The organism is Nocardioides agariphilus, assembly GCF_015352445.1.
GTDB classification, from domain to species: domain Bacteria; phylum Actinomycetota; class Actinomycetes; order Propionibacteriales; family Nocardioidaceae; genus Nocardioides; species Nocardioides agariphilus.
On record NZ_JADKPO010000001.1, the window covers coordinates 336,471 to 383,229 of the forward strand.

Sequence of the window (46,759 nt, forward strand, 5' to 3'; positions counted from 1 at the left end):
GGACGCCACCTCGTTGCGGTAGGCCAGCGACCCGAAGATCTCCCGGGCCACGAAGTTGGCCCGGGTCAGCTCTGCGGGACCGGCACCGGTCTCGCCCTGAAGCCGGGGCCAGAACGTCAGCCCGGCGCCGTTGACCAGGTCGTTGACGACCTGGGTGACGATGATCTCGCGGCGCAGTGGGTGGTCGGCCACCTGTGCAGCGAAGCCTTCCTGGATGGCCTTCGGGAAGTAGTTGGTCAAGTCGACGCGGCAGTAGGGGTCGTCGGGGAGGTCGGACTCGAGCAGCTCCTCGGCCAAGACGATCTTGGTCCACGCCAGCAGCACCGAGATCTCGGGGTTGGACAGCCCTTCCTCCCGCTCCAGCATCCGGCGTACCTGCCGAGTCGACGGCAGCCCCTCGAGGTCGCGGTTGAGCACCCCGCGCCGCTCGAGCTGACGCATCCAGTCCTCGTGGACGTGCAGCAATGACGGGGCGTTGGCCGCCGCGTTGGCCAGCGCGAGGTTCTGCTCGTAGTTGTCGCGCAGTACCAAGGCGGCGACCTCGTCGGTCATCTCGGCGAGCAGCACGTTGCGCTGCTTGCCCGTCAGGTCCCCGGCGGCGACGACGCGGTCGAGCAGGATCTTGATGTTGACCTCGTGGTCGGAGGTGTCGACGCCCGCCGAGTTGTCGATGAAGTCGGTGTTCATGCGGCCGCCGCGCTCGGCGTACTCGATGCGGCCGAGCTGGGTCAGGCCCAGGTTGCCGCCCTCGCCCACGCACTGCGCACGCAGCTCGCGTCCGTTGACGCGGATCGCGTCGTTGGCCTTGTCACCGGCGTCGGCGTCGGTCTCGCTGGCCGCCTTGACATAGGTGCCGATGCCGCCGTTCCACAACAGGTCGACCGGCGCCTTGAGGATCGCTCGCATGAGCTCCGCCGGAGTCATGGTGACGACGCCCTCGTCGATGCCCAGCGCCTTCTGCATCTGTGGCGTGACCTTGATCGCCTTCAAGGACCGCGGGAAGACGCCACCCCCCTCGGAGATCAGCGACTTGTCGTAGTCCTGCCACGACGAGCGCGGCAGGGCGAACAGCCGCTGCCGCTCGACGAACGACGTCGCGGCGTCCGGAGTCGGATCGATGAAGATGTCACGGTGGTCGAAGGCCGCGAGCAGACGGATGTGCTCGGAGCACAGCATGCCGTTGCCGAACACGTCGCCCGACATGTCGCCGATGCCGACGGCCGTGAAGTCCTCGGCCTGGCAGTCGATGCCGCGCTCTCGGAAGTGGCGCCGCACGGACACCCACGCCCCGCGGGCGGTGATGCCCATCGCCTTGTGGTCATAGCCGACCGAACCACCACTGGCGAAGGCGTCGCCGAGCCAGAAGCCGTAGTCGTGGGCGACGCCGTTGGCGATGTCGCTGAACGTCGCCGTGCCCTTGTCGGCGGCCACCACGAGGTAGGAGTCGTCGCCGTCGTGGCGCACCACTCCGAGCGGCGGCACGGTGGCCCCCTCGACGAGGTTGTCGGTGATGTCGAGCAATCCGGAGATGAACGTCTTGTAGCAAGCGACGCCCTCGGCCAGCCACGCCTCGCGGTCGCTCGGGTCGGGCAGCTGCTTGCAGAAGAAGCCGCCCTTGGCGCCGACCGGCACGATGACGGTGTTCTTGACCATCTGCGCCTTGACCAGACCGAGCACCTCGGTGCGGAAGTCGTCGCGACGGTCCGACCACCGCAGACCCCCTCGCGCGACGGCACCGAACCTCAGGTGCACGCCCTCGACCCGGGGCGAGTAGACGAAGATCTCGAACCGCGGCCGCGGCTCGGGCAGGTCGGGGATCGCCGAGGGCTCCAGCTTGAAGCTCATGTACTGGTGCAGGTTGCCGCGCTCTTCTGCCTGGAAGTAGTTGGTGCGCAGCGTCGCCTTGATGTGGGTCAGGTAGGACCGCAGGATGCGGTCGTGGTCGAGGCTGGCCACGTCGTCCAGGGCGCGCTTGATCCGCTGCTCGATCTCCTCGACCCGCGCGGTGCGTGCCTCGGCATCGGCAGCCAGGCCGTTCTTGCCGGGGTCGAAGCGCGCCTCGAACAGCTGCCAGAGCAGCCGCGTGATGTCGGTGTTGCCGCGCAACGCGGCCTCGATGTAGTCGACGGCGAACGGCGAGTTGCCCTGCTTCATGTACTTCGCGTACGCGCGCAGCACCGTCGCCTGGCGCCACGTCAGCCCGGCCGCCAGCACGAGCGCGTTGAACCCGTCGATCTCGTTGTAGCCCTCCCAGACCGCCCGGATCGCGTCTTGGAACAGGCCCCGTACGTCGTCGGGGAGGCCAGGTGCGTACTGCAGGCCGAACTCGTAGACGAACGTCGGCCGGTCCAGCCCGTCGAGCTCGTAGGGGCGTTCGTCGAGCACCTCCACGCCCATGGAGGAGAGCATCGGGAGCACCTGCGACAGCGAGAGCCGCGAGCCCACCCTGAACACCTTGAGCCGGGCCTCGCCGCGGCCGGCGTCGAGCGGGGAGAACAGCGACAGGTCGATGCCTGACCCGGTCTCGGCATCGGGCTCGATGCCCTCGAGACGGCCGACGTCGAGAGCGGCGGTGGTGGCCGAGAAGTCCTCCTTGTAGGCCTCGGGGAACGAGTCGGCGTAGCGCCGGGCCAGCCGCGAGCCGCGATCCTCGCCGTACTCGTTCACGGTCGCGTTGACGAAGTCGTCCCTCCACGAACGCGAGGCGTCGGTGAACAGCCGTTCGAGGTCAAGCGCGTCGACGTCGGGGATCTCCGCCCCCAGCGGCGGGTGCACCACGAAGTGGACCCGCGCGGTCGTCGACTCGCTCATCTTCACGTTGAACTCGATCGAGTCGCCGTGGAAGCGGTCCATCAGGATCTGGGAGAACCGTTCGCGGACGGCGGTGTTGTAGCGGTCGCGGGGCAGGTAGCAGAGCACCGAGACGTAGCGACCGTAGGTCTCCCGGCGTACGAACACCCGCAGCTGGCGGCGTCCGACCGTCTGCAGCACGCCCTGGGTCACCTCGGCGAGCTCGTCGGCCGGCGTGTGGAAGATCTCGTCGCGCGGATAGGTCTCGAGGGTGTCCATCAGGCTCTTGCCCGCGTGGCTGCGCGGCTCGGCGCCGATCCTGGCCAGCACCTCGGCGGCCTTCTCGCGCAGCAGCGGGATGCGGGTGATGGACTCGGTGTAGGCGGCGCTCGACAGCAGGCCGAGGAACCGCCGCTCGCCGCTGACCTCCCCGCTGGCGTCGAAGGTCTTCACCCCGACGTAGTCGAGGTAGGCAGGCCGGTGCACCGACGAGCGCGAGTTGGCCTTGGACAGCACCAGGAGCGACTTCTCGCGGGCCTTCGCCTTGGCCGCCCCGGGCAGCTTGGCGAACGCCTTGGACTGGTCCTGGTCGGCGCGCAGGATGCCGAGGCCGGTGCCGGGGACGGCGCGCAGGATCTCGTCGTCGCCCTCGCGCTCGAGGTGGTACTCGCGGTAGCCGAGGAAGGCGAAGTGGTCGTCGGCCAGCCACTGCAGGAAGGCCCTGCCACTCTCGATCTCCTCGGTGCCCAGCGGCGGAGGCGAGGACTCCAGGTCGGCGACGATCTCGAGGGCCTGGGCCCGCATCTTCTCCCAGTCCTCGACGGAGTCGCGGACCTCGCGCAGGACCTTCTGGACCGACTCCTCGATCTCGTGGAGGTCCTCGTCTGCGCCCAGCCGACCGATCTCGATGTGCATCCAGGACTCGCGGATGGTGCCTGGCCCGTCGTGGTCGACGGCGGCTACCGGCTCGTCCTTGATCGGCCGCACGCTCTCGAGCACGCCGGTGATGTCGCGCACGACGTCGAACTGCGGATGGATCACCAGGTGGATCTCGCGCTGCTGGCGCGTGAGCTCCATCGTCACCGAGTCGACGAGGAACGACATATCGTCGGTGACGATCTCCACGACGGAGTGGCCGCCGGCCGACCAGCCGTTGTCGGCGTGGCTCGGGGTGAAGACGTGGACGTTGGCCCGGCCCTGGGGCCGGTTGTCGGCGAGGCGGAACTGCGAGGCGAGCGCCCCGTAGAGGTCGACGTCAGTGCGTTCGGCGAGGTCGTCGGCGGCGATGTGGCGGTAGTAGGCCCTGATGAGAGCGCCGACCTCTGCGGGAGGTGGACCACCCGTGCCCTTGCGGGACATCGCCAGCTCCGCGGCCCGGTCGAGCAGCTCGGACTTCTTCACGTCGGTCGCCGTTGACACGCCACGATGCTATGCCCCCGCGACCCTCCCTCAGCGACCCTGCCCACACGATCGACTGGCGCCCCCGAGAAGCCATCGCCAGGATGGGCCACATGAAGTCGGTCTCCGTCGAGCTCCGCTACCCGGATCGAACCGTCGAGGAGGTGCGCGCCATGCTCGCCGACCCTGAGTTCCGGCAGGCCGTGTGCACCTACCAGCAGGTCGAGGACTCGGCCGTCACCATCGAGGAGTACGACGACGGGTCGATGACGGTGGACCTCGACCGCACCTACGGCACGACGCTGGTTCCGTCGTTCGCACGGAAGTTCGTCGGGGCGAACATCGACCTGGTGCAGCGCGAGGAGTGGTCCTCGCCGACCCAGGCGAGGTTCGAGGTGGCCATCCCGGGCAAGCCCGGCGAGATGATCGGTACCGCGCGGCTGGCACAGTCCGGTCCCGATGCCGTCGAGACGATCCAGATGGAGGTGCGAGTCTCGGTCCCTCTGGTCGGCGGCAAGCTGGAGGACCTCATCGCCGGCCTCCTCAAGGACGCCTTCCGCGCCGAGAACAAGGTCGGCCTCAAGTGGCTCGCCGGCCAGTGGCGGGTCTGACGCCGCATCACACCAACGCGTAGGCGACGCCGACGGCGTCGTAGGAAGCTGGTGCCCGTTGGTGCGCGACCAGACCCGGCCGCTCGAGGGATGCGGCGACGGTGCGACCGTCGATGCGGCTGGGACCGGGCAGTCGCGTCAGCACGCTGTAGCACTCGAGCAGCGCGTGCGCCGGCACGGCATCGATCTTCGTGTTGATCGTGGCCAGCGCTGAGTCGTGACGAGGATGGCGTGACCTACCACGCCGGCCTCCAAGCGGGTGAGCGTGGTGAGGGATCAGCCCATGTAGGGGTAGCGGTAGTCCGTCGGCGGCACGAAGGTCTCCTTGATCGAGCGCGGCGAGGTCCAGCGCAGCAGGTTGACCGCAGCGCCGGCCTTGTCATTGGTGCCCGAGGCCCGGGCACCGCCGAACGGCTGCTGCCCGACGACGGCGCCGGTCGGCTTGTCGTTGATGTAGAAGTTGCCGGCCGCGAAGCGCAGCGCCTCCTGGGTCCACGCGATCGCGGTGCGGTCCTGGGCGATCACGGCACCGGTCAGCGCGTAGGGCGCGAACGACTCCATCTGGGCCACCACACGCTCGTAGCGGGAGTCGTCGTAGACGTGCACGGCCAGGATCGGGCCGAAGTACTCGGTGTTGAACATCTGGTCGGTCGGGTCGCTCGACTGCACGATCGTCGGCCGGACGAAGTACCCCACGGAGTCGTCGGTCTGGCCGCCGGCCAACAGCGTGAGGTGGCTGTTGCGTCGCACCCGCGCGATGGCTGCCTTGTGCTTGGCGAAGGCACGGTCGTCGATGACGGCCCCCATGAAGTTGGAGAAGTCGGTGACGTCACCCATCGTGATCGACTCGGTCTGCGAGACCAGGTCGTCCTTGATCTTGGCCCACACCGACTTCGCCACGTAGGCGCGCGAGGCAGCCGAGCACTTCTGTCCCTGGAACTCGAAGGCCCCGCGGATCAGCGCCGTCCGGACCACCGCCGGGTCGGCCGAGGGGTGGGCGACCACGAAGTCCTTCCCGCCGGTCTCGCCGACGATGCGCGGGTAGGAGCGGTACGACGAGATGTTCTCGCCGATGGTCCGCCACAGGTGCTGGAAGGTCGGCGTGGATCCGGTGAAGTGGATCCCCGCGAGGTCGGGGTGGGCGAGCGCCACCTTCGAGACGTCGAGGCCGTCGCCGGGCAGCATGTTGATCACCCCGGGCGGCAGGCCGGCCTCCTCGAGCAGGTCCATGGTGAGAGAGGCCGCCAGCTGCTGGGTGGGCGAGGGCTTCCAGATGACCACGTTGCCCATCAGCGCCGGGGCGGTCGGCAGGTTGCCGGCGATGGCGGTGAAGTTGAACGGGGTGATCGCGTACACGAAGCCCTCGAGCGGCCGGTGGTCGGTGCGGTTCCAGATGCCCGGGCTGTTGGCGATCGGCTGGTCGGTGTGGATCTGCTTGGCGTAGTGGACGTTGAACCGCCAGAAGTCGATCAGCTCGCAGGCCGAGTCGATCTCGGCCTGGAAGGCCGTCTTGGACTGACCCAGCATCGTGGCCGCGTTGATCCGTTGGCGCCAAGGCCCTGCCAGTAGCTCCGCCGCCTTGAGCAGGATCGCGCAGCGGTCGTCGATGGACATCGCGCGCCAGGCGGGCGCCGCCGCGAGCGCGGCCCGGACGGCCTGCTCGGTGTCCTTGGTCGTGGAGTTCTTCAGCGTGCCGAGCACGTGCTGGTGGTCGTGCGGCTGCACGACGTTGATCTCGCGGCCGCCTCCCGAGCGCTTACGGCCGTTGATGTAGGCGCGGAGGTTGTGCTGACGCCGCTCGAGCCGGGTCAGCTCGTCTTCCAGCGCCTTTCGCTCAGCCGTGCCCGGCGCATAGGTGAGGTTGGGCTCGTTGACCGGTGCGGGCGGGAAGGAGATGGCGTCCATCCGCCGATATTGTCAGACGATCCCGTCGAGCAGCGAGTCCAGCTCCTGGGTCGCGTACCACGCGAGGTCGTCTTCGGGCGACGCGTCGTCGCCGGTGTCGGCGTGGACGGCCAGCATCTGGCTCCCGCCGACGTCGAAGACGACCACGACCCGCCGTCGCTGTCCGTCGGGCAGGCCCGGGAGCCGTTCGGCGGACAGGTCAGCGGCCGTCATCAGCGCGGCGTACTCGTCCTCCTCCGACTCGCTCTCGGCGCTCACCGCGTCGTCGTCCGGCACCACTCCGGCAGCAAGGTCGGGCAGGGTGGTCGGCTGGTAGCGACGCATCAGCGGGTCTTCTTGGACGTCGCGCGCTTGACCGCCTTCTTGACGCGGCCGCGCGGAGCGCGAGCACGCCCGCCGATCGTGTCGAGCAGCTCGGCGAGTGCATCGCTGACGCACTGGCCCAGCACGTCGGCATCGTGGATGCGGTCGCGGTCGGCGGTGATGCCGTAGAAGACGCGGCCGTCGTAGGACGTCACGCCGATGGCCAGCGCGTGGCCCGGCAGCAACGGATGCACGGGGTAGGTCTCGAGCATCCGCGCGCCGGCAGCGTAGAGCGGCGACTGCGGGCCGGGCACGTTGGTCACGCTGAGCTGGAACCCGCGGCGTACCTCGTCGCCGGCCACCCGCGCACCGATCGCGTGGAAGGTCGACGGGGCGAAGCCGGCGATCCCGGCCAGCCTGTTGGCCGCAACACCGCGCCCTGTCTCCTTGTGGGCCTTGAACGCGTAGGAGACCTGGTGCAGGCGGACGACGGGACTCGACTCGCCGACCGGTAGGTCGACGAAGTAGGCCACGATCGGGCTGCCGAGCGAGGTGGTCTCGAGGTCGCGGTCGCTGACCGACACGGGTACGACGGTGCGCACGTGCCGCACGCCGCTCATCGACTCCGAACGACCCAGCAGCCAGCCGCGCAGCGCCCCGGCGATCGTCGCCAGGATCACGTCGTGGACGTCGCCGCCGTGCTCCTTGCGGATGTCGAGGTAGTCCTGGAGATCGGTGCGGACGGTGACCACCCGGCGCTGCTGGGAGAGGGGCCCGCCGAGGGGATGCTCGCCTGCCGGGCGCCCACCGCCGAGCGCGCCGATGACCGAGGCCGCCTGGCCCAGGATCGAGTCGGCCGAGCGCACGACCGTGTCGAGCCTCGACCTGGCGGCGTCGAGCGCGGTGACCGGCCCGGACACCGCGTCGTTGATGGCTCCAGCGACCAGACCCATCGGCGACGGCGCCGATAGCGGCCTCCAGTCGTCGTGGTGCATCGGCCTCGGATCAGGAGTTCGGTCGAGCAGCACCTGCGCGAGGTCGACGGTGTGCACCCCGTCGACGAGCACTTCGTGCGACTTCGACAAGACGGCGACCCGGCCGTGCTCCAGACCCTCGATGAAGTACGCCTCCCACAGGGGACGGTGGCGGTCCAGAGGACGGGAGACGATGCGTGCCACCAGCTCGAAGAGCTGCTCGCACGAGCCTGGGCGCGGCAGCGCTGACCGGCGTACGTGGTAGCCGAGGTCGAAGTCGGGGTCGTCGACCCACACCGGGTTGGCCAGGCCGCCCGGCACCTTGGCGATCCGCTGCCGGTAGCGAGGGACGAAGCTGATCCGGTCGCCGACCAGCTCGACGAGTCGCGCGTAGTCGAAGCCCGAGCCGGCCGGGTCGAAGATCTCGACGGTCGCGTTGTGCCTCGGCGCAGAGGCCGACTCGACCGCAAGCACCCCGATGTCGCGTGGCCGCAGCCGCTCGGTCATCGCAGTTGCCTTCCGGGGGTGGTTCAGGAGTCGCTCAGGGTCACATGGGATTCTTCCAGACGTGCTGCGCATCCTCGCTTCGGCAACGGCCCTCCTCTTCGCCCTCGTGGGGCTCACCGCCTGCGGTGACGACGAGAGCGACGCTCCCGGCACCACCACCGACCCGGTCAAGGTCGAGGTCACCTTCGAGGGTGACACCGTGAACCCCAACGGCGACCGGGTCGAGGTCAAGACCGGTCAGCCTGTCGAGCTGGAGATCACCGCAGACGCTCCCGGCGAGATCCACGTCCACAGCGACCCCGAGCAGACCCTGTCCTACGAAGTGGGCACCTCCACCCTCGAGATCAAGGGAATCGAGCAGCCTGGTGTGGTCGATGTCGAGTCCCACACGCTCGACAAGGTCATCGTCCAGCTCGAAGTCAGCTGAGCCCGGGACCGACTGTGCTGCTCCCCGGGGGCCTTCCCCAGCACGGCATCGGCGGGGCCAAGGACCTACCCCTGCCGCCGGAGCTGGCGATCGCGGGCGCGGTCGCCGCGCTGGCGGTGTCGTTCGGCGTGCTGGCACTGGCATGGCGCACTCCGAGGTACGACGACCTCGAGCGAGGCAGGCTCCTGCCGCGCTCGCTCTCCGACCTGACCGCCTCCGCCGGGTGGCGGGTCTGGTGGCGGGTGGTCGGACTCGCCTTCTTCGGGTTCGGTGCGTTCGCGGCCGTGTTCGGCCAGGACCTGCTCACCAACCCGATCTTCGGAATGTTCTACGTGTGGTGGTGGGTCGGGCTACCGGTGGCCTCCATCCTGTTCGGGCCGGTGTGGCGCACCGTGAGCCCGGTGCGGACGATCCACGCAGCCGTGTCCCGGCTGACGGGCGACCACCAGACCGGGCGCGGTCTCTACGACTACCCGGCACGGCTCGGATACTGGCCGGCGGCGCTCGGCCTGCTGGCGTTCGTCTGGATCGAGCTGGTCTATCCGCACGGCACCGAGCTGGGTCCGGTGCGGCTGTGGTGTGCGATCTACGTCGGGATCATGCTTATGGGCGGCGCCATCTTCGGCAGGACCTTCTACGAGCGGGCCGACCCCTTCGAGGTCTACTCCACCCTGGCAGCCAAGCTGTCGGTCTGGGGTCGTCGCGCCGACGGCGGTCTGGTGGTGCGCAGCCCGCTGGCCAACCTCGCCACCGTCGAGGCGGCACCCGGCCTCGTCGCGGTCGTCTCGGTGCTGTTCGGCAGCACCGCGTTCGACTCGTTTCGCGACTCCACGCCCTGGGTCCGGTTCGTGCAGAGCACCGACGTGTCGGGCTTCCTCCTCAACAACCTGGCCCTCGTCGCCTTCTGCGTGGCTGTCGGTCTGGTATTCGTGGCGGGCACGATGTCGACGGGCGTCGAGCCCGGCACCAGCCGTCGTAGCCTGCCCGACGCGTTCGGCCACTCGATCGTCCCGATCGTGGCCGGCTACATCGTGGCCCACTACCTGACCTACCTGGTCGAGGTCGGCCAGGCGACACTCATCCAGGCAAGTGACCCCCTCTCCAACGGGAGCAACTGGTTCGGGACGGCCGGGTTGAGCGTCAACTACGCGATCTCCTACCATCCGACCGCCCTGGCCACGACGAAGGTTCTCGCCGTTGTGCTCGGTCACGTGCTGGGCGTGATCGCCGCCCACGACCGAGCGCTCGTCGTGCTGCCAGCACGTCACCGGATCACGGGTCAGCTGCCCCTGCTGGTCGCGATGGTCGCCTTCACCATCGGCGGCCTGTACTTGCTGTTCGCCGCCTGACGCGCCGCCCGCCACGGCGACCTCGCCTCCCGGTGGCCGGCACCGAGTCCGGAGCGAGAGCGTCGACGAGGTCGGCCACTGCCTTGCGCAACGCGGAGTCGCCGGTCTCCACCAAGCTCCGTCCGGCGACGAGCGCCCGGTCCACCGCGAGGCGGTCGTCGGGCAGGAAGTGCAGGCTCGCGGCAGCGACGAACCCGCCGAGCATGCCGGCGACGTCCTGGTGCGACCAGCCCAAGGACGGGCGCATCCGGTTGACGACCACCCGCAACGTGGACCCGGGAGCGAGCTCGTTCAGCTCGACCGACGCGCGGGCCAGACGCGCCAGCCCGACGGGGTCGGCGGATCCCACGACCAGCACCTCGTCGGCCTCGGCGAGAGCCGCGAAGGTTGCCTGGTTGCGCGCCGGGCGCGACCCGATCTCACCAGCGGGGTCGGGCTCGATGCTGAAGCCGGTGTCGACGACGACATCACCGCGGGCGGACGCAACCTCCAGGAGGTGCTCGACGGACCCGCCACGCAGCTCGACCCATCGGTCGGCGCGCGGCAGCCCGGTGACCACGCTCAGGTGCTCACCCAGTGCGCGCCGGATCGACTCGAACCTCTCCTCCAGGAGAGCGCCGCCGGACAGCCTGGCGGCAGACAGGAGGCCCGAGACCTCGTCGAGCACCCCCAGCTGCGCTGCCACGGTCCCGCCGTAGGGGTCGGCGTCGACGAGGGTGGTAGGTCGCCGACGAGCGGCGAGCTCGGCAGCCACCGCCACGGCCACGGTCGTGCGGCCCGGCGCTCCGCCAGGTCCCCAGACCGCCAGCACCCGCCCGCGGCCCGGCGATCCCGAGGAACCTGTCGGGCCGATCGGCACTGCCGGCACGGGGTCGCTCGGCGCGGACCCCAGACCCTGGTGGGCAGCGGGCTCGCCCTCGGCGCGCACCAGCCCCGACAGGTCCGGGAGGCGGTCGTCGGTGAGCGTGGCGGCGACCCCGAGACGGGTGGCCTGGTGGCGGAGCTGGTCGGCGAGACCGGCAGCCAGGATCGCGACTGGTCGCACCTGGAAGCGCCTGAGGTGGTCGACGACGTCCTGGTCGAAGCCGGGCGCATCCAGCGCCACCACGGCCGCATCAGCCTGGCCGGCCGAGGCGGCGGCCAGCAGGTCGGGCACGTCGACGCACCGCCGGAGTACGACGACGCCGGGGTCGCGCTCGAGCAGCGCCAGTGCGGTCGACTCCCAGGCCGCTCCCGAGGCCAGGATCAAGGTGACGATGGGCCGGCTCATCGGAGGGGTCACCAGCCGCTCAGCCGCGCCGGACCACGGTCACCGATGGGCTGTCGACCGCACCGAGGGCCGCGAAGTAGGCGCGGGCTCGGTCGTCGGCGACACCCAGTACGAGCTGTCGCTGACCCGACGCCCCGAAGCCCTCGTCGACCGAGGATGCGGAGACCACCGTGACCTGCTCGAGCACGGGAGCGCACGCACTCGGGCAGCGACCCCCACCCGACGGCAGCACGAACACGTCGACCACCGACCCGGCCGCCACGGAGGGCGGGACCTGTTCGGCGTCGACCGCGACAGGCAGCTGGACCAGACCGTCAGCGCCCGTGGACTCGACGGCACTGCGGGGCAGCAGCTCCCCGGCACCGATGCCGCGCGAGAGCTGGAGGTCGTCCGGCAGGTCAGCGAGGGAGGAGAAGTAGCGCTCGAGCCCACCACCCTCGCCGAACCGCACCCTGCGGACCACGAGGTCACCGACCTCGACCGAGTCGCCTGCTCCCATGTCGCGAGCGGCCGCCCACACCGCTGTCGAGTCGTCGGCAGCAGCGAGCACGCGGGCTCCTGCGACCACCGACACCACCACGATCAACACGCCCACCCACAGCCGGGGATCCCGCCACCCGGATCGAGACAGACGAACGGCCTGCGGCGCGGTCGATGACGCGCCGGGGTTCCCGAGACTCCCGCTCACGGCCGTGATCATGCCGGAGTTCCTGCCACCGGATGGCGCCTGTCCACAGACGCTGTGAGCCCCAGGAGACGACGTCTGCGGGGAATGACACCATGGCCGCATGGTCGACCAGCCAGCAGCTCAGCGCTTCCTGACGCTGACCGACGTGGCCGAGGTGCTCAACACCTCCAGCGCACAGGTCTACGCCCTGGTCCGGCGCGGCGACCTGGTCGCCATCAAGATCGGTGGCAGGGGGCAGTGGCGGGTCGAGGCCACCGAGCTGGAGGCCTACATCCAGCGGATGTACGCCGAGGCGCGAGCCTTCATCGACGAGCACCCGTTCGTGGACACCGAGGTCCATGCCGATCTCTAGCCGCCGCTAGCCGACTTCTGAGCCCAGCGTCACCTCGATCGTCAGCTCCTCGCCGCCGCGAGAGACGGTCAGCGCGACCTTCTCACCAGGTCGGTGCGAGCGGATCGCCACGATCAGCGCGATCTGGTTGTCGACCAGCGCGCCGTCGATGGCGGTGACGACGTCGCCCTTCTCGAGTCCGGCCCGGTCAGCCGGCTGGCCCGAGAGCACGTCGCTGATCTGGGCGCCCCTCGCGCCACTGGCGACACTGGTCGACACCTTCGCGCCGATCACCGGGTAGCGCGCCTGACCCGTGCGCAGGATCTGGTCGGCGGTGAGCTTGACCTGCTCGATCGGGATGGCGAACCCGACCCCGATACTGCCCGCCTCGCCCTGGACCGAGCCGCCGGTGGTGGCGATGGCGGAGTTGACCCCGACCACCTGGCCGCGCAGGTTGACCAGCGGTCCACCCGAGTTGCCCGGGTTGATGGCGGCGTCGGTCTGCACGGCGTTGATGTAGGACAGCTCATCGCTGGAGTCACCGGTCGAGACAGGCCTGTTGAGCGCGCTGACGATGCCTGCGGTGACTGTCGAGCTCAGCCCCAGCGGCGAGCCGAAGGCGACCACCGAGTCGCCGACATGAAGTGCCCGGGAGGCGCCCAGGGCGGCAGGGGGCAGTCCGGGAGACTGCTCGACGTAGAGCACGGCGAGGTCGTAGGTCGGGCTGCGACCCACGACCACCGCGTCGTAGCGGTTGCCGTCCTGGTCGACGATCTCGATCGGCCCGTCGTTCTCGGCTGCATCCGCCACCACGTGGTTGTTGGTCACGAAGTGGCCTTGGCTGTCGAGGACGAAGCCGGACCCGGTCGCTCCCTCGGGCTGCCCGTCGTACTCGGCGACGATCTGGACCGTGCTCGGCAGCACCTGGCGGGCGACGGCCGCGACCGAGCCGTTCTCGGCGGGCAACGGCGGCTCGGTGGTGGCGCCCGCGTTCTCGAGGCCCCCCACCACCCGCCCGGCGCCGTCGGGTTCGGAGACCCAGCGTTCGTAGGCCGCACCGCCCAGTGCGCCGGCCAGGCCACCGACGACGAGCGCCAGCGAGCACACGACCGGCCAGACCCAGCGTGAGACCTTGCCGCGCTCCTGACGGCGCCGTCCGGGCTCGGCGGGGGCGTAGGCCGGCATCGGCCGGGTGCCCGGCGGCGGGTAGGGCTCGAGGGCCCGCGGGAGGTGGGGAGCGGCGTAGTGGCGCGGGGGCGGCTGGTTGGTCGGCGGGACCCACGACGGCGGGTCAGGCGAGGGGCCGAGGCCCGCCAACGGCACGGTGTCCTCGCCCGGCAGTGCGGGGCCCGGATGTGCCGTGCGGTCGCTCACCGCATCATCTTCTCGCAGGCCGGCAACTCAGCACGCCCCCGGAGGGGTGCGCGTCAGCGCCTCACTGAGTGCGGCGCGACAGCGTGGGGGCGACGCTCGGTGTCGGGGTGCTCGTGACCAGGCTCGGGCCGGGCAGGTTGGTGATAGGAGCGCGCCGGTCGATGACCGGTGCGTTGGCGGGAGCTGCGCCCAGCGCCAAGACACCCAGCACCGCGGCACCGGCGGCTCCCCCGCCGATGGCCACCAGGCTGCCGCGGCGCGACTTGGCACCCAGCGCGAGCAGCGCGTCGCCGGGAGTCATGCCTGCCTGGGCTCCGACCAACGCGTGCTTGAGGCGGTCGGATGCGGGGCTGTCACCCCACGAGAGCCCGGCCAGTCGGGTCTTGACCCACCCCTCGCGCTCCACGAGGTCACGGCAGTAGTGGCAGGAGTGGACGTGCGACCAAGCACGCTCCTCGTCGGCCGGGGACAGCTGGCCGTCGAGCAGGTCGCTGATCCGGTTGCCGAGGTGGCCGCCGATCATGACGTGCCGGCCGCGAGGCCAGGAGCCGCGACCGGGCCGGGCGTCGCGGGGCCGGGTGTCGCTGGGCCGGGTGTCGCGGGACCTGCGTAGCGAGCGCGCCCGGCGGTCGGCGCCCGGTGGGCCAGGGCCTCGCGCAGCATGGCTCGGCCCCGGTGGATCCTCGAGCGCACGGTGCCGAGCTTGGCATCCATGATGTCGGCGATCTCCTGGTAGGACAGTCCCTCGACGTCGCACAGCACGACAGCCGCCCGGAACTCCGGCGGGAGACTGGCCAGCGCCAGCTCGACGTCGTCGTCGAAGGTGCGGTCGGCGTACGCCGCGTCCGGCGGCGCGCTGGCGCTGGTCAGCCGCTCGGCCCGCTCGTCGGAGAGAGCGTCGAAGCGGATGCGCTGCTTGCGACGCGCCTGGTCGAGGAACAGGTTGGTCGTGATGCGGTGCAGCCACCCCTCGAAGGTGCCGGGCTGGTAGGTCGACAGGCTGCGGAACACCCGGACGAAGACCTCTTGGGTGAGGTCCTCGGCGTCAGGCCGGTTGCCGGTGAGACGGTAGGCGAGACGGAAGACGCGATCAGAGTGGAGCTCGACGACCTCGTCCCACGTGGGGACTGCGTCGGGGGTGGTCTCCACCGCGGAACCCTCCGCTCGGTCGTGTCGCCTTCGTGTGCCGAACAGCGTGCGTCACTCCTCACGGTAGGTAGAGGTCCTGAGAGGAACCTGATAGCCGACTGTTGTCTCTCCGTGACCAACGACTGACCCGGGCACGATGTTCCTTTCCCGTTGCTTTGCCCGTGTTCACTCAGCTGGCGAGGGGCCCGGCGCAGTAGGGTCGCGCCATGGCGACGACTCCTCCCAAGCCGGCGACCTGGACCTACGCGGAGGCCTTCGTCCACGAGGACGATGTCCTCTCGGCGGCGCGAGCCCGGGCCGAAGAGGTAGGCGTCGCGCCGATCGGATCCGGCGGCGGCGCCGCACTGCGGTTCCTCGCCTCGGTGCTCGAGGCGCGAGCGGTCGTCGAGATCGGCACCGGCACCGGCGTCTCAGGCGTCTGGCTGCTGCGCGGCATGCGCAGCGACGGCGTGCTCACCACGGTCGACATCGAGGCCGAGCACCAGCGGCTGGCGCGAGAGGCCTACACCGAGGCCGGGGTCGCACCACAGCGCGTGCGCACGATCGCAGGAGCAGCCCTCGACGTACTCCCCCGGCTCACCGATGGCCACTACGACCTGGTCTTCGCCGACGGCGACAAGGTCGAGTACGGCGCCTACCTCAAGGAGGCGCTCCGGTTGCTGCGGCCCGGAGGCGTCGTCGTGTTCGACAACGCGCTCTGGCACGACCGCGTGGCCGACCCCGCTCAGCGCGACGAGGAGACCGTCGCGATCCGCGAGCTGGGTCGACAGGTGTCCGAGCACGAGCAGCTCGTCGAACTGCTGCTGCCCGTCGGCGACGGGCTGCTGGTGGCCAAGAAGGAGTGGGTCCCGGAGTAGATCCGGGCGTCAGTACCTCGGTGCCGCCACGAAGCCCTCGCCGCCCTCGGCGACGGCGACAACCTCGCAGGGCTCGATCAGGATCGGTGCGGATCCGATGATCTGCGAGCCCGGAGACTCCGCGGCGGTCAGCTCGAACGAGGTCTGGAACGTCGAGCGCGCGTCATCGCTGGCGAAGACGTAGCAGCCCTCGAACCATTCCCCCGGCCGCATCCGCCAGGTCTTGAAGCGCAGTCCCTCCATGCCGGTGAAGCGGGCGTGCGAGGTCTCCTCGACGTAGGCGGCCAACTTGTCCTCGACGCCTTCGGGCGCATCGGCCAGGGACCACCGGACGGTCAGGGCGTGCATCAGGTTCCGATTCCTTCCAGCGGGTCGGGCTGGCCGAGCCAGGCCAGCAAAGCGCGGGCGCCGAAGCCTGTCGGTCCGGTGGACCACTCGTAGCTGTCGGTGGGCGAGTCGCCCACCGAGGCGATGTCGAGGTGGGCCCACGGGACCTTCCCGGTGAAGTGCTGCAGGAACAGGGCGGCGGTGATGGACCCGGCGCCTCCGGCGGCGTTGTCGGCGTCGGCCACCTTGGAGGTCAGCTTGTCCTCGTAGTCGCTGACCAGGGGGAACCGCCAGAAGGGCTCACCCGATGTCTCGCCGGCCTCGAAGATCGCTGAGGCCAGGGCCTCGTCGTTGGCGAAGTAGCCGGCCACCTGTTGACCGAGGGCGACCTTCATTGCACCGGTCAGCGTGGCGATGTCGACCATGACCGCCGGGTCGAGCTTGTCGACGGCGTAGGCCAGCGCGTCAGCCATCACCAGTCGGCCCTCGGCGTCGGTGTTGGTCACCTCGCTCGTGCGACCGCCGTAGTGGCGGAGTACGTCGCCGGGCCGCATCGAGTCGGCGCCCACGGAGTTCTCTGCGGCGGCCACGAGTCCGGTGACCCTGACCGGGCAGTCGACCGCTGAGAGTGCGGCCAGGACGGAGATCACGACGCCGCCGCCGGTCATGTCGCGCTTCATCGTGGTCATCGAGTCGGCCGGCTTGATCGACAGGCCCCCGGTGTCGAAGGTGATGCCCTTGCCGACCAGCACCACCCGCGGCGTCTTGGACGTCGCGCGCCGAGGGGTGTAGTCGAGACGGATCAGGCACGAGGGGTTGGCCGAACCACGGCCCACGCCGATGATGCCGCCGAACCCCTCCTTGCCCAGCTTCTGCTCGTCCCAGACCGTGACCTTCAAGCGGTTGCCGTCGGCCAGCTCGAGCGCTTGGTCGGCAAGCCACTGCGGGCTCTTGAGGTTGGCTGGCACGGTCGCGAGCACCCGGGCTCGCCACGCGGCGCCGCCCACTGCGACCGCGCGACGCAGGCCTTCGTCGGCGTCGTCGCCGCCGGGGTTGTCGGCAACGACGACCTTGGGCACCGGGCGATGCTCGGGCCCGTCGGAGCGCCAGTGGAAGCCGAACGAGCCGAGCATGGTGCCGACCACGAACGGCTCGAGACCATCGGCGCTCACGCTCGGGATGGTCGTCGCCACGCCATGACGGTCGAGGACGGCGCGAGCGAGCGCCGCACCAGCGCGTCGGATGTCGAGCGGACGCGCTTCGCCGACACCCACGAGGAGCACCAACGCCAGGTCGTCGTTGTCGGGGCTACCGCCCGGCACCAGGACCTGGGTGACCTCACCAGCCCGCCCCGTCGCTCGGGCGATCTCGCACGCGCCCAGCAGGTCGAGATCCGTGGACTCCGTGAGCTCGTCAGCACCCGGCCCGAGCAGCACACCCGCAGCTGCGGACGACGAGTCGACCGGCAGCACGGGGATCGCGATGACGTCGATGCCGGTGAGGGCATGCGGCAGCGCACCGCTCAAGGCGAACTGGGGGGGAGATACCTGGGGTGGGAGTGTGGGAGTCGAAGCCGAGCGGAGTGTCTGGGCCATCGGGCTCAGCCGACGACGTCCTTGAGGGCATCGCCGAGAGCGCCGGCCTCCTCGGCGTTCAGCTCGACGACCAGGCGGCCGCCACCTTCGAGCGGGACGCGCATGACGATGCCGCGGCCCTCCTTGGTGACCTCCAGCGGACCGTCGCCTGTCCGCGGCTTCATTGCCGCCATCCGGCACCTCTTCCTTGTGTTGCTACCTGGGTGCGCTGGTGCGCCCATGAGGTTCCCAGCAGTTGCCGGGACCATTATCCCCTATCGGGCGTGGTGGGCACCTCACGCCCCGCGACCGGCGGACGATCCGATGCGCCGGTGCGGCAGGATGCCCACATGACCGATCCCGTGCTGCTCGACCTCACCGACGGTGTCGCGACGATCACCTTGAACCGGCCCGAGGCCATGAACAGCCTCGACATCGCCACGAAGCAGGCCTTGCTGGACGCCGTACGCCAGGTCGCCGACGACCCCGCCGCACGTTGCGTCGTGCTCACCGGAAGCGGGCGTGCGTTCTGCGTCGGTCAGGACCTCAAGCAGCACATCGAGATCCTCGACAGCCCTGACCCGGCGCACCAGGACCAGCTGTTCCGCACCGTCGAGGAGCACTACAACCCGATCGTCACCACGTTGGTCGCGATGGCCAAGCCGGTGATCGCGGCGGTCAACGGGGTCGCGGCCGGCGCCGGCGCGTCCCTGGCCTTCGCCTGCGACCTTCGGTTCCTCGCCGACACGGCCGGCTACAACCTCGCCTTCGCCGGAGTAGCGCTCTCGTGCGACACCGGCTCGTCGTTCACCCTGCAACGCCTCGTCGGTCCGGCCAAGGCCATCGAGCTGCTCTACCAGCCGCGCACCATCAAGGCCGACGAGGCGCTCGCGCTCGGTCTGGCCACCAAGGTCGTGCCGGGCGATGCCCTGGCAGAGGAGGTGCGATCCGTGGCCACCGCCCTGGCGTCGGGTCCGACCCTGGCCTACGGAGCGATGCGGCGGTCGGTCGCCTACGCGGCAGGTCACTCCTTCGAGGAGGCCGTCGCCTTCGAGGCGGAGATGATGACGCTGACCGGCGCGACCCATGATCACCGGGCGGCGGTCCACGCCTTCGTCAACAAGGAGCGGCCGAGCTTCGAGGGCCGCTAGCCATCGCCTGGGGTCAGCCCACGACGTCGAACTGGTTGGTCCCCCGCCACGCGCCGAAGATGTCGAGGACCTGACCAGGCGCGGTCCTGGTCATCAGGCGACGCGAGGGCCGGGCGCCGTACTCGACCGTCAGCGCGAAGCCGGACTGGTGGTGGTTGAACCAGCCGGTCATGGTGCCGTGGCACACCCCACCGCAGTCGAGCGAGGTCGTCGGCAGGCCGAGGATCCGGGCGACCCGCTTGGCGAACTTGGGTCGCTCGACGTCGATGTCGACGCCGTTGAGGGGCTGGTGGAACGACAGGATCCAGTCGGGCTCCACGTCGTCGAGGAAGCGCATCATCGCGCGGGTCTCGGGCTCGGAGGCGGCCTTCGGCCCGGAGTAGTAGGACCCCGTCAGCGGCGCCCAGTGATAGGGGTAGTTGCGGTTGAGGTCGACGCCATGCGCGTTGCGACGGGTCCCCTTGGCGAGCCCGTCGGGGTTGTACGCCGGCACCACCCAGAGGTCGATCCCGTGCACGCTCTTGCCGTCGCGCAGGGTCCGCAAGATGGCGGTGGGCGCGGGCTCGTTGCCGTGCATGCCAGCGATCAGCACGACCTTCGGCCTGCCGGTCTCACCCAGGTGCCAGGCGTTGATCGGTCGACCCTCGACCGAGTGTCCGATGACCTTCTTGGCGTACGCCGCCGTGGCCGGTGGCGTCTCGAGCGCCGAGGCCGACGTCATCGCGGGTGCGGCGAGCAGCCCGGCCACGACCGAGAGTCCGGCCAGCGAGGTCAGCGTGCGACGTAGAACCACGTGAACACCAGTACCCCGACGAACATCCCGATATGTGCCAGGACCGAAAGGCCGGGGCCTTCCGACCAAGTGTCATCTCGAGCCGCGGTCGCGTGCCTGCCCCGGCTGGGCAGCCACCGCAGCAGGATCAGCAGGCCGGCCAGGGTGGTCAGCCACCAGAAGGCGAGACCGACGACACCGACCAGATCGTTGGTACCGACCAGGTAGACCACCCAGGTCACCAGCGCGAGCACTCCGCACGCGGTGTGCACATTGACGATCCCGGCACCGACACTGTGGCGTCCGGCCGCGGCCTGCTTGCTCAGACGCAGGCGGGTGAGCACCACGACGACCGCCGCGAGAGCGGTCAGCACGTAGACGACGTACTCGGGTTGCACGGCCAGCAGTCTCCTCAGTCGTCGTAGTGGTCGTCCTGGACTCGTCCCGCCGGGTCGCTAGTCTCCCGAACCTCCATCTCGTGCGCGAGTCTGTCCAGCAGGGAGTCCACCTCGGACATCCGGTAGCCGCGGAAGGCCAGCGAGAACCGCACGTGCCGCAGGTCTCCGGCCATCAGCTCGCGGTCTGCCGGCACCGTGGCATCGGGTCGGTCGTCGTACGCCGGTGCCATCGGAGATCCGCGGCCTGCGGCGACCACGGCGATGCCACCCATGGCAAGCACCACGAGGATCGCGAAGAACCACATCATCCGGTGGTCTGCCTCTCGTCGCGGGAGGCCACCATCACCGCGACGGCCTCGTCGACGTCGTCGGTGAGCTGGAGCATGTCGAGGTCCGACGGCTTGATCATGCCGCGCTCGAGGGCAGTGTCGCGCAGCCAGCCGATCAGCCCGGACCAGTAGTCCGTGCCGAGCAGCACCACGGGGAACGACGTGACCTTGCCGGTCTGCGCGAGCGTCAGCGCCTCGAACAGCTCATCGAGGGTGCCGAAGCCGCCAGGTAGGACGATGAAGCCTTGGGAGTACTTCACGAACATCGTCTTGCGAGCGAAGAAGTAGCGGAAGTTGACCCCGATGTCGGCCCATTGGTTGAGGCCGGACTCGAAGGGCAGCTCGATCCCGAGCCCGACGCTCACGCCGCCTGCCTCGCTCGCGCCCTTGTTGGCCGCCTCCATGGACCCTGGTCCGCCGCCGGTGATGACGCTGAACCCCGCCTCGGCCAGCGCCCGCCCGGTCTGCTCGGCCTGCGCGTAGGTGGGGTCGCCCGGGTGGTTGCGAGCCGACCCGAAGACCGCCACCGCAGGACCGAGTTCGGCCAGCGCCCCGAAGCCCTCGATGAACTCCGCCTGGATCCGCAGCACCCGCCACGGGTCGGTGTGGATCCAGTCGCTCGGGCCGCGCGAGTCCAGCAGCCGCTGGTCGGTCGTACCTTCGTCGATCTGGTCGCGGCGTTGTACGACGGGACCCTTGGTCTTGCTCTTCACCACGGGTGTCAGCCTGCCATGCCGCGTCATGGCCGCCGGGCAGGTCGCCCTCCCGCAGGTCGCCGCGCGGTCCCGCTTGGCGCGGTGGTCATCTTCTACATCGGCCGCGCACGATTGGGCATCGGGCCACCGGCAGCCGATAGCCTCCGTCGCGACCATGAACGACGACCGCACCGACGCCACGGCCGGCCACATCCTCATCGGGGGAACTGGCAGGGCCGGCACGACGCTGCTCGTGCAGTGGTTCACCGCGCTGGGGTTCGACACCGGCTACGACCTCGACCAGGCGATCCAGGCCACCGACCCGATCTCCCACGGCGGGCTGGAGCACTCGTTCGCGCGGACGCTCGAGGCGGGTGCGCGGCTGCCGTACGTCGCCAAGTCACCGTGGTTCGGGCGCAAGCTGCGCGACTACCTCGACCGCGACGAGCTGCGCGTGAAGGCGGCGATCATCCCGATGCGCGACCTCCAGGATGCGGCCGAGAGCCGCCGGCGGGTCTCGCAGGAGGCGGCGGTCGCCGGGCTCGACCCGGGCCGTCATCCGGGCGGTGTCGTCGGGTCGAGCGCGGGTGAGACGACGACCGGCAAGCAGGAGCGCCAGCTGGCCCGGATGTTCTTCGACCTCGTCTCGGCGCTGGTCGCCCACGACGTACCGATCTACTTCCTGCGGTTCCCCGACTTCGCCCGGGGTGATCAGGACCTCTACTCCGCACTCCGGCCCCTGCTCGAAGCGCACGGCGTGACGTCCGAGGAGGCGGCGACCGCACTGCGGCAGGTGGTCAGGCCCGAGCTGATCCACCGGTTCCGACAGGACTAGGCGCCCAGCCAGGTCCGCAGCACCGCCTCGCACCGGTAGACCTGCTCGAGGGGCACGAACTCCTCCTGCTTGTGCGCCAGCATCGGGTCGCCCGGTCCGAAGTTCACCGCGGGCACGCCCAGGGCCGAGAAGCGCGCGACGTCGGTCCATCCGAACTTCGGGTTGACCTCTCCCCCGACCGCCTCGACGAACTCCTTGGCCGCGGGCCGGTCGAGCCCGGGCAACGCACCGGGCGCCGAGTCGGTGATCTCGCACTCGAAGCCGGCGAAGAGCTCCTTCACGTACGCCGCGGCCTCGGCCTCGCTGCGATCGGGGGCGAAGCGGAAGTTGATCGAGACCGTGCACACGTCCGGCAGCACGTTGCCGGCGACGCCACCGTTGACGAAGACCGCGTTGAGGCCCTCGTGGTACTCCAGCCCGTCGATCACCGGCATCCGCGCCTGGTAGGCGTTGAGCCGGTCGAGGATCTCGCCCGCCCGGTGGATCGCATTGACGCCCTTCCACGACCGAGCCGAGTGAGCGCGCTCGCCGCGCGCGATCACGTCGACACGCAGCGTGCCTTGGCACCCCGCCTCGATGACGGCGTCGGAGGGCTCCATCAGGATCGCGAAGTCGGCCCGCAGGAGGTCGGGGTCGCTCTGCGCCAGCAGGAACAGGCCGTTGAACTCGGTCTCGATCTCCTCGGACTCGTAGAACAGGAACGTCAGGTCGCGGTTGGGTGCCGGCACGCCTGCGGCGATCTTGAGCATCACCGCGACCCCGCCCTTCATGTCGCACGTGCCGAGCCCGCGCAACACATCGGTGCCTTCCGCCTGGTCGCGCACCGCGGGGAGGTTGTCGTTGACCGGCACGGTGTCGAGGTGTCCGGCGATCACGACCCGCTCGGGGTGGCCCAGGTCGGTGCGGGCCACGACGGTGTTGCCGTGCCTGGTGACCGTCAGGTGCGTCAAGGGCAGCAGCGCCGCCTGCACCGCGTCGGCGATCCGCTGCTCGTTCTTGCTGACCGACTCGATGTCGACCAGCTGCTCGAGGAGGTCGGCCGCGTCGGCGGAGAGGTCCAGGTCCGTCACGCGCGTCATCCTGTCAGGCGCGCTGGAGCTCGATCACCGGGTGCTCGACGCCGGAGACCTCGATGGCGAGCGAGGTCGCCAGGGTCTCGGCGGCGATCAGGTTCTGGTGGGTCCGTGCTGCGTCGGCGACGTCGGACGACGCGGCGATCGTCAGCACGATCCGGTCGGAGACCTCGAGGCCGGCATCGCGCCGGGCCTGCTGCACCGCCCGCACGAGGTCGCGGGCAATGCCCTCTGCCTCGAGCTCCGGTGTGAGGGCGGTGTCGAGCACCACGAAGCCGCCGCGCGGCAGCATCCCGGTCGCCGCGTCCACACCACCGCCCGCGACGGTGTCGAGGGTGTACTCGCCCTCCTGCAGCGCCAGACCGCCGGCGGTCACGGTGCCGTCGGCTGTCACCGACCAGTCGCCCGACTTCGAGGCCTTGATCGCGGTCTGCACGTCCTTGCCGAGCCTGGGGCCGGCCGCGCGCGCGTTGACGGTCAGCCGCTGGGACACGCCGTACGACGCCGCATCGGGGTGGTCGGCGTCGAGCAGGCGCACGGACTTGACGTTGAGCTCGTCGGCGACGATCGGCTCGAACCCGGCGAGGGTGCCGGCACCGGCGACCACGATCGTCATCTCGGCCAGGGGCAGACGGTTGCGCAGACCCGCGCCCTTGCGCAGCGCGGAGCCCGCCGAGCACACCTCACGGACCTGGTCCATCGCGGCCACCAGAGACTCGTCGTCGGGCAGGTCGCTGGCGGCTGGCCAGTCGGTGAGGTGCACCGAGCGCTCGCCGGTCAGCCCTCGCCAGATCTCCTCCGTGGTCAGCGGCAGCAACGGCGCCGCACAGCGAGCGACCGTCTCCAGCACCGTGTAGAGGGTGTCGAAGGCGTCGCGTGTGGACTGGTTTCGAGACGGTGGGTGGTCGATATCCTCAACCAGCGAAGTTCCAGTCGCCCAGAACCGCTCGCGTGAGCGCCGGATGTACCAGTTGGACAGCACGTCGAGGAAGGTGCGCGTCGACTCGCAGGCGTCGGCGATCTGGTAGTCGTCGAGCTGCTGGGTCATGTCGGCGACGTACTGGCCGGTCTTGGCCAGCAGGTAGCGGTCGAGGGTGTCCTGCGAGTCGGTGCGCCGCCGAGCCGTGTAGCCGGCCGCGTTGGCGTAGAGCGCGAAGAAGTACCAGCAGTTCCACAACGGGATCAGCACCTGGCGCACGCCCTCGCGGATGTTGCGCTCGGTGACGATCAGGTTGCCGCCACGCAGGATCGGGCTCGACATCAAGAACCAGCGCATCGCGTCGGCGCCGTCGCGGTCGAAGACCTCGCGGACGTCGGGGTAGTTGCGCAGGGACTTGCTCATCTTCTGGCCGTCGGAGCCGAGCACGATGCCGTGGGACAGGCAGGTCTCGAACGCCGGCCGCTCGAAGATCGCCGAGGCCAGCACGTGCATCGTGTAGAACCAGCCGCGCGTCTGGCCGATGTACTCGACGATGAAGTCGCCGGGGAAGTGGTGCTCGAACCAGTCGGTGTTCTCGAACGGGTAGTGCACCTGGGCGAAGCTCATCGACCCGGACTCGAACCAGCAGTCCATGACATCGGTGACCCGACGCATCGTGGAGCGACCCCCGTCGATCGGCCTGGGGTCGTCCGGGTTGGGACGCGTCAGCTGGTCGATGAACGGCCGGTGCAGGTCGTCGGGGCGCACGCCGAAGTCGCGCTCGAGCTCGTCGAGCGAGCCGTAGACGTCGACCCGGGGGTACGCCGGGTCGTCGCTGCGCCAGACCGGGATCGGGCTTCCCCAGAAGCGGTTGCGCGAGATCGACCAGTCGCGGGTGTTCTCCAGCCACTTGCCGAACTGGCCGTCCTTCACGTGCTCGGGCACCCAGCGGATCTGCTGGTTGAGGTCGAGCATCCGCTCGCGGATCTTGGTGGTCGACACGAACCACGACGACACCGCCATGTAGATCAGCGGCTCGCGGCAGCGCCAGCAGTGCGGGTAGGAGTGCTCGTAGGACTCGCGGCGCAGCAGGACAGTGCCCTCGGTGATGGAGCCTGTGTCGCTCCCGGGGTCTCGAGACGGTTGCTGCGCAACCTCCTCGACCAGCGATCCTCGGCGGGTCATCGCGCGCAGGTGGTCGATGATCGCCAGGTTGGCCTCGAAGACGTGCAGTCCGGCGTAGTCGTCGACGGGCGCGGTGAAGGTGCCGTCCTTGGCGACCGGCACGACGGGCTCGATGCCCTCGCGGTCGGTGACGATCTTGTCGACCTCGCCGAAGGCGCCGGCGCTGTGCACGAGACCGGTGCCGTCCTCGGTCGTCACGAACTCCGCCTCGACGACGCGGAAGGCGCGCTCGTGGCCCAGGAAGTAGGACATCGGCGGGGTGTAGGTGCTCTCCAGCAGGTCAGCCCCGGTCAAGCGGGCCAGGATGTCGGGCGACTCCCCCAGCTCCTTGGAGTACGCGTCGAGCCGGGCCTCGGCGAGGAGGTACCGCTCGGGAGTACCGGTGTAGGCCGACTCGACCACCACGTAGTCGATGTCGCTGCGCACCATCACGGCGAGGTTGGCAGCCAGCGTCCACGGGGTCGTCGTCCAGACGAGTGCCAGCGCACCCTCGGCGGGCCCACTGGTCAGGCGCAGGCCGACGGTGACGGCCGGGTCGACGCGCTGCTGGTAGACGTCCTCGTCCATCCGCAGCTCGTGGGCCGACAGCGGGGTCTCGTCGTTCCAGCAGTAGGGCAGCACCCGGAAGCCCTCGTAGGCCAGCCCCTTGTCGTAGAGCTGCTTGAAGGCCCACATCACGCTCTCCATGTAGGGGAGGTCGAGGGTCTTGTAGTCGTTGTCGAAGTCGACCCAGCGCGCCTGCCGGGTGACGTAGTCACGCCACTCCGAGGTGTATTCGAAGACCGACTTGCGGCACTCGGCGTTGAACTTCTCGATGCCCAGGTCGAGGATCTCCTCGGTCGTCTTCATGCCGAGCTGGCGCATCGCCTCGAGCTCGGCCGGCAGGCCGTGGGTGTCCCAGCCGAAGCGGCGCTCGACGCGGCGTCCGCGCATGGTCTGGAAGCGCGGCACCAGGTCCTTCACGTAGCCGGTGAGCAGGTGCCCGTAGTGCGGCAGCCCGTTGGCGAAGGGCGGTCCGTCGTAGAAGACGAACTCGTTGTCACCGTTCTCCCCGGCGTCTCGCTGGTCGACGCTGGCCTGGAAGGTGTCGTCGTCGGCCCAGTAGGCCAGCACCGCCTCCTCGATCTGAGGGAAGGACGGGCTCGACGGGACGCCAGCGCTGTCACTGGTGTGGGAGACCTGCGGGTAGGTCATGCGGTTCGCTCCTGTGGGTTCGCCGGTCGAGCTTGTCGAAACCACGAGGACGACTTCCGCCGCGGTACCACCTCGCTTGCCCCGCACGATGGTCTCGACAAGCTCGACCGACGTGCGGAACCACTTCGTTCACGGCTGTGACGGGCCTACCCGTCCGGTTCTACTGGGCCCGTCGGGACGGACTGTTCTTCCGGAGGCTCACCGCTGATGACGGCTCGAACGCCTGTGGGCCCAGCGTACGGCGTGGGGTCGCGGCGGACGAATCCATTCGAACCGTGCGCTCAGGGACGCCGACCTCGCACGCGCCAGTTCCCGAACGGCCCTACACCAGCCTCAACGTCGACGAACCCGTGCGCGTCGAACTCGGCCACGAGCTCGGCGGCCGAGCGGTCAGGGACGCCCCAGGACCCGAGCACGACACGGAAGACCGCTCGCTCCCTCGCCGTCTGGCCGCGCGGGTCGTCGGCCAGCTCGGTCGGATCACCGAGCAGAGGCGCCTCGGCGACGCCCCCGCTGCGCAGGCTGCGCCGCATGGTCTCCAGCGCCGGGCCTCTGCTCGCCTCGGCGAAGAAGAACTGGCTCCAGTAGCCGAGGTCGAAGCTGTCGGGCCGGTCGAAGCCGGCCGCGTCGGAGGTCACCACCTCGAACCTGTCGCTCACCCCCAGCTCCTCGGCACGGCTCGCGGCCACCGCCGCCAGGTCCTCGGCGAGCTCGATGCCGACCGCCCTCATCTCCGGCAGCGCCTGGAGCATCGACAGCACTCGCCCCGCCACGCCGCAGCCCAGCTCCAGCAGGCTCCCTCCCGAGCCGAGGACGTCGTAGGTCGGGTCGGCGGTGAGCCCGCGTCGCATCCCGGCTATCACTCCCGGGGAGAAGGGGTCGGGCGAGATCGCGCGAGCGAAGACGAGCCGCTCCTCGGACGACATCTCCCAGTAGTCGGCCCCCTTTCCAAGTCCGCGGATGACGGCACGCTCGACCTCAGAGGACGCCAGAGTCGCCGACATCGGCACGCTCGCTTCGTCTCCCGTGAGCACGAGCCACGGTGCGGTGAGCTGGAAGTGGTCGCCCTCGCGCACCACGACGTCGTTGACCTCGAGTGCCTCCAGGACCGACGACACCGCCACGCCGGGCAGACCGGTCGCCTCGCTCAGCGCATCACCCGAGGATTGTGCGCGCAGGGCGGCCAACATCCCGGTGCTCTCGGCGACGTGCACGAGGTCCAGCAGGCCGCGCGCGAGGAACAGCGGTGCCAGGGAGGTTTCGTAGGCGTCCTCGTAGGACAGGTCATGGGACAGGGAGTCGGCGTCCACGGCGCTCAGCCTCGCAGCATCTCGCGTGGTTCGTGCGGGAGGCGTGGCCGAGCCCGGCGACCGGCACCACGCTCACCCAGGGGATGCTGCGGGCCGACGAGAGCCTCGAGGTCGTGTCTGCCTCCGACCGTCTGGGGTGCTTCGGCGACGGCATCGAGGCCGACGCGCTCAGCCTGTCGTGGGGTCAGCGGCTCAGCGTCGCGGTCTCCGACGTGCGCCTGCGACTGGTCGTCTGACGCCTGCTAGAAGCCGTCCATGCCGCCGCACGAGCTCATCGTGTGGGCGATCACGATCGGACGGTGGTCGGGACTCTTCTGCTGGTGCGGCGCGGCCGAGGCGGTGGCGCCCCACGACACCGAGGCCAACGTGACGACGGCGACCGCGAGGGTACGGCGTACTCGCATGCGTGCCACGCTACGCCGGTGACCAGCGATAGTCAGCAGCCCGTGACTCAGCAGCGCAGGTACCCCGACATGTGGGTGGACCCCGAGGACGACCCGCGTGAGGCCGAGACCAATGCGCGCGGGGAGAAGGCCGTGCTGGCCGAGTACCTCGACCACTACCGCAAGACCCTCGAGATGAAGTGCGACGGGCTCGACGCCGAGCAGCTGGCGCGCCGATCGGTGCCGCCGTCCACGATGTCGTTGCTGGGACTGGTCCGCCACATGGCGGCGGTCGAGCACAGCTGGTTCCAGCGTCAGATGCAGGCCAAGGACGAGCCGCGCCTGTTCGGCAAGAACGAGGACCGCGACGCCGACTTCAACGAGGCGGTCGCCGACCAGGCGGTCGTCGACGAGGCATTCGCGACCTGGCGCGAGCAGATAGCTGCGGCGGACGCCTTCTACGAGGGCGTCGACGATCTCGGTGCCACCGTCGACCTCGACGGCCACGAGGTCGAGATCCGCGACATCGTGGTGCACATGATCGAGGAGTACGCCCGGCACTGCGGCCACGCCGACCTGCTTCGGGAGTGCATCGACGGCCGGACCGGCCAGTGACCGCTGCCCGCGTCCTGACCTCGGTCCGTAGGCTTTCCGCGTGACTGACGACCAGACCGGCGCGCCCGTCTCTGCCTGGGGCCTCGGCCTGGCCACGCTCACCGACGACGGCGCGGTGCTGGACGTCTGGTTCCCCGAGCCCGTTCTGGGCGAGCCCGGCCAGGACACCGGCGACCTGCGCGAGCGCCTCGACGCGCTGGCCGGCCACGACGACGTACGCCGGGTGACCCGCGAGGTGCGCGAGGTCACGGCAGACCTGGGGGCGGCCGCCTCCACCACCGAGGACATCTGGCTGCGGCTCCACCTGCTGTCGCACCGGCTGGTGCGGCCGCGCGAGATCGTGATGGACGGTGCCTTCGCTCTGCTCACCAACGTGGTGTGGACCAGTGCTGGTCCCTGTGCGGTCGAGGGGTTCGAGGAGACCCGGGCGCGGCTCCAGGCGGCTGGCCAGCGGGTGATGGTCTACGGCGTGGACAAGTTCCCCCGGATGCTCGACTACGTCGTGCCGACCGGCGTCCGCATCGCCGACGGCGACCGGGTGCGCCTCGGCGCCCACCTCGCCGAGGGCACGACGGTCATGCACGAGGGCTTCGTCAACTACAACGCCGGCACGCTCGGCCCATCGATGGTCGAGGGCCGCATCTCGGCCGGCGTGGTGGTCGGCAAGGACTCCGACGTCGGTGGCGGCGCCTCGATCATGGGCACGCTCTCCGGCGGCGGCAAGGAGGTCATCTCCGTGGGTGAGCGCTGCCTGCTCGGCGCCAACTCGGGACTCGGCATCTCGCTGGGCGACGACTGCGTCGTGGAGGCCGGTTGCTACGTCACAGCGGGCACCAAGGTCACCCTCCCCGACGGCACGGTCATCAAGGCACTCGAGCTCTCGGGCTCCGACCACGTGCTCTTCCGCCGCAACTCGGTCTCGGGCGCCGTGGAGGCCGTGCCGTGGAAGTCCGCGGGCATCGACCTCAACGCCGTCCTGCACGCCAACTGACCGCGCGCCGACCTCGTCACACCCCACGTGCACATCACCCGCAGGTTCGCCGTCTTGCTGACCGTCGCTGCGCTGGTGCTCGGCGGCGGCGCCGTGTGGCTGACCTGGCGAGACGGGCCGCTGCCGGCGCTGATCCCGCCCGTGGAGGAGTGCCAGGCACGCGCGGCCGGCCACCGGGTCGAGCTCGACCTCCAGCAGGCGCGCTACGCCGCGCTGATAGCAGCGGTGGCCGTGCGCCGAGGCCTGCCCGCGCGAGCCGCCACGATCGCGCTCGCCACCGCCTACCAGGAGTCCGACCTGCGCAACGTCGAGTACGGCGACCGTGACTCGCTCGGGCTGTTCCAGCAGCGCCCGTCCCAGGGCTGGGGCACGCGGCAGCAGATCCTCGATCCCTACCACGCCACGAACGCGTTCTACGACGCACTCGAACGCGTCGAGGGCTACACCTCCATGTCGGTCACCGAGGCGGCCCAGCAGGTGCAACGCTCCGCGTTCCCGGGCGCCTACGCCGACCACGAGGGCGACGCCCGCGTGCTCGCCTCCGCGCTCACGGGCAACTCCAAGGCGGCCTTGTGGTGCACGGTCGACGACGACCGGGACGAGTCGTCCAGCGCGCTCGACCAGACGGGACTCACGCAGCGAGCCGCCGCCGTACGTCAGGACCTGCGGGAGGCCTTCGGGGACCTGCCCCTGGGCGGCTTCGCGCCCGGCGGGGTGCACGAGGGCCACATGCCGGGGTCCGCTCACTACGAGGGCCGGGCCATCGACGTCTTCGTCCGGCCGATCTCCACGGTCAACAAGCGGCGCGGGTGGGCCATCGCCAGTTATCTGGTCTCGCAGGCCGACCGACTCGACATCGCCACCGTGATCTTCGACGACCGGATCTGGAAGGTCGGCTCGTCCGCGGACGGGTGGCAGGACTACCGCGTACCGGACGGCACCACGGGCGACCGCCGCATCCTCGAGCACCGCGACCACGTGCACGTCGACGTGGCGCCCTGAGTGAGGTCCTCAGTGACGTCCTGAGTGACGCCCTGAGTGGCGTCCGGCGTCGTGACGGAGCCGGAAGAGTACGAATTCGGTGGCAGTCACGACCGATCCGTCACGGTGTTGACGGCCGTTTCGGGGGCTCCAGGAGGCCTCGAACACGCTCCCAGGAGCGCTCTGAGGGGGGTGGTCTAGGCCAGTGACAAACGGTTTGCCTGAATGTGACCGCTCCCAGAGGCACACTGATACGACACGACGGAATCAGTTGCACAGAGGGGCAGACAGCAGCGCTTATCGCAGGCTAACTTTCTCTTCAACGCCGAGGAGGGGGCTTTTCGGCAAAGCGGGGGGGTGATCAGGAACATGCAGAGTTCCACGATCTTGACAATGGGAACTGCGCTCAACCGGGCGCACGACCATGACGCAATAGTGGAGGTGCTGGTCGGGGGCCAGTGGCTTACCGGTGTCGTCGCGGGTGTGGACGGGTACGGAGTGGTACTCGTGGACGCTCAGAACGACCACTCGGTAGTGCGGATGGACGCGATCAGCGCCGTTCGTGTGCCGGGCCGGCTGGCTGAGCACCAGATCGAGGCGAGAGACCTGTACGACGCCTCGGTCTGCTGAGAGAGGCGCATGTTCTCTAAAAGGCTGTGGCGCCCGTCTGGGGGGGCGGGCGCCGCGGCTCTTTTAGTTTGTAGGTAAAGGCCGATAATCGCGTACTTGGTTTCGCGAATATCGGTCTTTACTCTTTTCCGCAAGGCCGGCTGGATGAATATCTCAGCTCACAGAGTTCTTTACCAGACGCTTTGCCAACCGCGTTGACAAGCCGTTTGCCTCAGCTGCTGGCAAGGCGCGCGGCGGCAGCAGCGGCACGCTCGTCGGTGACGGTCAGCGCGACGCGCACGTGCCTGGCGCCGGAGGCGCCGTAGAACGCGCCCGGGGCCGCCAGGATCCCGAGCTCGGCGAGGCCGGCCACGGTCTGCCAGCAGTCCTCGCCACGGGTGGCCCAGAGGTACAGCGAGGCCTCCGAGTGGTCGATCCGGAACCCGGCACCCTCCAGGGCCGGCCGCAACAGCGCCCGGCGGGCGGCGTACCGCTCCCGCTGCTCCTCGACGTGGACGTCATCGGCCAGGGCCGTCGCCATCGCGACCTGCTGCGGGCCGGGCATGATCAGCCCGAGGTTCTTGCGGACGGCCAGCAGCTCGCCCACCAGCACCGGGTCGCCGGCCACGAAGGCACAGCGGTAGCCGGCCAGGTTGCTGCGCTTGCTCAGCGAGTGGATGGCGAGCAGGCCATCGGCCGAGCCGCCGCACACGTCCGGGTGCAGCACGGAGACGGGCTCGCTCTCCCAGCCGAGCTCGATGTAGCACTCGTCGGACACCAAGACGGTCCCCCGCTGCCGGCACCAGTCGACGACCTTGCGCAGGTGCTCGGCGGGTAGCACGCGTCCGGTCGGGTTGGACGGCGAGTTCAGCCACAGCAGTCGTGGCGTCTCCGGCCCGATCGCCGTCAGCGAGTCGGCGGCGAGCGTGCGAGCACCCACGAGTCGAGCGCCGACGTCGTACGTCGGGTAGGCGAGCTCGGGGTAGACGACCAGGTCACCCGGCCCGACGCCGAGATGAAGGGCGAGGGTGGCGATCAGCTCCTTGGAGCCGATGGCCGGGATGACGGCGTCGGTGTCGAGACCGGCGACGCCGGTGACCCCCAGGCGCCTGGCCATCCAGTCCAGGGCGGCCCGGCGGGTGTCGACCCGTCCGATCGTCAGCGGGTAGCCGGGGCTGTCGGAGGCGTGCGCGAGTGCGCGGCGGACGGCCTCGGGCGTCGGGTCGACAGGGGTGCCGATCGACAGGTCGACGATGCCGTCGGGGTGCTCGCGAGCGCGCTCGGCCGCTGGCGCGAGCTGGTCCCAGGGGAAGTCAGGGAGTCGCTGGGAGACCCCGGTTTCGAGACGGCGCTGACGCGCCTCCTCAACCAACGGGTGGGGTCACTCGTCGTGCTCTTGGGGCGGCAGCGCCGCGACCAGCTCGTGGTCGTGGTCGATCTCGCCGAGCTTGGCGGCGCCACCGGGCGAGCCGAGGTCGTCGAAGAAGTGGACGTTGGCGTCGTAGTAGCCCTTCCACTCCTCCGGCGTGTCGTCCTCGTAGAAGATCGCCTCGACCGGGCACACCGGCTCACACGCACCACAGTCCACGCACTCGTCGGGGTGGATGTAGAGCATCCGCTTGCCCTCGTAGATGCAGTCGACGGGACACTCGTCGACGCAGGCCCGGTCCTTCAGGTCGACGCACGGCTGGGCGATGACGTAGGTCACCAGTTCCTCCTGTTTCGCACCGTAGATGCGGACGGGTGTCAGATCGGGGCCAGCCTAGTCTTCGGGACGTGTCGACGTCCGCGCAGGCCCGCTCCTTGGGCCCACATGTCGTAGGCAACCGCATCGTGGTCCGCCGGATGCTGGCCGGCGAGACCGGTCCGTCGGGTGGCCCGGCCATGACCGACCTGCTGGGTGTGTGCGTGGCCTGGGGCGAGGGGGTCTGCGTCGTAGCGCCGGACGCAGGCGGACCCGATGTCGTCATCCCGCTCTCGGACATCGTGTCCGGCAAGCCGGTGCCGCCGCGCCCCTCACCCCGACACCGTGTGTCGCCCCGGGACGCGCAGGTGCGCGGCTTCGCGCTCTTCCCCGACCTGGAGGTCGTGGAGGTGCCCGGCCCCTCGGGCTGGCTGCTGCGCTCGTCCGCGACGGCCAGCGCGCGGCGAGCCAACTCCGTGCTCGCCTTCCCCGGCGAGGGCGACTTCGGGCGGGCCGAGGTGGCCGCCGTCCAGGCGCACTACGCCGCTTCTGGCAGGCCCGCCGTGGCCGCGGTGCTGGGCGAGTCGGAGGAGCGCTCCTTCTTCCAGGGCCTCGGATGGGTGCCGGAGAGCCATGACGCCGACACCCTGTTCCAGCTGGCCTCCGTGGCCGCCGTACGCCGTGCGCTGCGGTCGGTCGACCACGAACCGGTCGCGCTCACGGTGGAGGGCGGCACGGCGACGGCCTCGTTGCGAGGAGTCGCGCAGGGAGTCGCGGCCTACGCCGACGACTGGGTCGGCTTCCGCGGCATCGAGGTCGCCGCCGAGCACCGCCGACGCGGCCTTGGTCGGACGATCATGGCTGCGCTCGTCGCGTGGGGCGCCGAGCAGGGCGCGACCACGGCCTACCTGCAGGTGCTGGGCGACAACGACCCGGCCCTGGCGATGTACGCCTCGATGGGCTTCAGCACCCACCACGCCTACGCGTACCTCACGCCGAGCTGACGAGGTCGTGTGCTGAGGTGGCCGCCAGGAAAGCCGTTTCAGCACACGACCTCGTCTCGATACCCTTGCTCCGGCACCGGTGAGGCCTGACAACCCTCTCTCCATCGCGAGCAGCCGGGGTCCGCGCGTCCGGCGTACCGACGAGAGGCCGATGACTCATCGGCGAAGGTGTGGTGGCACCGCGACCTTGCCCCCGCCCACACCTCCAGGGCTTCCGCCTACTGGAGGTAACCATGGTCTCGCCAAGCCCGACCACCCACACCCGCACGCTCTGTGCCGACCTGCCCGCCGCGACCCCTGGCCAACCCGTCCGGATCCAGGGCTGGGTGCACCGCCGCCGCGAGCTGGCGCAGCTGACGTTCCTCGTCGTGCGCGACCGGACCGGCCTGGCCCAGGTCGTCGTCCGCGGCGAGGCCGCCGACCAGGTGCCGCCGGAGGAGACGCCTGTCGAGGTGACCGGCACGGCGACCGCCAACGAGCAGGCACCCGGCGGTGTCGAGCTCACCGAGCCGAGGATCACGGCCCTCTCCGACGACGCCGAGACACCGCCCGTCGAGCTCTGGCGACCGACCCTCAACGCAGGCCTGCCGACCCTGCTCGACCACGCCGCCGTGACCTGGCGGCACCCGATGCAACGGGCCAAGTGGGAGCTCGCGGCAGCCAGCCTGAAGGGGTTCCGCGAGACCCTCGACGCGACCGGCTTCACCGAGGTCGCCTCGCCCAAGCTGGTCGAGTCGGCGACCGAGAGTGGCGCCAACGTCTTCGCAGTCGACTACTTCGGCCGGCCGGCGTACCTCGCCCAGAGTCCGCAGTTCTACAAGCAGGTGCTGGTCGGGGTCTTCGAACGCGTCTACGAGGTCGGGCCGGTCTTCCGCGCCGAGCCGCACGACACGGTCCGGCACCTGGCCGAGTACGTCAGCCTCGACGTCGAGCTCGGCTTCATCGAGGACCACCACGAGGTGATCGCGTGCCTGCGTGACGTCGTGGCCGGCATGGTCGCGGCCGTGCGCGAGTACGCCGGCCCGGCCGTCGAGCGCCTCGGTCTCGTGCTGCCCGACGTCTTGGAGGAGATCCCCCTGCTGCACTTCCGCGAGGCCCTGGAGATCGCCGGCGCGCCCGCCGACGAGCCGGACCTGGCGCCGGCACACGAGCGCGCGATCGGTGAGTGGGCCAAGGCCGAGCACGGCAGCGACTTCGTCGTCGTCGAGGGCTACCCGACCGCCAACCGGGCGTTCTACAGCCACCCGGACCCCGCCGACCCGCACTGGAGCAGGTCCTTCGACCTGATCTTCCGCGGGGTCGAGCTGGTCAGCGGGGCTCAGCGGCTGCACCGCTACGACGACTACGTCCGCACCCTCGAGGAGCGCGGCTACCCGTATGCGCCCTACGCGTCGTACGTCGAGGCGTTCCGGCGGGGCATCCCTCCGCACGGCGGCTTCGCGATCGGGCTGGAGCGGTTCGTCGGGCGGCTCACCGAGTCTGCGAACATCCGTGAGGTGACCCTGTTCCCCCGTGACCTGCACCGGCTGACCCCATGAACGACCCCAGCACCGAGCGTGTCTCGTCGGGGTCGCCCTACGAGCAGACCGTCGGGTTCAGCCGGGCCGTCCGGACCGGACGTCATGTCTTCGTGTCCGGCACCGCTCCGATCTGGCCGGACGGGCAGGTCGACCCCGACCCGTTGGCCCAGGCCCGCCGGTGCTGGGAGATCGCGCTCGACGCGCTCGCCCAGCTCGGCGGGTCGCCCGCCGATGTGGTGCGCACCCGGTCGTTCCTCACCGACCGAGCCCATGAGGCTGCGGCCAGCCAGGCCCACGGCGAGGTGTTCGCCGACGTGCGGCCGGCCTCCACCATGCTCGTGGTCGCGGGCCTGCTCGACGAGCGCTGGGTGGTCGAGGTCGAGCTCGACGCCGTCCTCACTCGCAGATGACGGTGTCCGACGGCGTGTAGTGGGTGTGCATGACCTCGTCGTGGTCCTGCGAGGGGTCGCTCGGCAGGTGGAAGTGACGCGTCACGTCGATGTCGAAGCCGCCGTACCCCTCGTTGGGATAGCAGTCCTCGGTGTCGAGCCGGCGGATCTTGGGTGAGGTGAGGTTGTAGCGGTCGGAGGCCGACGTGGTGATCTCCCAGTACTTCGTCGACCACATGGTCACCGTGGCGCTCCCCTGCGCACTCGACGAGCTCGGGGTGATGCCGGCCTGGATCAGGACGCCGTAGGGCGTGTCGTTGGTGAACCTCAGGTCGACGCTCGGCCAGGCCACCGTCGCCTCGCGGCCGACGGGGTAGCGGTCGATGTAGAACGAGTGTGGCTTGTGCTCGACGTCCTCGAGCCCGGCGAAGAACGCGGCGTTGAACGTGGTGGTCGCCGACTGCGAGACGCCCCCGCCGTAGTCCTCCTTGAAGATGCCGTTCTCGATGATGAAGCCCTTGACGAAGCCGTTCTCGGCGGTGCGCTCGCCCACGGTGTCATTGAGCGAGAACGTCTCTCCGGGCTTGAGCACCGTGCCGTTGATCAGCTCCATCGCACGGCCGATGTTGGTGTTGCGGTAGTCGGCGTAGGGGAAGTACGTGGTGAAGGTCGAGACCTGCTCGACGATCTTGAGCGCCTTCGCATCGGCCGTGGTGAAGTCGGCCTGCCGCACCTCGGCGTCGACGCGCGCCTCACGCTCGCCCTCGGGCTTGGCCAACGCTGCCGTGAACGCCGCGGTCACCTCGTCAGGGTCGAACTCGACCCCGGGCTTGGCCGGGATCACCTTCGGTCGACCACCCACGAGAGCAACCGTCGCGTCGACCGGCGCGCCGCCGTCGCTGGCGACCTGCTCCTCGACGAGGCGGAGGAGCTTCCTCTGGTTGACGTGCGGCTCGAGCTTGCCGTCGACGGGCCGCAACGACAGCGCGGAGGCGAAGTCGCGTGGCCTCAGCCGCACGCGGTCCTCCCCGAACACCAAGGTGACGGCTGCCGAGACCGCCGGGTTGGCGAACCCCTCGACCGCCTCGCGCACGTCGTCCGCGTCGATGTCGGGGGCCGTCGACACCAGGTCCAGGCTCGCCGTCGGGTCCTCGGAGAGGTACGCCGCGACGATCGCTTCGCGTGCCTGCTCGGGGTCGATGGCGCGTCCGCTACGCGGCTTCACCTCGCGCACCCGGGTGCCCTTGAAGGTGACCTGGCCGTCGACCGCGGGCGTCCCGGTGGACTCGGCGAGCGTCGCCAGGTAGTCCTGCATGGCCGGCTCGGAGACCGACACCACCGGGTCGAGATCGTCGCCGCCGGTGTAGTAGTTCCAGATCCAGACCGGGTCCCAGCTACGACCCGCACCCGCCTCGCGCACCGAGGCGACGTAGTCGACTCCCAGGCCCAGCTGGGCCGGGCTCGCTGTCTGGGTCTCGCCGCCCACCTCGATGGTGACCGGCGCATCGGCGCGTGCGGCGAGACCATCGCGCAGGGCTGCGGCAGCCGCGACAAGAGTGAGGCCGCCGACGTCCACACCACCGACCTCGGTCCCCCGTGGGGTCTTGTCCTGAGCGCCGAGGTAGGCCGCGACGTAACCGCCACCGATGAGCGCACCGAGCACCAGCAAGGTGACCAGCACGACACGGAACCCCGCCCGCTCGCGCTTGTCGGGACGCTGCGTGGGCACCCCCGGCTTGCTCGTCACGCGGTCATCGTAGAGAGCGCTCAGAGGCCGGCGAACAGGTCGGTCTCCCACCCATGGTCGTCAACCGGACCCTGCTGGCCCTTGGCCAGCCGGTAGAACTCCTCGCCGAACATCGACTGGCCGTTCTCGGCCCCGCGGAAGAAGACGCCGTCCTCCTCGACCTGACTGCGGTGCCGCGCCAGCGCGGCCAGCTTGGTGTCGAGCAGGGCGGTGCCGTCGACCCGCGCACTGATGTCGGCGTCGGCGGTCACCCACGGACCGAAGTCGCCGTCGGGGTCCATGCCCTCGAAGGTCTCGGTGTCGCCGTCCTCGCGTAGCCGGCGCAGCATCATGCGGAAGCGGGTCTCGGACATCGCACACCAATAGATCTTGGCGATGTCCCAGACCTCGCCGAGCTCGCGCTTGTAGGAAGGCACTGCGGCCAGTGCGGCGGCGTAGGTCGCGACGCGGTGCGCCTGGATGTGATCGGGGTGGCCGTAGTTGCCGAACTCGTCGTAGGTCACCAGCACCTGGGGACGAACCTCGCGGATCACCTCGACGAGGTGGTCGGCGGCCTCGCGCAGATCGGCGTTCCAGAAGGCGTTGGTATGGGTGTCGTCGGCGGGGATCGCGTAGCCGTCGGCGTGCCACTGCATGCCGGAGTCGCGGTAGGCGCCGAAGCCGCCGAGGAAGCGGTGGTCGGTGACACCCAGCTCCTTCATCGCATCGGCCAGCTCGTCGCGGCGATGCTCGCCGAGCTGGTCGTCCTTGTGGGCAGCGAGGTGCTCGAGCTCGGGCACCAAGATCTCGCCCATCTCCCCTGCCGTGCAGGTGACCAGGGTGACCCCGCGGCCCATCGCGACGTAGCGCGCCATGGTCGCGCCGTTTTGGATGGTCTCGTCGTCGGGGTGGGCGTGGACGAGAAGGATGCGCTGCTCGGGTACGGAACTCACGGGTTCGAGCGTAGGCCGTGGGTGCGACAGTCCTGCCGATGGTGGATGGTTGTTGTTGGTTGAGGAGGTTGCGCAGCAACCGTCTCGAAACCACGGGGGTGGTTGTTGTTGGTTGAGGAGGTTGCGCAGCAACCGTCTCGAAACCACGGGGGTGGTTGTTGTTGGTTGAGGAGGTTGCGCAGCAACCGTCTCGAAACCATCAGGGTCGGCGTTGTCTGGTTTCGAGACAGGCGCTAGCGCGCCTTCCTCAACCAGCGGGGGGCTAGCGCGCCTTCCTCAACCAGCGGGGGTGGTTGTTGTTGGTTGAGGAGGTTGCGCAGCAACCGTCTCGAAACCATGGTGGTCGGCGTTGTCTGGTTTCGAGACAGGCGCTAGCGCGCCTTCCTCAACCAGCGTGGGGTAGCGCGCCTTCCTCAACCAGCGTGGGGTAGCGCGCCTTCCTCAATCAGCGAGCGCTGCGCGGATCTCGTCTACGAATGGCCGGTCGGGCTCGAGCCAGTCGACGTCGTCGAGCTCCTCGGCGCAGAGCCAGCGCACCTGGTCGTGCTCGACGGGAGCCGGCTCGCCGGCGACCAGGGTCGCGTAGGCGGCGCGCAGCACCAACCCCTCGCGGATCTCTGCTTCCGCGGACAGCCAGCCCGAGACGCGGACCTCGACGCCGAGCTCCTCACGTACCTCGCGCACCAGCGCCGCCTCGGGCGTCTCGCCCGGCTCGACCTTGCCGCCGGGCAGCTCCCACCTGCCGGCGGCCTCGACCGGCGCCGTACGCCGGCAGGCCAGCACGCGACCCTCACGCACGATCGCCGCACCGACGACGACCCGAGGAGTGGCAGGCATGACAGTAGGTTGGCGGGCGTGACCGAGGGGCCAGTCGTCGGGGTGCACCTACGCCGCACCGACGAGAACGTGCGCGAGATCGACGCTCTGGCCGGGCTCCTCGACGGACGGGTCGGGGTCGACGCCGTGCTGGGGGACCTCAACCGCCAGGCGCGGCGTACGTTCCTGCTCGGCCGCGGACGCCTCGGCCAGGCGGTGGACTGGGGCTTCGCCTTCGACCGTGAGGACCGCGGCGACATGCGGTGGTGGCCGCAAGGCGTCTCGACCTCGGCCGACGCTTCCGACACCGAGGACATCGGTGGCAAGCACGTGCTGGTGGTCAGCTGGTACGCCAAGGACGAGAGCGGCGTGCGGGTCACCTTCATCGACCTCGCGAGCCTGCGCTACCGGCACGCGCTGCTGGTCGTGCCGGTGCTCGACCAGCACGGCGAGCTGGTCCTGCGTCCTCTGCGCGTGCACGCCGGCGGGGTCGTCTGGAACGGGCCCTACCTGCACGTTGCCGCCACCGCGCGCGGCCTGATGACCTGCAAGGTCGACGACATCATGCGCGTGCCCGACGCGCGGGGTACGCGCGCCTACCAGTTGGGCCCGCACGGCGCGCGGTTCGCATCCTTGGGCTACCGCTACGTGCTGCCGGTGCGGTTCTCCTACCGTGCTTACGCCGAAGACGGGTTCGACAAGCTGCGCTACTCGTTCCTCTCGCTCGACCGCGGTGCCGATCCGCCGTCGCTCGTCGCGGGCGAGTACGGCCGGACCGGACAGTCCACCCGCCTCGCGCGCTACCACCTCGAACCCGACACCCTGATGCTGCGCACCGACGATGACGGGCTCTCACGGCCCATCGGCGTCGACGACGGCGGGGTCTCCCGCATGCAAGGTGCCTCGATCGTCGACGGCCGCTACCACGTCACGGTCTCCCACGGCCCATGGAAGCCCGGCAGCGTGTACGTCGGCACGCCGGGCGACTTCCACGAGCACCGGTGGGCGACTCCGATGGGACCTGAGGACATCGCGTACTGGCCCTCCACCGAGCGGTTCTGGTCGGTCAGCGAGCACCCGCACCGCCGATGGGTGTTCTCGATGAAGAAGTCGTCGCTCGAGTAGTCCGAGTACGAGCAACTCGGCGACGTACTTCGGGCCGTGCTGACCCGTCGACCGTCGCCCGGCATAGTGGGGCGGGTGACCGTGGCCCTCGATGAGTACTTCCGGTCGACGGTCGCCTCCTGGTCTTCCGGTGTCGAACCCGGTGGTGAACCCGGTGTTGAACCCGGTGTTGAACCCGGTGTTGAACCCGGTGTTGAACCCGGTGTTGAACCCGGTGTTGAACCCGGTGTCGAACCTGGGGGCGAAGCCGGGGAGAGCGACCCCCGTCTGCCCCAGCTCTTCGAGGCACAGGCCCTCAGCCGGCACCTCGACTTCGCGGCTCGCGAGCTCCACGCCCAGGGCGAGGGCTTCTACACGATCGGCTCGGCCGGCCACGAGAGCAACGCAGCGGTCGCATTGGCGTTGCGGCCCGACGACCCGGCGCTGCTGCACTACCGCTCCGGGGGCTTCTACTGCGCACGCGCCTCACAGGTCGACGGCATCGACCCCGTCCGCGACGTCGTCCACGGACTGACCGGTTCTCGCAAGGAGCCGATCTCGCACGGGCGTCACAAGGTGTTCGGTCACCCGCGCCTCCACGTCATCCCGCAGACCTCGACGATCGCCTCGCACCTGCCCCGAGCGGTGGGACTCGCGTTCGGCATCCACCGCGCCCAGCGCATCGGCGTGACGACGCCGTGGCCCGACGACGCGGTCGTCGTCGCCAGCCTGGGAGACGCCTCGATCAACCACTCGACCGCGGTCGGCGCGTTCAACGCGGCCGGGCACGCCGTCCATCAGAAGCTCCCGCTGCCCCTGCTGGTCGTCTGCGAGGACAACGGCTGGGGCATCTCGGTGCCCAGCCCGCCCGGCTGGGTCGAGGAGGCCCTGTCGACCCGGCCCGGGTTCGAGTACGTCGCAGCCGACGGCGCCGATGCCCCGGCCGCGTTGAGAGCGGCCACCGAGGCCGCCGAGTGGGTCCGGTCCTCCCGCTCACCGGTCTTCCTGCATCTGCGCACGGTGCGCTTCCTCGGCCACGCCGGCTCCGACGCGGAGCTCGGCTACCGCCGCGAGCGGGACGTGCAAGCCGACTACGCACGCGACCCGCTGCTCGGCGCGGCCCGCGCGCTGGTGGACGCCGGGTGGTCACCCGGCGCCGTGCTGGCCAGGTACGACGCCGCCCGCCAACGCGTCGCCGGGGCCGTCCGCGACGCCGTCCCCGCAGACCGGCTGGGCTCCGCGGAGGAGGTGATGCGTCCGCTCGAGCGACGCACGCGTGCGACCAGCATCGCGGCCGCCGCCGACCGCAAGGACTCCTTCCCGCGCGGGCTCCCGGAGGAGAACGGTCCGCTCACGCTCGCGCAGTCGGTCAACGCCGCGCTCACCGACGTGCTCGCCGCATGCCCCGAGGCGATCGTGCTCGGCGAGGACGTCGGCACCAAGGGCGGGGTGTACGGCGTGACGCTGGGGCTGCAGAAGACGTTCGGATCGACACGGGTCTTCGACACGCCCCTCGACGAGCAGACGATCCTCGGCCTGGCCCTGGGCACGTCGCTGGCCGGACTGCTCCCCATCGCGGAGATCCAGTACCTGGCCTACCTCCACAACGCCGAGGACCAGCTGCGCGGTGAGGCAGCCACGATCCAGTTCTTCTCCGACAGCCAGTACTCCAACGGCATGGTCGTGCGGATCGCCTCGTTGGCCTCACTGAAGGGCTTCGGGGGCCACTTCCACAACGACAACGCCATCGGCGTCCTGCGCGACATCCCCGGCATCGTCGTCGCGTGCCCCTCCAGCGCGGCCGAGGCCCCCGAGCTGCTACGCACCCTGGCGGGGATGGCTGCGGGCGAGGGCAGGGTGGGCGTGCTGCTGGAGCCGACCGCGATGTACCACGACAAGGACCACTCCGCGCCGTACCCACCCCCCGAAAGATGGCGACCCGGCAAGTCCGACCGCGAGACCGGCCGTCTCCACTGGGGTGGGCGGGAGGTGCTCGTCGTCACGTTCGGCAACGGGGTCTCGATGGCCAAGCGCGCCGCCGAGCGAGCAGGGGTCGCGGCCACGGTGTTCGACCTGCGGTGGCTGGTGCCGCTGCCGGTGCTGCACCTGCTGTCGGTCGTCGCGGCGTTCCCCAAGATCCTCGTCGTCGACGAGACGCGGCGGTCGGGTGGCGTCTCCGAGGGTGTCGTCACCGCGCTGGTCGAGGGCGGCTACACCGGTGCCATCCGACGCGTGACCGCCGAGGACTCCTTCGTCCCCCTCGGCCCGGCCGCGGCCCACGTGGTGCTCACCGAGGACGACGTGGTCGCTGCCCTATCGTCGTTCGCATGAGCCTTCCGTCCGAGACCGATCTGCGCGCCCTCGCCGAGTCCGCCGCGCGCGCCTGCGGCGTCGACCTGTCGGCCGCGGCGGGCGAGCACGTCGGGCTGTCCCCGATCAACGGGCTGCCCGTGGCGTCGTTGGCCTGGTCGACACCCGACCAGGTGGCCGCGGCAGTGGCGCGCGCGGCAACCGCCTACGACGAGTGGCGGCTGGTGCCCGCACCGGTGAGAGGCGGCGTCGTGCGCCGGTTCGGCGAGCTGCTGCGCGAGCACCTCGACGACCTCGCCACGCTGGTCACGATCGAGGTCGGCAAGATCACCTCCGAGGCGCGCGGCGAGGTGCAGGAGATGGTGGACATCTGCGACTACGCCGTGGGGCTGTCGCGCCAGCTCTTCGGTCGCACGATGACGTCGGAGCGGCCGGCCCACCGCCTGATGGAGACCTGGCACCCACTGGGCGTCGTCGGCGTCATCTCGGCATTCAACTTCCCCGTGGCCGTGTGGTCGTGGAACACGGCGATCGCCTTGGTCTGCGGCGACCCCGTGGTCTGGAAGCCCTCGGAGCAGGCGCCCCTGTGCGCGCTCGCCTCGGCCGCTCTCTTGTCGCGCGCCCTGGACGAGGCGGGCTTCTCCCCCGACATCTCGCAGGTGGTGCTCGGTGACGCGACCGTCGGCCTCACCATGGTCGACGACCCGGCCGTCGCCCTGGTCTCGGCTACCGGCTCGACGCGGATGGGACGCGAGGTCGGACCTCGCGTGGCCGCCCGCTTCGGGCGGTCGCTCCTGGAGCTCGGCGGCAACAACGCCGCCATCGTGGCGCCGTCCGCCGACCTCGACCTGACGACGCGCGGCATCGTCTTCGCGGCCGCCGGCACAGCCGGTCAGCGATGCACGAGCATGCGACGCGTGATTGCCCACACCTCCGTAGTCGACGCCGTCACCGACCGCGTGGCCGCTGCCTACGCCAAGCTGCCCATCGGCTCGCCGCTCGAGCCGGGCACGCTCGTCGGGCCGCTGGTCAACGAGCGCGCCCACTCGTCGTACGCAGCCGCCGTCTCGGCCGCTCAGGAGTCGGGCGGCGAGCTGGTCGTCGGCGGCGAGCGAGTGCTGGATGCGGAGGCCGCAGGCGCCTACTACGTGCGGCCCACGGTCGTTCGGATGAAGGAGCAGTCGGAGGTCGTGCACACCGAGACGTTCGCGCCCCTGCTCTACGTGATGGCCTACGACGACCTCGACGAGGCGATCGCCCTCAACAACGCCGTGCCACAAGGGCTCTCGTCCTCGATCTTCACCCAAGACCAGGCCGAGGCCGAGCTGTTCATGTCGGCGGCCGGCTCGGACTGCGGCATCGTCAACGTCAACATCGGCACGTCCGGCGCCGAGATCGGCGGAGCCTTCGGCGGCGAGAAGGAGACCGGTGGTGGCCGCGAGTCCGGCTCCGACGCCTGGCGCGCCTACATGCGTCGCGCCACCAACACGGTCAACTACTCCGGCGACCTGCCCCTCGCCCAAGGCGTCACGTTCGACGTCTGAGATCGGTCAGCAGTCGACCCACACCGCCTTGTAGCGGAGCCGGGCATCACGATGCGCCCTCGAGGTCGAGCCCGAGACCTGGAATCCCCAGCCCCGCAAGGCATCCGCGACGCTGTCGCGGTCCTTCTCCTCGTTAAACACCCCCACGACCAGCCGTCCGCCCGGGGCGACGACCTCGGCGGTCAGCCGCTCGACGAACTCCGCGCGGCGACGTGGTGGCACGTAGTCCAGACCGGTACGCACGACCTCGAACCTCCTGGGCGGCACCCAGCTCATCGCGTTGCCGGTCCAGATCCGGTCGCCCCACTCGGGGAGGCGGGCCCTGGCGAGGTCTGCCAGGCGAGCGGATATCTCGACGCCGTAGGGCTCGACGTGACGGCCCTCCTCGGCCGCCCATGCGACGAGCGACTCCATCAGGTGCCCGTTTGCGCAGCCGATGTCGAGCACCACGACCGGGCTCTCGCGGCGAGGTACGGCGTCCAGCAGCAGCCGGCGGGCCTGTTCCCACCGGACCCCGTCGCCGCTGTTGCCGGACTGGCCCTGAGGGGTGGTCGCAGCGAGGTAGGCAGGTTCGACGATCTCGAGGACCCGCTGGTGCCAGCCCTCCTCGTCGATCTCACCGCGCAGGAGCGCCTCGTCGATCACACCGAGCTCGCGCCAGCCGCGCTCCTTGCTGCCGGCCAGCGAGTCGTCGGGCCGGTTGGCTACGAACACCAGCTCTCGGCCGGGGCGGTCTGGGGCGTCGCGGATGTCGAGGGTCACGAACCCGGCCGCATCCAGGTCGCGCCCGACCTGATGCCGGTCGCGGAAGCGGAGCGTGGACTGCGAGGTGATCGTCGCGTCGTGGAAGACGAGCGTGGAACGGAAGGTCACCAGCTCGCCCTCGACATCGGTCACCTCGTGCCACGACTCGACGCGGCCTTCGCCTTCGACATCGGCCGTGGTGGTCGACTGCTCACGTGTCCACTCGAGCCACGCCTGCCGATCCGGGTCGCGAGTCTCGAAGACCAGGTGTCCTCCGGGCCGCAGTACGTCGTGCGCTCGCGCGAGCACGTCGCGCCACGACTCGTCCGTGGTGAAGACCTGAGCCACATTGGCGGTCATCGTCACCAGGTCGAACCTCAGGTCGGCCACGGCATCGATCTCGCCGACCACCCAGCGGACGCGCCCAGCACCTTCCTTGCGACGCGCGACGTCGACCGAGGCGGCCGCCGGGTCGACGCCCGTCACGTCGAGCCCCCGCGCGGCCAGCATGATCGCGAAGGTCCCCGTGCCACATCCCAGGTCGAGCACCGTGCGTGCGCCCAGCTCGTCCGCGATCGCGAGGTAGGCCTCGAGGTCGCTTCTGTCGGGATCCAGCGGGTCGTAGACCGCAGCGAGCCTCCGGTCGACGAACAGGCGGTCGGGCACCCGCGTCATTCAACCAGCGGTCCGATGGGCTCGTAGCAGTCGAAGGTCTCGTGCTCGCAGATCACGCCGCCGCGGACTGTCAGCAGGGCGGCAACGTGAGCGACGAGTTCCAGACCCGCCGGAAACGGGCCGGCGTCGACGCCAACCGTGCCGCGCCACGTTGCCTTGACGGCGACGCGGTCGCCCGCCGTGAAGATCTCCTCGACCTCGAAGGCCTGCTCGCTCAACAGTGCCTTGCCGGCACGGAATCCCGCCACGGTCTCGTCGAGGTCCCGGACGGCGCCCTGAGGCGTGATGGCGTTGGGGTGCTCGGTCACCCGTAGGCCCTCGGCGAGCAACGGCCTCAGCTCGTCCTCGGTAGACCCGAGATCGGCCACCACCTCGAAGTAGCGGCGCACCACATCCTCAACTCCACTTGTCATGATCGGCAATATACACAACTATGGTTGTGTGATTGAGGAGCTGCCTGACCTCGACCTCGCCTCGGCCCTGACCTTGGCCGGTGACGCCGTGAGCGGAGTCGTGCTTGCAGCCTTGAGGGGGACCGGGCTGCGCCACGGGCACGGGTACGTCGTGCAGCGCTTGCTCGTCGGACCCAGCACGGCCACAGAGATCGCCGTCGAGCTCGGCATCACCCAGCAGGCCGTCTCCAAGACCCTCAAGGAGCTCGTCGGGCTCGGCCACGTGGAAGCGGTGCCAGATCCCGATGATCGACGGCGTCACCCCGTCCGGCTGACGCCTCGCGGACGGCGGGCGGTCGCCAAGGCAAGGGCAGCGCGCCGCGACCTCGACGCTCGCTTCCGCGACGCGCTGGGCGACGATGGCTTCGAGCGCACCCTCGCGAGCCTGCTCATCGTCCTCGACTCGCTTGCCCTGGCTGGCCCGGTCCGCCGCCGGGCCGTACCGCCGCCGGCCTACGAGCTGCCGGTGGTGGGGTGTCGATGACCCGTCCGGACGGAGTCGTCCATCGGTAGCCGTCGTCGGGCAGGCGGTGGTAGGTCCAGCGGGCGTGGGTCTTGACCCGG

General features: G+C 70.1%; 47 protein-coding genes (1 of these 47 running past the window's edge). 19 read left to right on the forward strand and 28 right to left on the reverse strand.

Translation table 11 applies throughout. The features are described 5' to 3' along the window. Positions 1–4,209, reverse strand: partial view of an NAD-glutamate dehydrogenase gene (locus ISU10_RS01735; protein WP_370864541.1) — the 5' portion only. Its footprint begins 681 nt before the window's first position; 4,209 of the gene's 4,890 nt are visible here — the first part of the coding sequence; its start codon is at positions 4,207–4,209; the stop codon falls past the left edge of the window. 92 nt (positions 4,210–4,301) lie between these two features. Here ISU10_RS01735 and ISU10_RS01740 point away from each other — a divergent pair, with 92 nt between their 5' ends. Then, complete coding sequence (locus tag ISU10_RS01740) at positions 4,302–4,799, forward strand: DUF2505 domain-containing protein (RefSeq protein ID WP_194694606.1); 498 nt, start codon at positions 4,302–4,304, stop codon at positions 4,797–4,799. 7 nt (positions 4,800–4,806) lie between these two features. Here ISU10_RS01740 and ISU10_RS01745 read toward each other — a convergent pair whose 3' ends face one another. The 4 genes from ISU10_RS01745 to ISU10_RS01760 all read right to left on the reverse strand — a co-directional run bounded on the left by ISU10_RS01745 (position 4,807) and on the right by ISU10_RS01760 (position 8,488). After that, positions 4,807–4,977: a PIN domain-containing protein gene (locus ISU10_RS01745; RefSeq protein WP_194694607.1), complete on the reverse strand. Its 171-nt coding sequence runs from the start codon at positions 4,975–4,977 to the stop codon at positions 4,807–4,809. Between the two features lie 98 nt (positions 4,978–5,075). After that, the gene (pruA, locus tag ISU10_RS01750; RefSeq protein WP_194694608.1) at positions 5,076–6,704 is read right to left on the reverse strand and encodes an L-glutamate gamma-semialdehyde dehydrogenase; all 1,629 of its coding nucleotides are present in this window, start codon (positions 6,702–6,704) and stop codon (positions 5,076–5,078) included. Between the two features lie 12 nt (positions 6,705–6,716). Beyond that, the gene (locus ISU10_RS01755; protein ID WP_194694609.1) at positions 6,717–7,028 is read right to left on the reverse strand and encodes a DUF6912 family protein; all 312 of its coding nucleotides are present in this window, start codon (positions 7,026–7,028) and stop codon (positions 6,717–6,719) included. After that, positions 7,028–8,488 carry a WS/DGAT/MGAT family O-acyltransferase gene (locus ISU10_RS01760; RefSeq protein ID WP_194694610.1) on the reverse strand — a complete coding sequence of 487 codons (1,461 nt, stop codon included), beginning with the start codon at positions 8,486–8,488 and terminating at the stop codon, positions 7,028–7,030. The genes ISU10_RS01755 and ISU10_RS01760 overlap by 1 nt, the downstream gene beginning before the upstream one ends. Positions 8,489–8,549: 61 nt before the next feature. Here ISU10_RS01760 and ISU10_RS01765 point away from each other — a divergent pair, with 61 nt between their 5' ends. Next, positions 8,550–8,915, forward strand: a complete 366-nt coding sequence (locus ISU10_RS01765; RefSeq protein WP_194694611.1) for a hypothetical protein — start codon at positions 8,550–8,552, stop codon at positions 8,913–8,915. Positions 8,916–8,929: 14 nt separating this feature from the next. Beyond that, positions 8,930–10,264 (forward strand): hypothetical protein, encoded by a 1,335-nt coding sequence (locus ISU10_RS01770; protein WP_194694612.1) that lies wholly within the window; start codon positions 8,930–8,932, stop codon positions 10,262–10,264. Here the strand turns inward: ISU10_RS01770 and ISU10_RS01775 are convergent. Further along, positions 10,227–11,534 (reverse strand): CpaE/TadZ family protein, encoded by a 1,308-nt coding sequence (locus tag ISU10_RS01775; protein WP_194694613.1) that lies wholly within the window; start codon positions 11,532–11,534, stop codon positions 10,227–10,229. The two genes, ISU10_RS01770 and ISU10_RS01775, sit on opposite strands and share 38 nt — an antisense overlap. Before the next feature lie 19 nt (positions 11,535–11,553). Next, complete coding sequence (locus tag ISU10_RS01780) at positions 11,554–12,234, reverse strand: hypothetical protein (RefSeq protein WP_194694614.1); 681 nt, start codon at positions 12,232–12,234, stop codon at positions 11,554–11,556. Positions 12,235–12,322: 88 nt separating this feature from the next. On the opposite strand from ISU10_RS01780, the gene ISU10_RS01785 reads away from it, so the two are divergent. Beyond that, positions 12,323–12,574 carry a helix-turn-helix domain-containing protein gene (locus ISU10_RS01785; RefSeq protein ID WP_194694615.1) on the forward strand — a complete coding sequence of 84 codons (252 nt, stop codon included), beginning with the start codon at positions 12,323–12,325 and terminating at the stop codon, positions 12,572–12,574. A 6-nt stretch (positions 12,575–12,580) separates the two neighbouring features. On the opposite strand, the gene ISU10_RS01790 is transcribed toward ISU10_RS01785, so the two are convergent. From ISU10_RS01790 to sigE, 3 genes are all read right to left on the reverse strand, one after another. Next, positions 12,581–13,927: a S1C family serine protease gene (locus tag ISU10_RS01790; RefSeq protein WP_194694616.1), complete on the reverse strand. Its 1,347-nt coding sequence runs from the start codon at positions 13,925–13,927 to the stop codon at positions 12,581–12,583. A 61-nt stretch (positions 13,928–13,988) separates the two neighbouring features. Further along, a complete protein-coding gene (locus tag ISU10_RS01795; RefSeq protein ID WP_194694617.1) occupies positions 13,989–14,450 on the reverse strand; it encodes an anti-sigma factor in 462 nt (153 codons plus the stop codon). Next, positions 14,447–15,076 carry an RNA polymerase sigma factor SigE gene (gene sigE, locus ISU10_RS01800; RefSeq protein WP_370864546.1) on the reverse strand — a complete coding sequence of 210 codons (630 nt, stop codon included), beginning with the start codon at positions 15,074–15,076 and terminating at the stop codon, positions 14,447–14,449. The genes ISU10_RS01795 and sigE overlap by 4 nt, the downstream gene beginning before the upstream one ends. A gap of 206 nt (positions 15,077–15,282) precedes the next feature. On the opposite strand from sigE, the gene ISU10_RS01805 reads away from it, so the two are divergent. Next, entirely contained in the window at positions 15,283–15,933 is a 651-nt protein-coding gene (locus tag ISU10_RS01805) for an O-methyltransferase (protein ID WP_194694618.1), read from the forward strand. A 9-nt stretch (positions 15,934–15,942) separates the two neighbouring features. Here ISU10_RS01805 and ISU10_RS01810 read toward each other — a convergent pair whose 3' ends face one another. From ISU10_RS01810 to ISU10_RS01820, 3 genes are read right to left on the reverse strand one after another with little or no spacing between them, the layout of a single operon-like run. Then, positions 15,943–16,281 (reverse strand): hypothetical protein, encoded by a 339-nt coding sequence (locus ISU10_RS01810; RefSeq protein ID WP_194694619.1) that lies wholly within the window; start codon positions 16,279–16,281, stop codon positions 15,943–15,945. Beyond that, complete coding sequence (locus ISU10_RS01815; RefSeq protein WP_194694620.1) at positions 16,281–17,855, reverse strand: leucyl aminopeptidase family protein; 1,575 nt, start codon at positions 17,853–17,855, stop codon at positions 16,281–16,283. The genes ISU10_RS01810 and ISU10_RS01815 overlap by 1 nt, the downstream gene beginning before the upstream one ends. A gap of 5 nt (positions 17,856–17,860) precedes the next feature. Next, positions 17,861–18,028 (reverse strand): DUF3117 domain-containing protein, encoded by a 168-nt coding sequence (locus ISU10_RS01820; RefSeq protein WP_082574674.1) that lies wholly within the window; start codon positions 18,026–18,028, stop codon positions 17,861–17,863. A gap of 156 nt (positions 18,029–18,184) precedes the next feature. Here ISU10_RS01820 and ISU10_RS01825 point away from each other — a divergent pair, with 156 nt between their 5' ends. After that, on the forward strand, positions 18,185–18,985 hold the full coding sequence (locus tag ISU10_RS01825; RefSeq protein ID WP_194694621.1) for an enoyl-CoA hydratase/isomerase family protein: 801 nt from the start codon (positions 18,185–18,187) through the stop codon (positions 18,983–18,985). 13 nt (positions 18,986–18,998) lie between these two features. Here the strand turns inward: ISU10_RS01825 and ISU10_RS01830 are convergent, their stop codons facing one another. From ISU10_RS01830 to ISU10_RS01845, 4 genes are read right to left on the reverse strand one after another with little or no spacing between them, the layout of a single operon-like run. Further along, positions 18,999–19,778: a DUF2817 domain-containing protein gene (locus ISU10_RS01830; RefSeq protein ID WP_194694622.1), complete on the reverse strand. Its 780-nt coding sequence runs from the start codon at positions 19,776–19,778 to the stop codon at positions 18,999–19,001. After that, a complete protein-coding gene (locus ISU10_RS01835) occupies positions 19,757–20,155 on the reverse strand; it encodes a hypothetical protein (protein ID WP_194694623.1) in 399 nt (132 codons plus the stop codon). The genes ISU10_RS01830 and ISU10_RS01835 overlap by 22 nt, the downstream gene beginning before the upstream one ends. Before the next feature lie 14 nt (positions 20,156–20,169). Beyond that, positions 20,170–20,463: a DivIVA domain-containing protein gene (locus ISU10_RS01840; RefSeq protein WP_228499045.1), complete on the reverse strand. Its 294-nt coding sequence runs from the start codon at positions 20,461–20,463 to the stop codon at positions 20,170–20,172. Continuing rightward, entirely contained in the window at positions 20,460–21,227 is a 768-nt protein-coding gene (locus ISU10_RS01845; protein WP_194694624.1) for an LOG family protein, read from the reverse strand. The genes ISU10_RS01840 and ISU10_RS01845 overlap by 4 nt, the downstream gene beginning before the upstream one ends. 127 nt (positions 21,228–21,354) lie before the next feature. On the opposite strand from ISU10_RS01845, the gene ISU10_RS01850 reads away from it, so the two are divergent. Continuing rightward, positions 21,355–22,014, forward strand: coding sequence for a hypothetical protein (locus tag ISU10_RS01850; RefSeq protein WP_194694625.1), 660 nt, complete (start codon positions 21,355–21,357; stop codon positions 22,012–22,014). On the opposite strand, the gene dapE is transcribed toward ISU10_RS01850, so the two are convergent. The 3 genes from dapE to ISU10_RS23735 all read right to left on the reverse strand — a co-directional run bounded on the left by dapE (position 22,011) and on the right by ISU10_RS23735 (position 27,695). Continuing rightward, positions 22,011–23,084 carry a succinyl-diaminopimelate desuccinylase gene (gene dapE / locus ISU10_RS01855; protein ID WP_370864551.1) on the reverse strand — a complete coding sequence of 358 codons (1,074 nt, stop codon included), beginning with the start codon at positions 23,082–23,084 and terminating at the stop codon, positions 22,011–22,013. The genes ISU10_RS01850 and dapE overlap by 4 nt on opposite strands. A gap of 13 nt (positions 23,085–23,097) precedes the next feature. Continuing rightward, on the reverse strand, positions 23,098–26,385 hold the full coding sequence (gene ileS / locus ISU10_RS01860) for an isoleucine--tRNA ligase (RefSeq protein ID WP_194694627.1): 3,288 nt from the start codon (positions 26,383–26,385) through the stop codon (positions 23,098–23,100). Between the two features lie 281 nt (positions 26,386–26,666). Further along, entirely contained in the window at positions 26,667–27,695 is a 1,029-nt protein-coding gene (locus ISU10_RS23735; protein ID WP_194694628.1) for an SAM-dependent methyltransferase, read from the reverse strand. A 32-nt stretch (positions 27,696–27,727) separates the two neighbouring features. On the opposite strand from ISU10_RS23735, the gene ISU10_RS01870 reads away from it, so the two are divergent. Then, on the forward strand, positions 27,728–27,931 hold the full coding sequence (locus ISU10_RS01870; RefSeq protein WP_194694629.1) for a hypothetical protein: 204 nt from the start codon (positions 27,728–27,730) through the stop codon (positions 27,929–27,931). A 6-nt stretch (positions 27,932–27,937) separates the two neighbouring features. Here the strand turns inward: ISU10_RS01870 and ISU10_RS01875 are convergent, their stop codons facing one another. Then, positions 27,938–28,099: a hypothetical protein gene (locus ISU10_RS01875; protein ID WP_194694630.1), complete on the reverse strand. Its 162-nt coding sequence runs from the start codon at positions 28,097–28,099 to the stop codon at positions 27,938–27,940. A gap of 42 nt (positions 28,100–28,141) precedes the next feature. Here ISU10_RS01875 and ISU10_RS01880 point away from each other — a divergent pair, with 42 nt between their 5' ends. The 4 genes from ISU10_RS01880 to ISU10_RS01895 all read left to right on the forward strand — a co-directional run bounded on the left by ISU10_RS01880 (position 28,142) and on the right by ISU10_RS01895 (position 31,295). Further along, entirely contained in the window at positions 28,142–28,693 is a 552-nt protein-coding gene (locus ISU10_RS01880) for a DinB family protein (RefSeq protein WP_370864555.1), read from the forward strand. Positions 28,694–28,733: 40 nt separating this feature from the next. Further along, positions 28,734–29,684, forward strand: a complete 951-nt coding sequence (gene dapD / locus ISU10_RS01885; protein WP_194694631.1) for a 2,3,4,5-tetrahydropyridine-2,6-dicarboxylate N-succinyltransferase — start codon at positions 28,734–28,736, stop codon at positions 29,682–29,684. A 27-nt stretch (positions 29,685–29,711) separates the two neighbouring features. Next, on the forward strand, positions 29,712–30,686 hold the full coding sequence (locus tag ISU10_RS01890; RefSeq protein ID WP_370864557.1) for a VldE C-terminal domain-containing protein: 975 nt from the start codon (positions 29,712–29,714) through the stop codon (positions 30,684–30,686). A 372-nt stretch (positions 30,687–31,058) separates the two neighbouring features. Continuing rightward, positions 31,059–31,295, forward strand: a complete 237-nt coding sequence (locus ISU10_RS01895) for a hypothetical protein (protein WP_194694632.1) — start codon at positions 31,059–31,061, stop codon at positions 31,293–31,295. Positions 31,296–31,506: 211 nt separating this feature from the next. Here ISU10_RS01895 and dapC read toward each other — a convergent pair whose 3' ends face one another. Together dapC and fdxA are read right to left on the reverse strand one after the other, a co-directional pair. Continuing rightward, positions 31,507–32,646 (reverse strand): succinyldiaminopimelate transaminase, encoded by a 1,140-nt coding sequence (gene dapC, locus ISU10_RS01900; protein ID WP_194694633.1) that lies wholly within the window; start codon positions 32,644–32,646, stop codon positions 31,507–31,509. 9 nt (positions 32,647–32,655) lie between these two features. Next, complete coding sequence (gene fdxA / locus ISU10_RS01905) at positions 32,656–32,982, reverse strand: ferredoxin (protein ID WP_194694634.1); 327 nt, start codon at positions 32,980–32,982, stop codon at positions 32,656–32,658. 68 nt (positions 32,983–33,050) lie between these two features. Here fdxA and ISU10_RS01910 point away from each other — a divergent pair, with 68 nt between their 5' ends. The 3 genes from ISU10_RS01910 to ISU10_RS01920 all read left to right on the forward strand — a co-directional run bounded on the left by ISU10_RS01910 (position 33,051) and on the right by ISU10_RS01920 (position 35,892). Continuing rightward, positions 33,051–33,962, forward strand: coding sequence for a GNAT family N-acetyltransferase (locus ISU10_RS01910; protein ID WP_194694635.1), 912 nt, complete (start codon positions 33,051–33,053; stop codon positions 33,960–33,962). 233 nt (positions 33,963–34,195) lie between these two features. Then, entirely contained in the window at positions 34,196–35,500 is a 1,305-nt protein-coding gene (gene aspS, locus ISU10_RS01915) for an aspartate--tRNA(Asn) ligase (RefSeq protein ID WP_194694636.1), read from the forward strand. Continuing rightward, positions 35,497–35,892: a RidA family protein gene (locus ISU10_RS01920; RefSeq protein WP_194694637.1), complete on the forward strand. Its 396-nt coding sequence runs from the start codon at positions 35,497–35,499 to the stop codon at positions 35,890–35,892. The genes aspS and ISU10_RS01920 overlap by 4 nt, the downstream gene beginning before the upstream one ends. Here ISU10_RS01920 and ISU10_RS01925 read toward each other — a convergent pair. The 3 genes from ISU10_RS01925 to ISU10_RS01935 form a co-directional block, all read right to left on the reverse strand. Then, positions 35,879–37,618, reverse strand: coding sequence for a VanW family protein (locus tag ISU10_RS01925; protein ID WP_194694638.1), 1,740 nt, complete (start codon positions 37,616–37,618; stop codon positions 35,879–35,881). The genes ISU10_RS01920 and ISU10_RS01925 overlap by 14 nt on opposite strands. Before the next feature lie 20 nt (positions 37,619–37,638). After that, positions 37,639–38,550, reverse strand: a complete 912-nt coding sequence (mshB, locus tag ISU10_RS01930; RefSeq protein WP_194694639.1) for an N-acetyl-1-D-myo-inositol-2-amino-2-deoxy-alpha-D-glucopyranoside deacetylase — start codon at positions 38,548–38,550, stop codon at positions 37,639–37,641. A gap of 441 nt (positions 38,551–38,991) precedes the next feature. Beyond that, positions 38,992–39,387 (reverse strand): (deoxy)nucleoside triphosphate pyrophosphohydrolase, encoded by a 396-nt coding sequence (locus ISU10_RS01935; RefSeq protein WP_194694640.1) that lies wholly within the window; start codon positions 39,385–39,387, stop codon positions 38,992–38,994. An 18-nt stretch (positions 39,388–39,405) separates the two neighbouring features. Between ISU10_RS01935 and ISU10_RS01940 the strand changes: the two genes are divergently transcribed. From ISU10_RS01940 to amaB, 3 genes are all read left to right on the forward strand, one after another. Then, positions 39,406–40,491, forward strand: coding sequence for a hypothetical protein (locus tag ISU10_RS01940; protein ID WP_194694641.1), 1,086 nt, complete (start codon positions 39,406–39,408; stop codon positions 40,489–40,491). A gap of 75 nt (positions 40,492–40,566) precedes the next feature. Then, positions 40,567–42,801: a thiamine pyrophosphate-dependent enzyme gene (locus ISU10_RS01945; protein WP_370864560.1), complete on the forward strand. Its 2,235-nt coding sequence runs from the start codon at positions 40,567–40,569 to the stop codon at positions 42,799–42,801. Beyond that, a complete protein-coding gene (gene amaB, locus ISU10_RS01950; RefSeq protein ID WP_194694642.1) occupies positions 42,798–44,324 on the forward strand; it encodes an L-piperidine-6-carboxylate dehydrogenase in 1,527 nt (508 codons plus the stop codon). The genes ISU10_RS01945 and amaB overlap by 4 nt, the downstream gene beginning before the upstream one ends. A gap of 6 nt (positions 44,325–44,330) precedes the next feature. Here the strand turns inward: amaB and ISU10_RS01955 are convergent, their stop codons facing one another. After that, complete coding sequence (locus ISU10_RS01955) at positions 44,331–45,734, reverse strand: class I SAM-dependent methyltransferase (RefSeq protein WP_370864561.1); 1,404 nt, start codon at positions 45,732–45,734, stop codon at positions 44,331–44,333. 5 nt (positions 45,735–45,739) lie between these two features. Then, a complete protein-coding gene (locus tag ISU10_RS01960; RefSeq protein WP_194694644.1) occupies positions 45,740–46,156 on the reverse strand; it encodes a nuclear transport factor 2 family protein in 417 nt (138 codons plus the stop codon). 28 nt (positions 46,157–46,184) lie between these two features. Between ISU10_RS01960 and ISU10_RS01965 the strand changes: the two genes are divergently transcribed. Beyond that, positions 46,185–46,679 (forward strand): MarR family winged helix-turn-helix transcriptional regulator, encoded by a 495-nt coding sequence (locus ISU10_RS01965; RefSeq protein WP_194694645.1) that lies wholly within the window; start codon positions 46,185–46,187, stop codon positions 46,677–46,679. Positions 46,680–46,759: the final 80 nt, after the last annotated feature.

Bases quoted from the DNA above. Each gene is read 5' to 3' on its own strand.
- ISU10_RS01740 (WP_194694606.1), top strand. From the start codon at position 4,302: ATGAAGTCGGTCTCCGTCGAGCTCCGCTACCCGGATCGAACCGTCGAG.
- pruA (WP_194694608.1), bottom strand. From the start codon at position 6,704: ATGGACGCCATCTCCTTCCCGCCCGCACCGGTCAACGAGCCCAACCTC.
- ISU10_RS01755 (WP_194694609.1), bottom strand. From the start codon at position 7,028: ATGCGTCGCTACCAGCCGACCACCCTGCCCGACCTTGCTGCCGGAGTG.
- ISU10_RS01760 (WP_194694610.1), bottom strand. From the start codon at position 8,488: ATGACCGAGCGGCTGCGGCCACGCGACATCGGGGTGCTTGCGGTCGAG.
- ISU10_RS01775 (WP_194694613.1), bottom strand. From the start codon at position 11,534: ATGAGCCGGCCCATCGTCACCTTGATCCTGGCCTCGGGAGCGGCCTGG.
- ISU10_RS01780 (WP_194694614.1), bottom strand. From the start codon at position 12,234: ATGATCACGGCCGTGAGCGGGAGTCTCGGGAACCCCGGCGCGTCATCG.
- ISU10_RS01785 (WP_194694615.1), top strand. From the start codon at position 12,323: ATGGTCGACCAGCCAGCAGCTCAGCGCTTCCTGACGCTGACCGACGTG.
- ISU10_RS01795 (WP_194694617.1), bottom strand. From the start codon at position 14,450: ATGATCGGCGGCCACCTCGGCAACCGGATCAGCGACCTGCTCGACGGC.
- ISU10_RS01805 (WP_194694618.1), top strand. From the start codon at position 15,283: ATGGCGACGACTCCTCCCAAGCCGGCGACCTGGACCTACGCGGAGGCC.
- ISU10_RS01810 (WP_194694619.1), bottom strand. From the start codon at position 16,281: ATGCACGCCCTGACCGTCCGGTGGTCCCTGGCCGATGCGCCCGAAGGC.
- ISU10_RS01815 (WP_194694620.1), bottom strand. From the start codon at position 17,855: ATGGCCCAGACACTCCGCTCGGCTTCGACTCCCACACTCCCACCCCAG.
- ISU10_RS01820 (WP_082574674.1), bottom strand. From the start codon at position 18,028: ATGGCGGCAATGAAGCCGCGGACAGGCGACGGTCCGCTGGAGGTCACC.
- ISU10_RS01825 (WP_194694621.1), top strand. From the start codon at position 18,185: ATGACCGATCCCGTGCTGCTCGACCTCACCGACGGTGTCGCGACGATC.
- ISU10_RS01840 (WP_228499045.1), bottom strand. From the start codon at position 20,463: ATGATGTGGTTCTTCGCGATCCTCGTGGTGCTTGCCATGGGTGGCATC.
- ISU10_RS01845 (WP_194694624.1), bottom strand. From the start codon at position 21,227: ATGACGCGGCATGGCAGGCTGACACCCGTGGTGAAGAGCAAGACCAAG.
- ISU10_RS01850 (WP_194694625.1), top strand. From the start codon at position 21,355: ATGAACGACGACCGCACCGACGCCACGGCCGGCCACATCCTCATCGGG.
- ileS (WP_194694627.1), bottom strand. From the start codon at position 26,385: ATGACCTACCCGCAGGTCTCCCACACCAGTGACAGCGCTGGCGTCCCG.
- ISU10_RS01875 (WP_194694630.1), bottom strand. From the start codon at position 28,099: ATGCGAGTACGCCGTACCCTCGCGGTCGCCGTCGTCACGTTGGCCTCG.
- ISU10_RS01895 (WP_194694632.1), top strand. From the start codon at position 31,059: ATGGGAACTGCGCTCAACCGGGCGCACGACCATGACGCAATAGTGGAG.
- aspS (WP_194694636.1), top strand. From the start codon at position 34,196: ATGGTCTCGCCAAGCCCGACCACCCACACCCGCACGCTCTGTGCCGAC.
- ISU10_RS01920 (WP_194694637.1), top strand. From the start codon at position 35,497: ATGAACGACCCCAGCACCGAGCGTGTCTCGTCGGGGTCGCCCTACGAG.
- ISU10_RS01935 (WP_194694640.1), bottom strand. From the start codon at position 39,387: ATGCCTGCCACTCCTCGGGTCGTCGTCGGTGCGGCGATCGTGCGTGAG.
- amaB (WP_194694642.1), top strand. From the start codon at position 42,798: ATGAGCCTTCCGTCCGAGACCGATCTGCGCGCCCTCGCCGAGTCCGCC.
- ISU10_RS01960 (WP_194694644.1), bottom strand. From the start codon at position 46,156: ATGACAAGTGGAGTTGAGGATGTGGTGCGCCGCTACTTCGAGGTGGTG.